Here is a 56,536-nt window from a genome sequence, read left to right as displayed (position 1 = left end):
ACCGACGTCCGCGAATGCGCAGCCCAGGCCCGCGCCACGGCCGGGGACGGCGACGTGATGGTGCACGGCGCCGGCGCGGCGCAGGCGCTGCTACGGGCAGGACAGCTCGACGAGCTGGAACTGCACGTCGTACCGGTCCTGCTCGGGCAGGGACGCCGCCTGTTCGACGACCTACCGGCCGACCACATCGAACTCGACCCGGTCCGCCGATTGACCACCCCGCAAGTCACACACCTGCGCTACCGCGTCCACCACCCATGACCTCCAAAGCCCGTCCGACCCAGAACGGGTCCTGCCCCACCGAACCTTGAAGTTCCAACTGCGCGGCATCAGGTAGCCGAGGCGGCGGCGTAGCTGTGCGTCGAGGGCGGTTCGGACACCCCGCCCTGCCACCCGAGATAAGGCGACCAGGCAGCAACGCACGGCGATACGCCAAAGAACTCGCCCAGGCCATCTGCCTGAACAGCCGCGGCCAGCACGGGGCAGTGCCAAGACCATCCATCCGACATGTGCACTCAACCCTCCCGCCCCAGACGGCCGCCGCCCGGCGCCACGATGCCGGCCACGTCCTGACCACGGATAACGTCCTTCGACCTCGCCACGGCAGGACGACAACGGGGAGCGAACGATGGCCTGTAACAGCCCGGACGACGACCGGCGGACCGTCGTGCCGCGCTGCCCGAAGACGGCGGCCACGCCGCCGTCCGAGGTACTGACGGGGGGCACTGGCGACAAGACGGAGGCGGTCGAGTTGGCGGCGGCCGCCGCACGAGCCCTAGCCGACGTCGAGCGGCACCTGACCAGACCACGCTGTCGGCGCAAACGGTGCGGCCTGCCAGCGCAACTGCCGCACGTTCACGGCATGCCTGACCGAACCCGGCACCGAAGCCGCGGTGAAGGCCTGGCACACGGGCGCTGCTGGACGCCCACGCCTCGGTCGCCACGGTCAACCAGGCGTGGGCCGCGGTGGGGCTACGGTACGAGCTCGCCGACCTGCGGCTGACCCTCAAACCACTGCGCGTGCCGCCCTCCGGCGAACCAGGCGCCGCGCCGACGGGTCACTGGGGACCGGGCAGTACGGGCCTCTGACCATCACGGGCGTCACCCAGCCCGTGCGCGCGGTCGGCAGGGCTGCGCCCGCACGCCCTCCGGCACACCTACGGCACCCGTCTGCACCGCAGCGGCGCCGACCCCCACCTCCCAGCGGACGGCTCTTAACGGTGCGCGACAGGCGTGCCGCAACTGTGGAGCCCGCCTGGATGCACCGAGTGCAACAACTACTTCGCTGATTCAGGGTCTTCGTGCTTGTGGGCTCTGAAGCGTGCCTTCTTCTGGCGATTCCCGCACGTGTTCATGTCACACCATCTGCGGGTGCGACTTTGGCTGGTGTCGAAGAAGGCTGCCTGGCAGGTTGGCGATGCGCACAAAGCCAATCTTCCGTCTCGTTCGCCTGCGACGATGCTGATCGCGTCGGCGGCGATGACGCCCAGGGCATCCTCCACGGAGGAAGGCGAGCTGAGCCGCCATTGCCGACTGCCCTCGGGCGTCAAAATGGCCGCGGCCCGGCCCCGAATGCTGCAGTCATTGATGACCTGCACGGCAGACGCAGGGAGAGGTTCTCGGCGCGCGGCCGCTGTCGCAGCGGCGTGAATTGCCTCTCTCAACTCCAAAGCGCGTTCGAGTTGGGCGGTCGTGCAGGACTCCACGGCGAGGCCGCTCACCGCCAGCCAGTCGACGAGCCGGTTCGGCGTGGGGATGCGCTCCACAGCGTCGCCGTGACGCTCCGACAGAGTCCCCGTGAAGCTGGTCGCCAGCACCTTGCCGAGACGGAAGTCAGGGAACCGAGCACTCATGGAACCACCTTAGCCGGTTGCACGTCGACACCGGAACCTGCTAGAACCGTCTTAGCCGGTTCCATCGATGCTCAGGAGGTCTCATGGCCGGACACTGGTGCGCCACCAACACCGCCACCGCCATAGAGCGCGGCGCTGCCACCACGTCAACTCACCGAAGCGGAGGCGTCTCATGAACCGTCAAACGAGCGACGTGCAAGCATTCGAAGCCCACGCCAGCGACGCTGACCTCGACGACCTGCGCGCGCGACTGGCCGCAGCACGGCTGCCGGAAGCCGAGACGGTTTACCGCGCCGCGCCCGACCCTCGCCGATGGGACCAGGGCGTTCCCCTTGCCGACCTCGTGGACGTCGTGGACTACTGGCGCACCGGGTACGACTGGCGGTCGTTCGAAACGCGCATCAATCAGATCGGCCAGTTCCGCACGACCATTGACGGTCTGGGAATTCACTTCCTGCACCGCCGATCCACCCGCGTAGACGCCACCCCGCTGATCTTGACGCACGGCTGGCCGGGCAGCATTGCTGAGTTCACCCACGTAATAGACGAACTGGCAGATCCGAAAAGCGCGAACGCACCAGCGTTCCACGTCGTAGTCCCGTCGCTGCCAGGTTTTGGCTACAGCGACAAGCCGGCCACCACCGGCTGGGGAACCGAAAAGATCGCGGCCGCCTGGGTGAAGCTGATGGGAAGGCTCGGCTACAGTAAGTTCCTCGCCCACGGCGGTGACTGGGGAGGCGTGGTCACCACAATCCTCGGCGGCAGGTTCCCGGAGCACGTGCTCGGCATCCACTCAACGTTCGCGCAGGCACCGCCAGGGCTGACCACGGACGGGCTGACGGCGGCCGAGCGCAAATGGGCCGAAGAGACCCACGATTTCTGGCGCCACCGCGCGGCGTACGCGAAGCAGCAGGCGACCCGACCGCAAACCATCGGCTACTCGCTCGTCGACTCCCCGGTCGGACTTCTTGCCTGGATTCTTGACAAATTCGCCGAGTGGACAGATACCGAGGACAGCCCGTTCGAGACGATCTCCAGAGACAGCATCCTTGACAACGTCACCCTGTATTGGCTGACCAGGACCGGCGCATCGTCGGCTCGTATCTACTATGAAAGCCACAACTCGCTCGACCCTGAACTCCGAGTCGACGTCCCGTCGGCAATCAGCACGTATCCCCGCGACATTGAAAAGTATCCGCGCTCCTGGGCCCAAGAGCGGTACCGACAGATCGTCCGATGGAGGACACCCGAATCCGGAGGACACTTCCCCTCCCTGGAGGTCCCCGAGTACTTCATCAACGACCTACAAGAAGGCCTCGCAGCAGTACTGGCCGCTTACCGCAGTTGGTCATGACACTGCCGCCGCCGACGAAAACGTAAGGCCAGGGCAGTACGCCACGAAAGGCTCTCGCAGACACCCTAGAAAGTGAGAACGGGCGGGACTCAGTTGAACTGAGGGCTCGCCCGTTCTCGTGGTGTCTGTGCTGGTCGCAAGGTGATTTCGCTGGTCTCAGAGAAGAGCCCCTGCAGGCTTCAACCCGCGCACACGGCTCCAGAGGGCGCTTCCAGATCACCGCTCACAGGGACGCTGACCTGCGCCGGGACGCTCCGTCCCGCCCCTCCCACACCCGCCCGTTCCGCGCATGTTCCGCAACGTGCACAGGTAGATTGGGACCATGACCGCCCAGCCCGAGGAACCGTCCGCGCCGCGCGATCCCGGCGAGGATCCGGCCGCGATCTACGACGCGCTCCCGCGGTCACACCGGGAGCAGTTCCGGGCCGAGTACGACCAGGCGCTGGACGCTGCGCACGACCTGGCGCGGTTCAAGCAGGTCCGAACTTTGCTCCAGCAGTGGCGCCTACGAGCCATCGCCTACGCCCGTCCCGGCTACGAAGAGGCTGTCCAGGACGCCCTGCAGGGCCGTGAGGACGCCTTCGCGCGGTACACGCCGCCGGGCTGGGAAGGCCGGGTGTGACGCACCGCTTCGACGGCTTCCACGGGCGCGCACTGTACGAGCTGAACGGGCTGCCCGAGGAGATCCGCAACGGCCCCCTGCTCGAACGCCTCCTCGAGCTCCTGGAGTCCCCGTGGGACGCCGTCCCGGAGCGGCCGGACCAGTCGGCGCTGCGCCACGCGTTCTTCGGCAAGGACAACCAAGGCATGCTGACCCTCCTCGTCGACGACAAGGCAGAGACCGTGCGCATCATCGACATCCTCTGGGCCGGCTAACGTCTGCGACGTCTCCGCGCCCGCTCCTCGCGTAGGCCTGGTCTCCGCGACCGCCTTGGCGTGCGGCGTAGCCGCTCATGAGGGGGATTTCGCTGGTCATGTGGACTCGCAATGAAGGGTCATGCAACGGCCCTGCCGCACCAGGGTGGAGCGCTGTGTCGCGTGAGAGGGGTGGGGAGCGAGAGACTCTCGCCTCTCTCGTTGGGGGTGCTAGATAGTGAGAACGGGCGGACTCAGTTGGACTGAGGTCCCGCCCGGTTCTTTGGGGTCTGTGCTGGTCAGCGAGGTGGTTTCGCTGGTCTCAGAGAGGTGCCCCCTGCAGGATTCGAACCTGCGCACACGGCTCCGGAGACCAGCACCGAACAAGTCGTCGACCAGGAAGAATTCCCGTGTGCTTGCGCCCTCTGGACGTGAATGGAACACAGCGCGACATTGAGAGTCGTTCTAACGTGACTGAGACTCGTCTCAGCCTAGGTGCCGCGGGACCTTCTGAACGGCGCTCTCCGGCAGCCTCACGACTCCACCGGAAGCCCTGGCACGCCTACGAAGGTTGTGGCAGAGCTAGCCCGCTGTGACGCTGCGCAGGCGTCTGGTCCCTTGCCTGTACCTAGCGGAGCCGCGTTGGCCGAATCCTGGCGAGGAACAACCTCACTCGGCACCCGTGAGTTACGATCAGGGCCGAGGATTGAGCGAGTAAAGGATTCTAAGATGGCAGAGGACGACCTCCCGCCGGAACCAGACGAACATGGTGGGCATGAGCCGGTCTTGGTCGAGCTTGCAGAGAAGCGACAGATTATTTCGACAATAGACCAGCGAGCTACCTCTCTTACGAATGTTTATGAGAGCATGCGCAGTAGTCAGAGAACTCGCGAAGAGCGAGAAGCTATGTGGGCACTATCGAAAATTTTAGATAAACTCAAAACAATCTATCGTGTTTCGAGGAGAAATTCTTTCGGTGCGCCCAGGGGGGCAATTGAGTATCTTTCTGAGCTTTTCTTCAAATCTTCTCTGGAGGAAATGCTGGATATTCTCACAAATCTGACCGGCAAGACCAGGCGTGTAGATTTTGAAGCAGCGACGGCCAAGATCGAGGAGAAGCTCATAGAGCAACTCGCGGAGGTGCACGAATCGCTGACACTGTATAAGGGTGTTGTGTCCTTTGATTCCGACTATTGGGAAAGGCGGGCCACGTTTCTCGCCGACGAATTGCGCACAGCTCGAGCGCTGAGCCGGGCTGATCTCGCCGCCACTGAAGCAGAAGAAAGTTTGAATAATGTCCGTTCAATAGCACAGCAGGCCGCCGAGGCTGGCCTAGGGAGTGATTTTGCCGAGTATGCTAGCAGGCACAATAAAGCGGCGAATGTGCTACGACTCACTGTAATTGCCATAACTCTTTTAATTGCAAGCTTCTTGGCTTGGTCTCTCGGGCATGAGGTGCATAAGCTAACATGGCTGGAATTGATGAGGAGACTTTCAATAACCTTGCCCTTCGGTGCTCTTGCTGCTTATTTGGCGCGAGAGGCGAACGCGCATAGAAATAGGGCCAACGAGGCTGGTGGAATAGCGGTACGCTTGCTGACTATCGAGTCATATACGGCTTCACTGAGCGAAGACATGCGCGATCAAATACGTGGCGAATTCGGAAAGTGGATCTTTGGTGCTCCACAGTTAGGCGGGCAGTCCGGCGAGTCATCGCCGCCTGAAGTGGCAGGCCAATTAGGGGCCGCGGTAGAGATCACCAAGGCTTTGCAGGATGTTCTAAAGGGGGGAGGGGGTAAATAGCATTTTCGAAAGATGGTGGCGCCATCTGGGCATGAATGGAACACGCCGCGCCGCTGTGAGTCCCTCTAGGGCGGACAGCAACCGCGCCAGGCTGCGTATTCGGCCCGCGAACGGCGCTCTCTAGGCGCCTCAGGGACCCGCTGACGGACTCCGAGGAGGAAGGAACGCCCCCCGAGTGCCGTAGCGCTGTTGACCCAACCGGGGATGCGGTAACAAGGACTGTGAGCGAGACGAGCCGAGGAGAGCTGTGGCGAACGTGGGGTTCCGAGAGATCGCCGATGGTCTGCGCGAGCGGATCACGTCCGGTGACCTGGCGCCCGGTGCGCCTCTACCGTCTGAGTCCACACTGGCCAGTGAGTACGGGGTGAGCAGGACCACCGCACGACGCGCTTTGGTGGTGCTGGAGGACTTGGGCCTGATTCAGGGTGGAGCTGGTCGAGTTCTGCGGAACGCGCTTCGTCGCTGGGAGTACAACAAGAATCGTCGCCAGACCGACCGCTCCGCCGAGGTCGCCGCCGCGCTTAACTGGGTCCGTAAGGCGTCCGTCCCGCTCGCCGACCTCGCCGAGTTCGAGGGCATCACGCTTGCGCTCGACGCGTGCGCGCGAAAGCTGGACGGCACCGCCGCCTCGCCGAGCTACTACACCCGGCGCCGACGCGTTCTCTACAACGTGCTGAAGTACGCGGTTCAGCGCAAACGCCTCGCCGTCAATCCAATCGACGGGCTCGACTGGAAACCGGCCGAGGATGACGAAGTCTGGGAGGAAGTAGACCCGGCCGTCGTCCCCTTGCCGAGCCAAATGGCGGAACTCCTCACGGCAGTCAGTTATGCTGGGCCTCGGCGAGGCCCTCGAATGGTCGCGTTCTTTGCGTGCATCTACTACGCGATGATGCGGCCCGGCGAGGTCGTCTCTCTGCGCGAATCTGACTGCGAGCTACCGGCAACGGGATGGGGACGGCTGATGCTCGCCGGCTCCAAGCCGTCGGTGGGAACCGAGTGGACGGACTCGGGGGAGTACCACGATGACCGCGGGCTCAAAGGGCGCAACCGCAAGGCCAAACGGCCGGTACCGATCCCGCCGCAACTCGTCCGGATCCTGCGAACCCACATCGAGCGGTACGGCATCGCCCCGGACGGTCGGCTGTTCCGTACCGAGCGCGGGGGAGTACTGCTCCCATCCGGCTACGGTCGCACCTGGCACAAGGCGCGCACGTTCGCACTGACGCCCGCCGAGGAGGCGTCCGACCTCGCCCGGCGCCCGTACGACCTCCGGCACGCCGGTGTCTCGCTACGGCTCAACGCCGGCGTTCCGCCTACGCAGGTCGCCGAGTGGGCCGGCCATAGTGTCGAGGTGCTCCTGAAGATCTACGCCAAGGTCATTGCCGGTCAGGACCGCGTGTGGGAGGGACGCATAGACGACGCCTTGATGAGCTGAGCCGTGGGTCGGCTGAATGCACTTGTTGGGCGAACTAGGCGCCGACCCGCTATGTGCGGGTCGGCGCCTAGTCTCAGACCCGGAAACCCGAGGCCCCTAGCTAGGCCAGTGCAACCATTGGGCTAGGCCGACTGCGGAGCTGAGCACGGTTGCTACACCGACGACGGTGGCAGCTATCTTCGCCGCCGCCCGTCCGGAGCGCGCCGCAGGCATGTCGGCCGCTGCCTTTCGATCACGCTCGGCGTCGAAAGTGACGTTCACAGTGAAGGCGACCACCTGTGCCTCCCGGTCAATCTCGCGCGCGCTACCCTCGAAGGGCATCATCATGTCTCCCGAGACTTGATGGCTCTAGGGCGGTTCCCTGTGCCAGCAGGGGACCGCCCTCCTACGTTCTCAACGGTCTCGAATCAACCCGCTCAAAGTGTCAGCCGTGTGCTGACAGTCCTGCGATGCTTGCGTGATATGTCCAGCCGTGACGAGAGACTCCGAAACCTGGTGTTGATGCGAGCTGAGACAGCACTCGGCATGGCGAGCTACCTCCTAGGTGTTGCTGACCCATGCGAGGCAGCGGATCCTGGCGAGATCGTTATCGAGGCTGGCGTGATTCGGAGTCTGCAGAAGGATCTTTTGCGGTTAGAGGCTCTGACCTGCGCTCTGATGCAGGATGCGGGGATGTCTTGGGACGCGATCGCTAGCTACTACGGGGTGTCTCGCCAATCACTGCATCGAAGGCTTGCCGCTGCATCCGACAAGGCCCTACAGCAAGCCCAAGACGAGCCCGCGGTCGTAGAAGAGAACCTCAGAGAAGATCTAGGACACGCTGTGACGATGGTGAAACATCTGGCGAGAAAGATCAGGCCCGAGATCGAACAGGCCGCTCAGGTTTGGCGAGAGCGAAGGCGGCAGCCCGGCTGGTGGCATCTGTAGGGGCAGGCCCCGGCGATGCTGGAACGCAGATGGAACACGCGCTGTGGCATACGGCGTCCTGTGGTGGCATCTGATGTCACATGGCCCGTGAACAAGAACGGCCGGTTTCCGCAGGTCAAACGCGGGAACCGGCTGATCGTTTAGGGGTGCCCCCTGCAGGATTCGAACCTGCGCACACGGCTCCGGAGGCCGTTGCTCTATCCCCTGAGCTAAGGGGGCCCTTGCGTCGCGGTGCGGCGCGTGGTGGAAGGCTACCAGGGTTGGCGGGGTGACGCGTACGTGGACGTTCGCCGTGCGTTCGGGGGAGGAGTCGACTAACTTCGAGGCCGTGACCGAGCCACTGGGACGCGTGCTGGTCGTCGACGACGACGAGGTCATCCGGCAGCTCATCGCCGTGAACCTGCAGCTGGAGGGGTTCGAGGTGTCGACCGCGGTGGACGGTCAGGACTGCCTGGAGAAGGTGGCCGAGGCACGGCCCGACGTGATCACGCTGGACGTGATGATGCCGCGGCTGGACGGGTGGGTGACCGCGATCAAGCTGCGCGAGGACCCGGGGACGGCGCACATCCGGGTGGTGATGATCACGGCGCGGGCGCAGGAGCACGACGTGCGGCGCGGGCACGAGATCGGCGTGGACGCGTACGTGACCAAGCCGTTCGACCCGAACCAGCTGATCCAGACGGTGCGGAAACTCGCTGCGGTGTCCAGATAGTGGTCGGATAGTCTCACCAGGGTGACTCCGGCCGAGGTGAGCGATGCCCTGGTGGCGGCGGCGCGCGACGCCGTCGGTGAGGGTGGGCTGGACGTCGCGGTGCCCGACGAGGTGCTCGTTCTCGCGTGCGGGGCCGGGGTCTTCGAGAGCCCGGTGGCGCTGGTGCTGGGTGTGGAGCCCGAGGCGATCGCGGCGAGGGTCGGCGGGTCCGTCAGCGGACGCGGGTTCGTGCGGGTCGAGGTGCCGGCGGCGGACGTGGTGAGCGGCATCCTGCGGGATCCGGCGTACGGGGCGGCGAGGGTTCCGCGGTTCGGGTGGGACGACCGGCCCAGGACCTTCGAGAATCCCGGTTTCTCGGTGCGGTACGCGTATGCGCGGGCGTGCTGGACGGGGCGGTGGGCTCAGGATCTCGGGGTGGGGAACGGGGATCTGCAAAACCCCGAGCCCGCGGAGCTGCGGCTGGTGGGGGTGCTGGGCGAGGTGCCCGGGCGGGCGAGGCAGGCGGAGCGGGAAGGCGACGCGAGGCCGCTGGCGTTCTGCTTGGAGAGGGTGGCCGGGGCGTACCACGACGTCCACGAGCGGTGCCCGGCCGTGCCGGCGGGGGACGAGAAACCCGGGGCGGTGCACGCGGGACGCGCCGGGCTGGCGCGGGCCGTGCGCATCGCCCTCGGCAACGGCCTGAAGATGATCGGTGAGACCCCAAGAGAGCGGATATGAGTCGAGTTCACCCTGCCGGGCCCCGGCACGCCGACGTCCTGCCCGAAGACCACCCTGCGGGGCCGGCGGACGACCTGAACGCCCTGGACCCGCACGTGTGGCCGCGCGGCGCGACGCGGGAGGACGGCGCGCTGACGATCGGCGGCGTCGACGTGCGGGATCTGGCGAAGGAGTACGGGACGCCCCTGTACGTCTACGACGAGGAGGACGTGCGGTCCCGGGCGAGGGAGTACGCGGCGGCGTTCCACGACGGTGACGTGCATTACGCGGGCAAGGCGTTCCTGTGCACGGCGGTGGCGCGGTGGCTGAACGAGGAGGGCCTCGGGCTGGACGTGTGCAGCGGCGGCGAGCTGGCCGTCGCGCTGGCGGCGGGCTTCCCGACGGAGCGGATCACGCTGCACGGGAGCAACAAGTCGTCCTGGGAGCTGGCGAAGGCCCTCGAGGTGGGCGTCGGCCGGATCGTGCTCGACTCGTTCGAGGAGATCGCGCGGCTGGGGTACCTGGCGCAGGAGAAGGGCGTCCGGCCGAAGGTGATGGTGCGGGTCACGACGGGCGTCGAGGCGCACACGCACGAGTTCATCGCGACCGCGCACGACGACCAGAAGTTCGGGTTCTCCCGCGGTTCCGGGGCCGCGCTGGAGGCGGTGCGGCGGGTGCTGGCGCTCAAGCAGCTGGAGCTGGTCGGGCTGCACAGCCACATCGGGTCGCAGATCTTCGACGTGGACGGGTTCGAGGTCGCGGCGCACCGGCTGGCAGAGCTGCTGGTGGCGATCCGCGACGAGCACGGGATCGAGCTGCCGGAGCTGGACCTCGGCGGCGGGTACGGGATCGCGTACCTGCCGGGGGAGGAGCCGCACGACCCGAAGTCGATGGCGGACGGCCTGCGGGAGATCGTGGCGCACGAGTGCCGCGCGTACGGGCTGGCGATGCCGCGGCTGACCGTGGAGCCGGGCCGGGCGATCATCGGTCCGGGCGGCGTGACGCTGTACGAGGTCGGCACCGTGAAGGACGTCGAGGGGCTGCGGACGTACGTGTCGGTGGACGGCGGGATGAGCGACAACCTGCGCACCGCCCTGTACGGCGCGGAGTACACCGGGGCGCTCGCGAGCCGGTCGTCCGACGCATCGCCCATGCTCAGTAGGCTTGTCGGCAAGCACTGCGAAAGCGGCGACATCGTCGTGCGGGACCTGTGGTTCCCCGAAGATATTGCGGCGGGGGACCTGGTGGCGGTCGCCGCGACCGGTGCGTACTGTCGTTCGATGGCCAGTAACTACAACCACGTTCCGAAGCCCGCCGTGGTGGCGGTGAAGGACGGCAGGTCGCGCGTGATCGTCCGCCGGGAGACCGCCGAGGACCTGCTGCGGCTGGACGCGGATGCGGAGGTTCGAGCGTGAAACCCGAACGTGGCCCGCTGCGGGTCGCGCTGCTGGGATGCGGCGTCGTCGGCAGCGAGGTCGTCCGGCTGCTGAACGAGCAGGCCGACGACCTCGCCGCGCGGGTGGGGACGCCGCTGGAGCTGGCCGGGATCGCGGTGCGGCGGCCCGAGCGGGTGCGCGCGGGCGTCGACCCGCGGCTGGTCACCACGGACGCGCAGGCGCTGGTCACGCGGGACGACGTGGACATCGTCGTCGAGGTCATCGGCGGGATCGAGCCGGCCAGGACGCTGATGCTGGAGGCGATGAAGTCCGGCAAGTCGGTCGTCACCGCGAACAAGGCGCTGCTGGCCGAGGACGGGGCGACGCTGTTCGCCGCGGCCCGCGAGTACGGCGCGGACCTGTACTACGAGGCGTCGGTGGCGGGCGCGATCCCGCTGCTGCGGCCGCTGCGGGAGTCGCTGGTCGGCGACCACGTGCACCGGGTCCTCGGCATCGTCAACGGCACGACGAACTACATCCTCGACCAGATGGACTCCGCCGGCGCCGGCTTCAACGAGGCGCTGGAGGAGGCGCAGGCGCTCGGGTACGCCGAGGCGGACCCGACGGCGGACGTCGAGGGCTTCGACGCGGCGGCGAAGGCGGCGATCCTGGCGCAGCTGGCGTTCCACACCCCGGTGACGGCGGCGGACGTGCACCGGGAGGGCATCACCGAGGTGTCCGCGGCGGACGTCGCGGACGCCAAGGGCATGGACTGCGTGGTCAAGCTGCTGGCGATCTGCGAGCGCGTCCCGTCGCTGGACGGGCGGAACGGGCGCGGGGTGTCGGTGCGCGTGTACCCGGCGATGATCCCGCGGACGCATCCGCTGGCCAGCGTCCGCGAGGCCTACAACGCGGTGTTCGTGGAGGCCGAGTCGGCGGGGTCGCTGATGTTCTACGGCGCGGGTGCGGGCGGCGCCCCGACGGCGTCGGCGGTGCTCGGCGACCTGGTCGCGGTGGCGCGCAACGTGGTCGGCGGCACGCCCGGCCCGGTCGAGGTGACCTACGCCAAGCTCCCGGTGCTGCCCATGGGCGAGACCGTGACGCGCTACTACATCCACCTGGACGTGACCGACGAGGCGGGCGTGCTCGCCACCGTCGCCGAGGAGTTCGCCCGGCACGAGGTGTCGATCCAGGCCGTCCGGCAGGTGGGGCTGGGCGAGGAGGCGCAGCTCGTGGTGGTGACGCACCGGGCGCCGGACGCCGCGCTGTCGGCGGTGGTGGAGGGCCTGCGGGGGCTGGACAGCGTCCGCGAGGTCGCCAGCGTCATGCGCGTCGAGGGCGAGGAGTGAGACCCCGGTAGAATCCGGGTCCACATCCGCAGGTCAGCCGAGGAGACACTGACGTGAACGGGAACGCCCGCGTGTGGCGCGGCCTCATCGAGGAATACCGCGACCGGCTTCCGGTGACGGACGCGACGCCCGTGGTGACGCTGCTGGAGGGCGGCACGCCGCTGGTGCCGGCCGTCCGGATCTCCCAGCTGACCGGCTGCGAGGTGCACCTGAAGGTCGAGGGCCTCAACCCGACCGGTTCGTTCAAGGACCGCGGGATGACGATGGCGATCAGCAAGGCGGCCGAGGACGGCGCCAAGGCGGTCATCTGCGCCTCCACCGGCAACACCTCCGCGTCGGCCGCCGCGTACGCGGTGCGGGCCGGGATGACGTGCGCGGTGCTCGTCCCCAACGGCAAGATCGCGATGGGGAAGCTGGCGCAGGCGCTGGTGCACGGCGCGCGGCTGCTGCAGGTCGACGGCAACTTCGACGACTGCCTGGAGCTGGCCCGCAAGCTGTCGGTCGACTACCCGGTGGCGCTGGTCAACTCGGTCAACAAGTACCGGCTGCAGGGCCAGAAGACCGCCGCGTTCGAGATCGTGGACACGCTCGGCGACGCGCCGGACGTGCACTGCCTGCCCGTCGGCAACGCCGGCAACATCTCGGCGTACTGGATGGGCTACAAGGAGTACGCCGCCGACGGGGCGGCCGCGGGGACGCCCCGCATGCTGGGCTTCCAGGCCAGCGGCGCGGCGCCGTTCGTCAAGGGCGAGCCGGTGCTGAAGCCGCAGACGATCGCGACCGCGATCCGGATCGGCAACCCCGCGTCGTGGGACCTCGCGATCGCCGCGCGCGACGAGTCCGGCGGCGCGATCGACTCGGTCACCGACCGGCAGATCCTGGCCGCCTACCGGATGCTCGCCAGGGAAGAGGGCGTGTTCGTGGAGCCGGCGTCGGCGGCGAGCGTGGCGGGGCTGCTGCAGGCCGCGGGCCAGGGCGTGGTGAAGCCCGGCTCGAAGGTCGTCTGCACGGTGACGGGCAACGGCCTCAAGGACCCCGACTGGGCGATCTCCGGCGCGCCGGCCCCGACCGTCGTCCGCGTCGACGCCCACGAGGCGGCCTCCGCGCTCGGCCTCACCTGATGGGCCCTGCAGAACCGGGGAACCGGCCGGAGAAGTCCGTGCTGGTGCGGACGCCGGCGACGAGCGCCAACCTGGGGCCGGGGTTCGACTCGCTCGGCCTCGCGCTGTCGCTGCACGACGACGTCGAGGTGACGCTGGCCGGCGACGGGGTGTCCATCGAGGTGGACGGGGAGGGCGCCGAGGTCGCCGACCGCGGCGAGCGGCACCTGATCGTGAAGGTGCTGCGGCGGGCCTTCGACGCGCTCGACGACCTCGCCGCGGCCGGACCCGGCCAACCGTCCGGGCAGCCGAAGGGCATCCGGCTGCGGTGCCGCAACCGCATCCCGCACAGCCGCGGGCTCGGCTCGTCGTCGGCCGCGATCGTCGCGGGGATCGTCGCGGCGCGCGCGCTGCACCCGCACGGCGACCTGATGGACGACGCCGCCGCGCTGCGCCTCGCGACCGACATCGAGGGGCATCCCGACAACGTCGCGCCGTGCCTGGCGGGCGGCCTCACCATCGCCTGGACGACCCCGGACGGCGCGCGCCTCGTCCGGCTGGAACCGCAGGTCAGGCAGGTCGTGGTGTTCGTGCCCGAGCAGCGCCTGGCGACCGAGCGGGCGCGCGGGCTGCTGCCGGACGCCGTCCCGCACGCCGACGCCGCGGCCAACGCGGGACGGGCCGCGCTGCTCGTCGCCGCGCTCCGCGACGGGCTCGGCGCCGGGGTGCTGCTGGACGCCACGCAGGACCGGCTCCACCAGGATTACCGCGCGCCCGCGATGCCGGAGTCGGCGCAACTCCTCGACCGGCTCCGCGCGGCCGGAGTGCCGGCGGTGATTTCCGGCGCGGGTCCCACTGTCCTGGCCTTCACAACCGCATCGCGAGTTGATTCGATGGCTCTGCGAGTGGGTAATGGGTGGCACGAACACCCGTTGGACGTCGCGACTCTCGGTGCCCGCGTCCTGACCGGTGGACCCGACCGCCGGACGTGACGCGCCACCGTGCGGGGGCCGCAGCCGGGATCGCCGCGACGCTCCGGCCGGTGCCGGTCCCCGCAAGATCGACCTAGGTAAAATGCGAAGACATCGACCTCTGGGGAATAGCAGTGTGCCCTGGTGATGTTAGGCTGATTGCCGCACCAGATGCCCCGTTCGGGGCAGCGTGCTCGTCAGCCGCGCGTCGCCTGTCCGGCCCTCCGGCCGTGTCGGTCCCGCGTACCAGGCTCCCCGACACCGTGACATTCCGTTGTCAGGCATTCCAGCGAAACTTCGGACGTGGCGGTGACGGGGACACGTGCGAGCGAACCGTCCCGACCACCATCTGGCTGTGCCCAGAACATCGCCGATCCCGGCCCCATCGTGATCAGCGGAGCCCGACTCGGCGCCCCCGCCGGGCCGTATTACCGGGTTGACCGGCCGATCGCCGGCCGACGCCCGCTCCCTGGGAAGGACCCTTAGTGAGCGAATCCAGCGAACTCCTTACGGACGCATCCAGCACGGCACCCGCGGCCGACGCCGCCCAGAACGGCGCGGAGTCCGCCGCCCCCCGGCGCCGCCGCGGCACCGGCCTGTCGGCCATGGTGCTGCCCGAGCTCAAGGCGCTCGCGTCCAGCCTGGGCATCACCGGCGTGACCGGGATGCGCAAGAGCCAGCTCATCGCCGCCATCCAGGACAAGCAGGGCGGCCAGGGGCAGGGCTCGGCGGGCGAGCAGGGAGCCGCTGCCAAGGCCGTCGCCGGGGCCGGCGAGGGCGAGCAGGGCAAGGCGGCGGCGCCGGCCGGCAAGACCGAGCGTCCGCGCCGCACCCGCGCGGCCGCCAAGCGGGAGACCTCCGAGCAGGTCGCGATCCCCGACACCGCGCCCGTCGCCGAGCAGGCCGCGTCCGACGCGCAGCCGGCGGGGCAGGACGGCGGGCAGCAGCCCGGCAAGCAGGACGGCAAGCCCGCCGACCGGCCCGACAGGGCCGAGCGGCAGGGCGGCCGGCAGAGCGCGCGCGCGGCCGACAAGCAGGACCGGGGGGCGTCCGAGGGCCGGGGCGAGCGCGGTGACCGGCAGAACCGCGAGCCGGCCGCGGCCCAGGGCGGCGGCTCCGAGGACGGCGAGGCGCAGGGCGGGCGCGAGTCCGGGCGCGACGGCGGCCGGGACGGCCGCGAGGGGCGCGAGGGCGGGCGCCAGCGCCAGCGCGGCGGCCGGGAGCGCGGCGAGGGCCGCGACCGGGGCGAGCGCGGTGACCGGAGCGACCGCGGTGAGCGCGCCGAGCGCGGCGACCGGGGCGACCGGGGCGACCGCGACGGCGGCCGGCAGCGCGGCCAGAACCAGGGCGGCGGCGGCCAGCACGACGACGACGAGGGCGGCCGGAGCCGGCGCGGGCGCCGGTTCCGCGAGCGCAACCGGGGCCGCGGCGGCGCCCGCGAGCGCTACGAGGAGCCGGTGATCACCGAGGACGACGTCCTGATCCCGGTCGCGGGCATCCTCGACATCCTCGACAACTACGCGTTCGTCCGCACCACCGGCTACCTGCCCGGCCCGAACGACGTGTACGTCTCGCTGGCGCAGGTCCGCAAGAACGGGCTGCGCAAGGGCGACGTCATCACCGGCGCCGTCCGGCAGGCCCGCGAGGGCGAGCGGCGCGAGAAGTTCAACGCGCTCGTGCGGCTCGACACCGTCAACGGGATGGAGCCGGAGCAGGCCAAGGGCCGCGTCGACTTCTCCAAGCTGACCCCGCTGTACCCGCAGGAGCGGCTGCGGCTGGAGTCCGACCCGGGCATCCTGACCACCCGGATCATCGACCTGGTCTCGCCGATCGGCAAGGGCCAGCGCGGGCTGATCGTGTCGCCGCCGAAGGCCGGCAAGACGATGGTGCTCCAGGCGATCGCCAACGCGATCACCAAGAACAACCCGGAGTGCCACCTGATGGTCGTCCTCGTGGACGAGCGTCCGGAAGAGGTCACCGACATGCAGCGGACGGTGAAGGGCGAGGTCATCCACTCGACCTTCGACCGTCCCGCCGAGGACCACACCACGGTCGCCGAGCTGGCGATCGAGCGCGCGAAGCGGCTGGTGGAGCTGGGCCACGACGTCGTCGTGCTGCTCGACTCGATCACCCGCCTCGGCCGGGCCTACAACCTGGCGGCGCCGGCGTCCGGGCGCATCCTGTCCGGCGGTGTCGACTCGACCGCGCTGTACCCGCCCAAGCGGTTCTTCGGCGCGGCCCGCAACATCGAGAACGGCGGCTCGCTGACGATCCTCGCCACCGCGCTGGTCGAGACCGGCTCCCGGATGGACGAGGTCATCTTCGAGGAGTTCAAGGGCACCGGCAACATGGAGCTGAAGCTCAACCGGTCGCTCGCGGACAAGCGGATCTTCCCGGCGGTGGACGTCGACCAGTCGTCCACCCGCAAGGAGGAGATCCTCATGGCGCCGGAGGAGCTGCGGGTCGTCTGGCAGCTGCGCCGGGTGCTGCACGCGCTCGACACCCAGCAGGCGCTGGAGCTCCTCATCGAGAAGATGAAGGAGACCAAGTCCAACGCCGAGTTCCTGCTCCAGGTGCAGAAGACCACGGTCTCCGACGACCGCTAGCCGCACGCGCCGCAGAACGCGCTGTGAACGCCCCCGTCCGGATCCCGGGCGGGGGCGTTCGGCGTGTCCGGGCCGTTTCCCGGACGGCCGATGGTGGGGTTAGCCCCACCCCGTTCGGGCGGGGGCCTGCATGGTGGCCGGGCGTCCCGGAAGGCAGGCTTGCACCGTAGGTTGGAACGGGCGCGGAGGGACGACGTGGGCGAGCTGAGCAGGGACATCGGGGACGCGGGAGCCCCGCCGGCACGCGCCGGGGCGGGCGGCGCGGGAGCGACGCGGGCGGCGGGCGGGCCGCTGCCGGTCGCGGACGCCTCCTGGCACCCGGTCGCGATGGCACGCTCCTCGCTGACCTGGCGTTCCGCGCTGTACCTGGCGGTGAGCCTCGCGTTCGGGCTCGGCTGGTTCGTGGTGCTGGTGGTCGGGCTCGCGCTGTCGATCAGCACGCTGATCATCTGGGTGGGGTTCCCGCTGCTGGCGCTGCTGATGGTGGCGTGGCGGTTCGGCGCGCGGCTGGAGCGGCGGCTCGTCCGGGCGGCGTTCGGCGTCGCCGTCCCCGACCCGTACCGCCGGCCGCCCGAGGGCCGCAACCCGTTCTCCCGGCTGCGGGCGATGGCCGCCGACCCCGCCACCTGGAAGGACCTGGTCTACCTCGGGCTGCTGTTCCCCCTCACGATGGTGGAGTTCGTCGTGTCGGCCTTCGTGTGGGCGCTGACGGGGACGCTGCTGTTCATGCCGCTGATCGTGCTGTTCGGCGGCGGCATGGAGATCAACCTCGGCTGGGTGACGTACTGGTCCGGCAACCCGGCCGAGGCGATCCCGGTGACGGCGGCGGGGCTGCTCGTGCTCGTCCCGGCGATGTACGCGACCCGGTCGATGGCGATCGGCCACGCGGCGTGGGCGCGGCTGATGCTCGGCCCGAACGCGTCCCAGGCCGAGAACCTGGAGCTGCGGGAGCGGACGGCGCACCTGCGGGCCAGCCGGGCGCGCGGCGTGGACGCGGCGGAGTTCGAGCGCCGCCGCATCGAGCGGGACCTGCACGACGGCGCGCAGCAGCGGCTGCTGGCCGTCGCGATGGACATCGGCCGGGCCCGCGCGAAGCTCGACGCGGACCCCGAGGGCGCGCGGGCGCTGATCGAGCAGGCGCACGCGGGCACCCGGGAGGCCATCACCGAGCTGCGCGACCTGGCCCGCGGCATCTACCCGGCGATCCTCACCGACCGCGGCCTGGACCCGGCGCTGTCCGGGCTGGCCGGCCGCGCCCCGGTCCCCGTCGAGGTGGACGTCGACCTGCCCGAGCGCCCGCCGGCCGCGGTGGAGAGCATCGCCTACTTCATCGTCGCCGAGGCGCTGGCGAACGTCGCCAAGTACGCGCGGGCGACCCGCGCGACGGTCCGGGTCGCCCGCGAGGACCGCTGGGTGGTCGTCGAGGTGACCGACAACGGCGTCGGCGGGGCGGAGGCGCGGCCGGGCGGCGGGCTGTCCGGGCTGGCCGACCGGGCCGCCACCATCGACGGCATGCTGATCGTCGACAGCCCGCCCGGCGGCCCGACGATCGTCCGCGCGGACCTGCCCTGCACCTGGTGACACCTGCCCTGCACCTGGTGACGCGGCCCGCGCGCCGTTCGCAGGCCCGATAATGGGCGCATGCGGGTAGTGATCGCCGAGGATTCGGTGCTGTTGCGCGAAGGGCTCGTCCGGCTGCTCGCGGACGCGGCGATCGAGACGGTCGCGACGGTGGGGGACGGCCCGGGCCTGCTCGGCATCGTCGAGGAGCACGAGCCCGACCTCGCGATCGTGGACGTGCGGATGCCGCCGTCGTTCACCGACGAGGGGCTGCGCGCGGCGCTGGCCGTCCGCGAGCGCAGGCCCGGCACGCCGATCCTCGTGCTGTCGCAGTACGTGGAGGAGCGGTACGCGACCGACCTGATCGGCGGCGGCGCCGAGGGCGTCGGGTACCTGCTGAAGGAGCGGGTGTCGGACGTCGCGGAGTTCATCGACGCGGTCCGCCGGATCGCCGCCGGCGGCACGGTGATCGACCCGGAGGTGATCGGGCAGCTGCTCGGCCGGCGCCGCACCGGCGACCCGCTGGAGGCGTTGACGCCGCGCGAGCGCGAAGTGCTCGGGCTGATGGCGCAGGGCCGCTCCAACGGCGCCATCGCGCAGGACCTGGTGGTCACCGAGGGCGCGGTGGAGAAGCACATCTCCAACATCTTCGCCAAGCTCGACCTGCAGCCCGCGCAGGGCGGGCACCGCAGGGTGATGGCCGTGCTCGCCTACCTCGGCCGCGCCGGCGTCTGACCCGCCGGGGGCCGCGGCCCGCCGTGATCGGGAATGACCGGTGACCTCGGCACGTTCCGGTATCTGGCACACTTGGACTGCAACCGCTGCGGTACCGGTTCACGCCTCCCACATCTCCCGTGGCCCCGCCCCATGGAACACGCCCATGGAGACGGCCCGGCGAGCGGGAGGGCCCGGCGACCGCCCCATGCGAGGAGAACCCATGAAGCCCGACATCCACCCGGACTACGTCGTCACGACCGTGACGTGCACGTGCGGCAACACCTTCGAGACCCGCAGCACCGCCGAGAACGGCGTGATCCACGCCGACGTGTGCTCCAACTGCCACCCGTTCTACACGGGCAAGCAGAAGATCCTCGACACCGGCGGCCGGGTGGCGCGCTTCGAGCAGCGCTTCGGCAAGAAGAAGGCCGGCAAGTAGCACGGCGGGCCGCAGCGCCGCACACGCCGCGTACGCCGCACAGCGCCGCACAGCGACCAGGGACGGCCCGGGGACTCTCCAGGTCCCCGGGCCGTCCGGAGTCGGCATCCGGAGGCCGCCGCGCCCCCGGGCCGGGACGGGCCAGGACACACCGTGAATCTCGACGAACTCATCAGCGAATACGCCGACATCGAGGGGCGGCTCGCCGACCCGTCCGTCCACGCCGACCAGTCCCTGGCGCGCCGGCTCGGCAAGCGCTACGCCGAGCTGCGGCCGATCGTCGAGACGCACCGCGAGCTGGCGTCCACCGAGGACGACCTCGGCACCGCCCGCGAGCTGGCCGGCGAGGACGAGGCGTTCGCCGCCGAGGCCACCGACCTGGACCGGCGCCGGGCCGAGCTGGAGGAGCGGCTGCGGCGGTTGCTCGTCCCCCGCGACCCCAACGACGCCAAGGACGTGATCCTTGAGGTCAAGGCCGGTGAGGGCGGCGAGGAGTCGGCGCTGTTCGCCGGCGACCTGCTGCGGATGTACCTGCGGTACGCCGAGCGGGTCGGCTGGAAGACCGAGGTCCTCGACTCCCACCCGTCCGATCTCGGCGGCTACAAGGACGTCACCGTCGCGGTGAAGGCCAGGAGCGCCCAGGACGAGGGCGTCTGGACGCGGCTGAAGTACGAGGGCGGCGTCCACCGGGTCCAGCGGGTGCCCGCGACCGAGTCGCAGGGCCGCATCCACACCAGCGCCGTCGGCGTCCTGGTGACGCCCGAGGCCGAGGACGTGGACGTCCAGATCGACCCCAACGACCTGCGCATCGACGTGTACCGCTCGTCCGGGCCGGGCGGGCAGAGCGTCAACACCACCGACTCCGCGGTCCGGATCACGCACCTGCCGACCGGCGTCGTCGTCTCCTGCCAGAACGAGAAGAGCCAGCTGCAGAACAAGGAGCAGGCGCTGCGGATCCTGCGGTCCCGGCTGCTGGCGATGGCGCAGGAGGAGGCCGACGCGGCGGCGTCGGCGGAGCGCAAGAGCCAGGTCCGCACCGTGGACCGGTCCGAGCGGGTCCGCACCTACAACTATCCGGAGAACCGGATCTCCGACCACCGCGTCGGCTACAAGGCCTACAACCTCGACCAGGTGCTCGACGGCGACCTGCACAACGTGACGCAGGCGCTGGTCGATGCCGACATGGAACGCCGGCTGGCCGAAGCCCAGAAATCATGAGCGCAGCGAACCGGGGGGCGTGGGGGGTCGTCCCCCCTCGAAGGGCACGGCCATGAGTTTGTTGCTGGACGAGATCGCCAGGGCCACTGCTCGGCTCGCCGACGCTGGGGCCGCGTCGCCGCGTGCCGACGCGGAGGAACTGGCCGCGGCGGTGCACGGGGTGAAGCGCTCGGAGTTGCACGGGGTGCCCGACAGCGCGTTCGACGCCCGGTTCTGGGAGTACGTCGCGCGCCGCGAGGCCGGTGAGCCGCTCCAGCACATCACCGGCCGCGCGTTCTTCCGCTACCTGGAGTTGAAGGTCGGCCCGGGGGTGTTCGTGCCGCGTCCGGAGACCGAGGTGATGGTCGGCTGGGCGCTGGAGACGCTGCGCGACATGGACGTCCGCGACCCGCTGGTCGTCGACCTCGGGACGGGGTCGGCCGCCATCGCGCTGTCGATCGCCTTGGAGGCGCCTCGCGCGCGCGTGCATGCGGTGGAGAAGGACCCCAAGGCGTTCGTGCATGCGACCCGCAACATCGAGGAGCTGGACGAGCGGGGCCGCGTCCGCTTGCATCTGGGCGACTTCGCCAACGCGCTGCCGGAGCTGAACGGCACCGTCGACCTCGTCGTCAGCAACCCCCCGTACATCCCGATGAGCGAGTGGGAGTACGTGCCCCGCGACGTCCGCGACCACGATCCGGCGGACGCGCTGTGGGGCGGCGGCGACGACGGCCTGGACGCGATCCGGGTCGTCGAGCGCACCGCCCGCCGCCTGCTGCGCCCGGGCGGCCACGTCGCCGTCGAGCACAGCGACCTGCAGGGCAACGGCGTCTACTGGGTCTTCGCGGAGGAGAACGGCTGGCGGGACGTCCGCAACCGCCGCGACCTCACCAACCGGGACCGGTTCGTCACCGCCCGCCTCGTCTCCGACTAGCGGGCGTCCCCGGCGGGCTCCGCGCACGCGGGACCGCACGTCACGGGGCTATCCTGGGCCGTGCCATAGAGGACGAGCGCCGCGCAGATGGGAAGACGGGCGACCGTGAGCCGACGTTATGACTGCTCCGAGCCGATGGAGCGCACCCGTGGAATCGCCGAGGCCGTCTCGGCCGTGCGGCGCGGCGAGCTGGTCGTCCTGCCGACCGACACGGTGTACGGGGTCGGCGCCGACGCGTTCACGCCCGCCGCGGTGCAGGCGCTGCTGGACGCCAAGGGCCGCGGGCGCGACATGCCGCCGCCCGTCCTGGTCGGGTCCGTGCGGGCCGCGACCGCGCTGGTCGAGGACCTCGGCACCTACGGCCAGGACCTGATCGACGAGTTCTGGCCCGGCGCGCTGACGCTGGTGTGCCGCGCCAACCCGAACCTCATGTGGGACCTCGGCGAGACCAGGGGGACCGTCGCGGTCCGGATGCCGATGCACGAGCTCGCCGTTGAGGTGCTCAAGGAGACCGGGCCGCTCGCGGTCAGCAGCGCGAACCTGTCCGGCGAGCCCGCCGCGCGCAACGCCGACGAGGCCGAGAAGATGCTCGGCGACTCGGTGTCGGTGTACCTGGACGGCGGCCGCTCGGGGCACGCCGACCCGTCCACGATCGTGGACCTGACCGGTTCGGTGCCGCGGCTGCTGCGGCTCGGCGCGATCCCGGAGGACAAGATCCGCGCAGTCGTCGGCGTGCTGCTGACCGACGAGGACGAGCCGGCCGAGCCCGCCGAGTCCGCTGAGCCGGCCGAGTCCGCTGAGTCCGCCGAGCCCGCGGAGCTCACAGCGGCCGCCTCCGGCGCCGGGGAAGCCAAGCCTTCCCTTACCAAGCATTCCTTCACCGAAGCCGCCCACGCGCCCGCTGAGCCCGCCCCCGCGGCCGCTGAGCCCGCCTCCGTCCCCGCCGAGCCCGGCGACGCCCCGTCCGTCCCGGCCGGGGCCGCGGACGCCCCCGCGGCGCCGCCGGAATCCGCGGACGCGCCGTCCGTCCCGCCCGGTGCCGCGAACGCGCCCAGCGTCCCGCCGGAGGCCGCCGACGCGCCCCGGGCACCGCAGGAGGACGCGGGCCTTCCGGCGGCCCCTGCCGAAGCCTCGGACCCCGACAGGACCAAGCCCGGGCAGGCCGCGCCGAACGTCCCCGAAGAGGCGGCGGACGCGCCGGAGACGGGCGCCGGCGCCCCCGCGAAGCCCAAGGACGATCACTGAGCCGACCGCGTCCCCGACCGGCGGCACGGTAATGGCGGCACGCTTATGGCGGCAGGGTAAGGAACGAGCGGTTCACCGCCTGGCGCCGGGAGTGCTGCAATAAGTTCTCTTAGATGCGTGGCCGTGTCCGGGGGCCCGCGTTCGCCGCGGGCGTGCTGCTGGTGATCGTCGTGTTCGCGCTGCCCGCCATGGCGGCGGACGCGGCGGGCGGGCCGCTGCCCACCGAGAGCATCCCGACCTACGACGTGGTCCTCACCCTCGGCCGCGACGGGGTGGTCTACGTCCGCGAGACGATCACCTACGACTTCGACGAGGGCGGCGAGCACGGGATCGTCCGGCGCGTGCCGTTCCGCCGCGCGAACCGGCTGTACGACGTCCGGGACGTCAGCGCGGGCTCCTCGACCGGCGCGCCCGCCCGCGCCCGGACGATGCGGCTGCTGAACGACCTGCAGATCACCGTCGGCGACCGGCACCGCGAGGTGCGCGGCCGCCAGGCGTACGTGATCGAGTACGCCGTGGGCTGGGCGTTCACCCCGTACGCCGACCACGACGAGCTGGTCTGGGACGCGATCGGGACGAGCTGGGGCGTGCCGATCGGCGACGCCGTCGTCCGGGTCGAGTCGCCTGTCCCGCTGCGGCACGCGACGTGCCGGGCGGGCAGCCGGGGCGCGACGACGCGCTGTCTGGGCCACCGCGACGGGCGCTACGCGGTGGACTTCGCGCAGAGCGCGCTCGCCCCGCACGAGGGGATGACCGTCCGGGTCCGGCTGCCGAAGCACGCGATCGCGGTCGCGCCGCCGCACTACGCGCGGCCCCACTGGGCGGGCACCTGGCTGGGCACCGCGGCGCTGGCGCTGGCGCTGGCCGCGGTGGTGCTGGCGGCGCGCGGGCCGGTGCCGCCCCGGCCGGTGGGCGCGGCGCTGGCGGCGGCGGGCGCGCTGCTGGTCGTCTCGGACGCCGCCGACGACGTGCTGGCCCGCGGCCCGTGGGCGTTCTCGCTGGGGGACCGGACCCTCGCGGGCCTGGCGTTCGTGATCGCGGGCGCGGCCGTGGTGTGCGGCCGGAAGTCCGGGACGGCGCGATATGCGGCGGATGGGGTCCGATGGGACTAGAGTTGGTCGGTCGCGACGGCGAACCGATCGCCCCGGACGGACGTCTTACCCGGTCGGGAACCTCGTCCGGGTGACGGGGCGTTCATTCGGGGCATGGGCCAGTGGTGATCGCCGGCGGGGCGGTCGCGGACGGCGGTGATCGGCGAAGGGAGGCGCGGGGGAGTTGCGGGAGTACCTGCTCACCATCCTGGTCGCCGCCCTGGTCGCCTATCTGCTGACGCCGGCGGTGCGCCGGTTCGCCGTCTGGTTCGGCGCGCAGGCCGTGCCCCGCGACCGGGACGTGCACGTGATTCCGACGCCGCGGCTGGGCGGGCTGGCGATGTTCGGCGGGATGGTGGCCGCGCTGGTGGTCGCGTCCGGGCTGCCGGAGATGCGCAAGGTGCTGGCCAACGGCGACATCAGCGCGGGCAAGGCGCTGCTGATGTCGGGCGGGCTGATCGTGCTGGTCGGGATCGCCGACGACCGGTGGGAGGTCGACCCGCTCACCAAGTTCGCCGGGCAGGTCGCGGCCGCCGGGATCTTCATCATGCAGGGCATCCAGATCTACGCGATCCCGCTGCCGAGCGGGGAGTCGCTGTCGCTGCCGCCCGCTTACGGGGTGCCGCTGACGGTGCTCATCGTGGTCGCCACGATCAACGCGGTGAACTTCATCGACGGGCTGGACGGGCTGGCCGCCGGGGTCGTCGGGATCGCCGCGCTCGGCCTGTTCGGCTACGCCTACCTGCTGACCAAGTCCAACGGGATGACCACGCTGAGCGGGGCGACGCTCACCGCGGCCGTGCTGTTCGGGATGTGCCTGGGCTTCCTGCCGCACAACTTCAGCCCCGCGAAGATCTTCATGGGGGACACCGGCTCGATGCTGATCGGGCTGCTGCTCAGCGCGTCGACCATCCTGCTGACCGGGCAGTTCGACCCGGCGGTGCTGGCCAACGGGCTGTTCCCGCTGTACGTGCCGCTGCTGCTGGTGCCGGCGGTGGCCGCGGTCCCGTTCATGGACATGCTGCTCGCGGTCTGGCGCCGCACCAACCAGGGCAAGTCGCCGTTCTCGCCGGACAAGCAGCACCTGCACCACCGGCTGCTGAAGCTCGGCCACTCTACCCGCCGCGCCGTGCTGATCATGTACTTCTGGGTGGGGCTGCTGGCGTCCGGGCTGGTCGGGCTGGCGCTGTTCAACGCCGCGTGGATCACCCTCGGGGTGACGCTGGTGACCGCGATCGTCGGGGTGCTGCTGATGCTGCGGTTCGGCCGGCCGCGCGGCCGGCGGCGCGGCGCGGCGGCGGAGCCGGGCGACACCGGGCAGCAGCCCGCCGCCCGCCCGCGGCTCCCGGTCTGACCCACCGCCCGCCTCCGGCCGCCCGCTCTGACCCCCGCCCCGCGTCCGGCCGCCCGTTCCGGTCGGCGGCCTGCGCGAACGCCCGTCCGGGGCCGGTGACGAGCGCCACCCCGGGCCGGGACGGTGTACCACACGCCGTCGAATACCATTCGGATTACCGGTGTGGAGCGAGCGGGGCTCGGGTAGGGTCCGACGACCCCCTCGCACGTGTTCACGCCTCGTGTCCGCCAGGGCCCGCGGCCTGCGGCGCGTCCCGGCCGTTCCCCGGATCGGGCGCCCTGACCTGGGTTAAGGTCCGTGGTGCGAGCGCGACTCCGGGTCCGGACCTCGGCCGGGCACGGCGTTACCTCTAGGGTAATTGTGGACATTCCGGACGCTTGTGATACCTTTCACGAACAAGAGACGACCACTGAACGTGACCAGGTGGAGCCCTCATGCAATCTTCCGACGCCCGGATCCTCCGCGGCGCCGCGATCCCGACCGGGGCGGTCGGGGTGGGCGCCGTCCTGATCGGCCTGCTGACGGCGGGCGGCAAGGGCGCGCTGGCGGCGGCGCTGGCCACCGTCGTGGTGCTCGCCTTCTTCTCCATCAGCGCGGTCGCGGTCTCCTGGGCCGGGAGGATCTCCGCCCAGACGATGATGCTGGCCGCGCTGGCCAGCTACATGGTGAAGATCCTCGCGGTGATGGTGCTGGTCACGGCCATGGACGGGGTGTCGGTCTGGAACACCAAGGTGTTCGGCTGGGCGGTGATCGCGCTGGCCCTGTGCTGGATCGCCGCCGAGTTCCGGGTCGCCCTGCAGCGCCGGCCCTACATTGACGAGCCCGAAGGCGCCCTGGACCGGAGTCCGTGATGTCCGCGCGGCGCACGGTCCTGGCGGACTACTCCAATATGACCACCGCAGGCATGGCCTGCTATCGTCCGGAGCGCGATGAGCGAGCAGAAGCGCCGGCCCGAGGACGGGCAGCGGGAATTCGCCGACGTCGCCTGGTCCGTGCCCAGCTACCTCCTGTCCGGCATGATCATCTGGGGCGGGATCGGGTGGCTGCTGTCCTGGTGGACCGGGTGGGCGTGGCTGATCCCGATCGGGCTGGTCGTCGGTGTCGCGCTCGCCGTCTACCTGGTCTACGTGCAGTACGGTCGCCACTCCTCCTGAGCGGCCCCGCCGCCGAGGAAGCCTACGTGAAACATCACCACATTGACGAAGGGAACGCCGCGTGAACGCGCTGACGGTCCTCGCCTCCTCCGGTGGGGAGGAGTTCCAGGCCCCGGGGCCTGAGATCTTCGACTTCCCACCCCTGTTCTCCGGTGCCCCGGGCTGGCTGACCAAGCCGGTGCTGTTCGCGGTCGTCGGCGCCCTGCTGATCTGCGCGTTCTTCTGGAGTGCGTTCGCCAAGCCGAAGCTCGTGCCGCGGGGCATGCAGAACATCGGCGAGGTCGGCTACATCTTCGTCCGCGACCAGATCGCGCGCCCGTTCCTCGGCAAGAACACCGAGCGGTGGATGCCGCTGCTGATGTCGCTGTTCTTCCTGGTGTGGGTCTGGAACATCTTCTCGGTCATCCCGATCATCCAGTTCCCGATCGCCTCGCACATCGCGTTCCCGATCGTGCTCGCGATCTTCGTGTACTGCCTGAAGGTCTACCTCGGCATCAAGCACCAGGGCGCCCGGTACTTCACCGACATGCTCCCCAAGGGCCTGCCGAAGCCGATGTACATCCTGCTGGTGCCGATCGAGTACCTCTCGACCTTCATCCTGGCGCCCTTCACGCACGCGGTGCGGCTGTTCGCCAACATGTTCGCCGGCCACACCATCCTCGCGTTCTTCAGCCTCGTCGGCTTCTGGTTCCTGTTCGAGAAGCCCACCGTCGCCGGGTTCGGCGTCGGCATCGTCGGCGTCCTCGTCACGATCGTGATGACCGCCTTCGAGCTGCTGATCCAGTTCCTGCAGGCCTTCCTGTTCGCCATGCTGGCCGCCATGTACATCCAGAGCGGCCTCGAGGCGGAACACTAGCCCTCCGGGTCGGAGGTGCCCCCCGGCGCCCGGCCCGAAACCGACAACCTCGCTCCAGCCCAGACCGGCGGACACTCCGCCGGCCGACAGAAAAGGAAAGAACCCATGACGGGAGTCCTCGCCGCCGTCGACGGTAACGTCACCGCGATCGGTTACGGCCTCGCTGCCATCGGCCCGGGCATCGGCATCGGCATCATCTTCGGCCAGGGCGTCAACGCGATCGCCCGCCAGCCGGAGCTGACCGGCGTCATCCGCACCAACATGATGCTGGGCTTCGTCCTCACCGAGGCGCTCGCCCTGATCGGCCTGGTCGCGCCGTTCATCTTCAAGAGCGTCTGACCCACCCTGCCACCTGAGGAAGGGCTGCAGACATGATCACAGCAGCTTCCGTCCTTGCGGCGGAGGAGAACAACCCTCTCGTCCCGCACCCGTACGAGCTGGTCGTCGGCATCTTCTCGTTCGTCGTCGTGCTGGTCGTCATCGGCAAGATCCTCACCCCGCGCATCCAGCAGACGCTGGAGGAGCGGACCGACGCGATCGAGGGGGGCCTCAAGCGCGCCGAGCAGGCGCAGGAGGAGGCCCGCCAGACGCTCGAGCAGTACAAGGCCCAGCAGAAGGACGCCGCGATCGAGGCGTCCAAGCTGCGCAAGAAGGCCGAGGAGCAGGGCGCTCAGATCATCGCCGAGATGAAGGAGCAGGCCCAGGCCGAGGCGCGCCGGATCATCGACGCCGCCAAGGCGCAGATCGAGGCCGAGCGCCGCCAGGCGCTGACCTCGCTGCGCGCCGAGATCGGCTCGATGTCGGTGGAGCTGGCCTCCCGCGTGGTGGGCGAGTCCCTGGAGGACGACGCCCGCCAGAGCCGGGTGGTCGACCGGTTCCTCGAGGAACTCGAGGAGCGCGCCCGCACGCAGGAGCAGATCACATCATGACCGTCACGGGAGCGGTGAGCAGGGCGTCGCTGGCCGAGGCCAGGGACCGGCTGGAGGCCGTCATCGCCTCCGCCGGACCGGACCTCGACGGGCTCGGCGGCGACCTGTTCTCGGTGCTGCACCTGATCGACCGCGAGCACGGCCTGCGGCGGGCGGTCTCCGACCCGGCGCGGGACGGCGCGGACAAGGCGCAGCTCGTCCGGATCCTGCTGGAGGGCAAGGTGTCGCCGGCCGCTCTCGGGCTGGTCGCCGACGTCGTCCGGATGCGCTGGTCCACCCCCTCGGAGCTGTCGGACGCGGTGGAGGCCCTCGCGGTCACCGCCGAGTCCGCCCGGGCCGAGGCCGCGGGCCGGCTCGACGACCTGGAGGACGAGCTGTTCCGGTTCTCCCGGGTCGTCGAGGGCGAGGTCGAGCTGCGCGGCGCGCTGGCCGGCCCCGGCCTGCCCGCCGACCGCAAGGAGGGCCTGGTCACGGCGCTGCTGGACGGCAAGGTCCAGCCGGCCACGCTGGCCCTGGTCACCGAGCTGGTGCTGCGCCCGCGAGGACGTAGCCTGGAGAGCGGGCTGGCCGAGTACGGCCGGATCGTCGCCCAGCGGCGGCAGCGGCTGGTCGCGCTGGTGCGCACCCCGGTCGCGCTGACCGACGCGCAGCGCACCCGGCTCGCCGCGGTGCTCGCCGCCGCCTACGGCCACGAAGTACACCTGAACATCGAACTGGACCCCACGGCGATCGGCGGCCTGTCGATCGAGATCGGGGACGAGATCATCGACGGCACGATCGCCGGGCGGCTGGACGACGTCCGCCGGCGGCTCGGCACCGGCTGACGCCGGCCGAGCTGATCCCAAGGGAGCAAGAGAGGAATCATGGCGGAGCTGACGATCCGTCCGGATGAGATCCGGAACGCGCTGGAGCGCTTCGTCCAGTCGTACGAGCCCGAGGCCGCCGCGCGCGAAGAGGTCGGCACCGTCGTCGATTCGGGCGACGGTATCGCCCACATCGAGGGCCTGCCCTCCGCGATGGCGAACGAACTCCTTGAGTTCGAGGACGGTACCCGTGGCCTGGCTCTGAACCTGGACGTGCGCGAGATCGGCGCCGTTGTCCTCGGCGACTTCAGCAAGATCGAGGAGGGCCAGAAGGTCCGCCGCACCGGAGAGGTCCTCTCGGCCCCGGTCGGCGACGCCTTCCTCGGCCGCGTCGTGGACGCGCTGGGCAACCCGCTGGACGGCAAGGGCCCCATCGAGAGCACCGAGCGCCGCGCGCTGGAACTGCAGGCCCCGAGCGTCGTGCAGCGGCAGTCGGTCGGCGAGCCGCTGCAGACCGGCATCAAGGCCGTCGACGCGATGACGCCGATCGGCCGCGGCCAGCGCCAGCTGATCATCGGTGACCGGCAGACCGGCAAGACGACGGTCTGCGTGGACACCATCATCAACCAGAAGGAGGCGTGGGAGTCCGGCGACCCGAAGCGGCAGGTGCGCTGCATCTACGTCGCGGTCGGCCAGAAGGGCTCCACGATCGCCAACGTCCGGCGCTCCCTGGAGGAGGCCGGCGCGCTGGAGTACACCACGATCGTGGCGGCTCCCGCGTCGGAGCCGGCGGGCTACAAGTACATCGCCCCCTACACCGGGTCCGCGATCGGGCAGCACTGGATGTACCAGGGCAAGCACGTCCTGATCGTCTTCGACGACCTGTCGAAGCAGGCCGAGGCCTACCGCGCGGTGTCGCTGCTGCTGCGCCGCCCGCCGGGCCGCGAGGCCTACCCGGGCGACGTGTTCTACCTGCACTCGCGGCTGCTGGAGCGCTGCGCGAAGCTGTCGGACGACCTGGGCGCCGGTTCGATGACGGGTCTGCCGATCATCGAGACCAAGGGCAACGACGTGTCGGCCTACATCCCGACCAACGTCATCTCGATCACCGACGGGCAGTGCTTCCTGGAGACCGACCTGTTCAACCAGGGCGTCCGGCCGGCGATCAACGTCGGTATCTCGGTGTCCCGGGTCGGCGGCTCGGCGCAGATCAAGGCGATGAAGACCGTCGCCGGCACGCTGCGCCTGGCGCTGTCGCAGTTCCGCGACCTGGAGGCGTTCGCCGCGTTCGCGTCCGACCTGGACGCCGCGTCGCGCGCGCAGCTGGAGCGCGGCGCCCGCCTGGTCGAGCTGCTCAAGCAGCCGCAGGGCTCGCCGTTCCCGGTGGAGCAGGAGGTCGTGTCGGTGTGGGCGGGCACGTCCGGTGAGCTGGACGACGTCCCGGTCGCCGACATCCGCCGCTTCGAGCGCGAGTTCCTCGACTACGTCGAGCGCGAGGACGCGGGCCTGCTGACCTCGATCCGGGAGACCGGCAAGCTGACCGACGACGACCTCACCAGCCTCAAGAGCACCATCACGGAGTTCAAGAAGGGCTTCCAGACCAGCGAGGGCGACCTGCTGGGCGCGGAGGAGTCCGCCGAGGCGATCGAGGACGAGGCCGTCGAGCAGGAGACGATCACCCGCGTCAAGAAGGGCTGACGGCGATGGCCGCACAGCTTCGTCAACTCCGGCAGCAGATCAAGACGGTGAAGTCGACCGCCAAGATCACGCGCGCCCAGGAGATGATCGCCACGTCGCGGATCGTCAAGGCCCAGGCGGCGGTGGCGGCCTCCAAGCCGTACGCCGACCGGATCACCCAGGCCCTGTCCGCGCTGGTGAGCCACCGCGTCGGGATCGACCACCCGCTGCTGCACGAGCAGCCGACCGACAACCGCAGCGCGGTGCTGATCATCACCTCCGACCGCGGGTTCTGCGGCGCCTACAACGCCAACGTCATCCGCGAGGCCGAGTCGCTGATCACCGCGCTGCGCGAGCAGGGCCGCGAGCCGGTCCCGTACGTGGTCGGCAACAAGGGCATCACCTGGTACCGGTTCCGGGACCGGGAGGTGGCCGAGACCTGGCACGGGTTCAGCGACCGCCCCGGCTTCGCCGACGCCGAGCGGATCGGGCGGCGGCTGACCGAGGACTTCCTCAAGACCGACGCCGAGGGCGGGGTCGGGGAGATCCACGTCGTCTACACCGAGTTCGTCTCGATGCTGACGCAGAAGGTCCAGGTCCGGCGGCTGATGCCGCTGGAGGTCGCCGAGGGCGACGGCGACGGCCAGGTCCTGCCGACCTACGAGTTCGAGCCGTCCGCGCAGGCCGCGCTGGACCTGCTGCTGCCCAACTACGTCGAGAGCCGCATCTTCCACATGCTGCTGCAGTCGGCGGCGTCGTTCCAGGCGTCGGTGCGGCGGGCGATGAAGTCGGCGACCGACAATGCCAATGAACTGCTCGGGGTCTACACGCGCCAGATGAACCAGGCGCGGCAGGCCGCGATCACCCAGGAAATCAGCGAGATCGTCGGTGGCGCTGACGCGCTCGCCGAGTCTGGCGGGGAGTGACAATGACTGCACAGGTAGAGACGGCGACCGCGACCGGGCGCGTCGCACGCGTCATCGGCCCGGTCGTCGACGTGGAGTTCCCCGCCGACGCCATCCCGGACATCTACAACGCCCTCAACGTGCAGGTCACGCTGGGCGGCGAGGAGAAGACCCTGACGTTCGAGGTCGCCCAGCACCTGGGCGACAACATGGTCAGGTGCATCTCGATGCAGCCGACGGACGGACTGGTCCGCGGCGCCGCGGTGACCGACAGCGGTGAGTCGATCGCGGTGCCGGTGGGCGACATCACCAAGGGGCACGTGTGGAACGCCCTCGGCGAGGCGCTGGACGTCCCGACCGCCTCGCTGGAGATCAGCGAGCGCTGGGGCATCCACCGCAAGGCGCCGGCGTTCGACCAGCTGGAGTCCCGGACGGAGATGCTGGAGACCGGCATCAAGGTCATCGACCTGCTGTGCCCGTACGTCAAGGGCGGCAAGATCGGCCTGTTCGGCGGCGCGGGTGTGGGCAAGACCGTCCTCATCCAGGAGATGATCCGCCGCGTCGCCCGCAACTTCGGCGGCACCTCGGTGTTCGCCGGCGTGGGCGAGCGCACCCGCGAGGGCAACGACCTCTGGGTGGAGATGGACGAGGCGGACGTCCTGAAGGACACCGCCCTGGTGTTCGGCCAGATGGACGAGCCGCCGGGCACCCGGCTGCGCGTCGCGCTGGGCGCGCTGACGATGGCGGAGTACTTCCGCGACGTCCAGAACCAGGACGTGCTGCTGTTCATCGACAACATCTTCCGGTTCACCCAGGCCGGCTCGGAGGTCTCCACGCTGCTCGGGCGCATGCCGTCCGCGGTGGGGTACCAGCCGACGCTGGCGGACGAGATGGGCGTGCTGCAGGAGCGGATCACCTCGACGCGCGGTCACTCGATCACCTCGATGCAGGCGATCTACGTGCCCGCCGACGACATCACCGACCCGGCGCCGCACACCACGTTCGCGCACCTGGACGCGACGACCACGCTGTCGCGGAGCATCTCCGAGAAGGGCATCTTCCCGGCGGTGGACCCGCTCGACTCCACCTCGCGGATCATGGACCCGCAGATCCTGGGGAACGAGCACTACGAGGTCGCCCAGGAGGTGATCCGGATCCTGCAGAAGTACAAGGAGCTGCAGGACATCATCGCGATCCTCGGCATCGACGAGCTGTCGGAGGAGGACAAGGTCACCGTGCAGCGGGCGCGGCGCATCGAGCGCTTCCTGTCGCACCCGATGTACGTGGCCGAGCAGTTCACCGGCCAGCCCGGCGTGACGGTGCCGAAGGACGAGACGATCGCCTCGTTCAAGGCGCTGGCCGAGGGCAAGTACGACCACCTGCCCGAGCAGGCGTTCTTCATGTGCGGCGGCATCGAGGACGTCGAGAAGAAGGCCAGGGAGCTGGAGAAGTAGTCCGCTCCGGCGGGGCGCCCGGACGACGCGTCCGGCGCCCCGCCGGAACCGCTCCAGTATTCGGAGGAAACAGACGTGGCAACCCTGAAGGTCGGCCTGGTCTCGCCGGAGCGCGAGATCTGGTCCGGCGAGGCCAGGACGGTGGTCGCGCAGACCATCGAGGGCTCGCTCGGCATCCTGCCGGGCCACGCCCCGGTGCTCGGCGTGCTGCTGGACGGCAGCGTGGTGACCATCGAGCCGGCCGACGGCGGCGAGCGGGTCAGCGCGATGGTCGGCAGCGGGTTCTTCTCCGTCGCGGGCGACGAGGTCGCGATCCTGGCCGAGCAGGCCGAGATCGGCGACGAGATCGACGTCCAGGAGGCCCGGCAGGCGCTGGAGAGCGCGCTGTCCGGCGACGGCGAGGACGCGACGCCGGAGCGGCGGGCCCGGGCGCGGCTGCGCGCGGCGGGCATCGAGGTCTAGTTTTTCGCATCGAGCGAACGGCGGGGGGACTTGGGCGGGCACCTGGCACTTGACGCGGGCGGGGTGCTCGCCGGGTTCGTCCTGGTGGTCGCGCTCGTCTTCGTGACGATGGCCGTGCGCCGCTGGCTGTTCGTGCGCGGCGGCGGCACCGTGGAGTGCAGCCTGCGCACCCTGCCCGGCGAGGGCGCCGGCCCGGACGCCGCGCCGGGGGTGTGGCGCCTCGGTATCGGCCGGTACCGGGGCGACGAGCTGCACTGGCACCGCGTCTTCGGCTTCCGCAGAAGGCCCCGGCAGGTGATCCACCGCCGGGGCCTCGTCGTGTCCAACCGGCGGGCGCCCGGGCCGGACGAGGCGGACGGGCTGCTGCCGGACGTGAGCGTGATCGAGGTGCGCGACGGCGCGCGCGTGGTGGAGCTGGCGATGGGCGCGGCGGCGCTGACCGGGTTCCTGGCCTGGCTGGAGGCGGCGCCGCCGGGCTTCCCGGTGGACGTGCACCCGCCGGAGTGATCCGTCCCGCGCCGCGGCCCGGACGGGACGGCCGAGCCGCGCGTTGGCGTGCGGACGGTAAGGCCGCGGTATCGAAACGGCCGGGTCGCTCCGGCGATCCTTGCGGCGGGCGGGCGCCGAGTTCATGATCGGCCCTGGTCAGGCTCCTTCCCGTCTCCGCAGGAGTGCACGTGCGCAAGCTCTTCACCGGCGCCGCCGTGGCGCTGTCGGCCGCCGTCGTCCCGGGGGCGCAGGCCGCCGCCGTTCCCGGCGCGCCGGCGGGTCCGGACCTGGCGGCGCTGGTCACCCTGAAGGACGTCCGGCGCCATCTGGCCGCGTTCCAGGAGATCGCCGACTACAACGGCGGGAACCGCGCGGTCGGCGGGCAGGGCTTCCAGGTGTCGGTCCGGTACGTCGAGGGCCGGCTGCGGAAGGCCGGGTACACGCCGAAGGTGCAGCGGTTCACGTTCCCGTACTGGCGGGAGCGCTCGGCGCCGTCGCTGGCGCGGACGGCGCCGTCCAGGGCGTCCTACAAGGTGGGCACGGACTTCCTGACGTTCGCCTACTCGGGCGCCGGGGACGTGACCGCGCCGGTGGCGGCGGTGGACCTGCCCGCCTCCGGCGAGGGGACGAGCGGCTGCGAGAGCGGCGACTTCGCGGGCTTCCGCAAGGGCTCGATCGCGCTGATGCAGCGCGGGACGTGCGCGTTCTCCACGAAGGTCGCGCGGGCGCGGGCGGCGGGCGCCGCCGCCGCGGTGATCTTCAACAAGCCGGGCGAGAAGGGCCCGGTGAACGGGACGGCGGAGAAGGTCGCGCCGATCCCGGTGGTGGGCCCGTCCGCCAAGGTGGGAGCGGAGCTGGCGAAGGCCGCGAAGAAGGGCGGCCTGACGCTGCGGGTGCGGACCGACACCGTGCACGGCAAGCGGTCGGCGAGCAACGTCATCGCCGACACCGCGCGGGGCCGGGCCGGCAACGTGGTCGTGGCGGGCGCGCACCTCGACAGCGTCCCCGAGGGGCCGGGGATCAACGACAACGCGACGGGTGCGGCGGCGCTGCTGGCGGTCGCGGAGAAGATCCGCAAGCTGCCCGCCGGTGACCTGCGCAACCGGGTGCGCTTCGCCTGGTGGGGCGCAGAGGAAGAGGGCCTCATGGGGTCCACGCACTACGTCCGGACGCTGAGCGCCGCGGACCGGCGCGCGATCGCACTGAACCTGAACTTCGACATGTTGGGGTCGCCGAACGGCACCCGAGCGGTCTACGACGGCGACCACTCCTCGCGCATCGGCACCGTCCCGCCGGCCGGGTCCGGCGCGATCGAGAAGATCTTCCGGGAGTACTTCGCCGGACGGCACCTGCCGGTGACCCAGAGCCCGTTCGACGGGCGCTCGGACTACGGGCCGTTCGTGGAGAAGGGCATCCCGGCGGGCGGCATCGAGACCGGCGCGGAGGGCGTCAAGACGGCCGCGGAGGCCAAGGCGTACGGCGGGACGGCCGGCAAGGCGTACGACCCGTGCTACCACGCCAGGTGCGACCGGATGAAGAACGTCGACCTGAAGCTGCTGGACACCAACGTCGACGGCGTCGCCTACGCGACGCAGCGGCTGGCCGCCAGCACGCTCCCGGTGAACGGGGAGGCGCGCGTCGCGGCGCTGCCGGCGGCCCCGTACCGTCCCGAATGGCGGGGGCGGTACCTGGTGCGGTGAGGCTGCGCGGCCGGGTCAGGCGGGTTTGATCGAGATGGCGCCGGCGCCGGTCTTGACCGTGATGCGGCGGGGCGACGCCGGGTCCTGGCGGATGCCGGGGTCGATCAGCTTGCCGCCGGTGTCGGTGGTCAGCGCGACCGCGTAGGGCCGGGCGGCGGGCAGCCGCAGCCGGACGGAACCGGTGTCGGTGGTGGCCCGGACGGTGCTCGGCGCCGCGGCCAGGCCGAGCATGATCGACCCGGCGCCGGTCTCGACGGCCAGCCGGTCGGCGGTGAGGCCGTCCGCCCGGAGCGCACCCGTGTCGGTGCGCACCTCGGCGGAGGTGATGCGGCCGCCCAGCCGGACGGCACCGCTGCCGGCCCCGACCGTCAGCCGGCCGGACGTCAGGCCGGTCGCGGTGATCGACCCGGTGTCGGTGTGCAGGTCGGCGGCGTCGGCCCGGCCCGAGATCCGCACGTTCCCCGAGCCCGCGCTGAGCTCCGCCGAGGAGGTGCGCAGGTCCGTCGCGGCGACCGCGCCGGTGTCGCCGTGCAGCCGGACCGTCCCGGCCAGGCCGGAGACCCGGATCGACCCGGCGCCGCCGCGCACCTCGACGGCCGTGGCGCGCGGCACCTGGATCCGGTAGGAGATCCGGCACGGGTTGGATCCGATCACGCTGTGCCCGCACTTCGCCGACAGCGACAGCGTCCGCCCGTCGACGTCATGCCGCGGCTGCGGCTTGTTGCGGTCGTTGGACCAGCGCAGACGCTCGGTGACCTTGATGCCGGGGGAGTCGGAGGCGGTGATCTGCACCGACCCGTCGCCCGGCGACACCTTCAGCGCGCCGACGCCGTCCGGCGCGGTGTAGGAGCGGTCCTCGGTGTGGCGGCTGAAGCTGAGCCCGCAGCCCGCCACGGCCGCTCCCGCCAGCACCGCCGAGCCGGCCAGCGCCGCCCCTGCCAGAGTTCTCACGTCGCGTCTCTCCCCGCCGCTCGCCTCGCGCCCCCGTCACGGGACAGCCTGCCGTGCGGCCGGCCGCGCCGACAGGAGGCGGACCGGCGTTCCGGGGGTGGGGCTAACCCCACCCCGCCCCGGTTCAGCGTTCGCCGCCCGGCTTCCACAGCACGTCGCCGTGGCCGGCGTTCGCGACGCGGCACAGGATGAACAGCAGGTCCGACAGCCGGTTCAGGTACGCGGCGGTGAGCGGGTTCACGCCCCGGTCGGCGGCGTCCGGGTCGCCGACGGGAGCGGCGCCGTGCGCCTCGATCGCCGCCCACGCGGACCGCTCGGCGCGCCGCGTCACCGTCCGCGCGACGTGCAGCAGCGCCCCGCCGGGGGTGCCGCCGGGCAGGATGAAGCTGCGCAGCGGCTCCAGGGCGGCGTTGTGCTCGTCGCAGGCCGCCTCGAGGCGCTCGATGTAGGACGGGTCGACGCGCAGCGGCGGGTACTCGGGGTCGGGCACCACCGGCGCGCACAGGTCGGCGCCGACGTCGAACATCTCGTTCTGGACGCGGGTCAGCAGCGTCCTCAGCTCCTCCGGCAGGTCGCCGAGCGTCAGGGCCGCGCCGATCGCGGCGTTGGCCTCCTCCACGTCGGCGTAGGCGGCCAGGCGGGGGTCGGTCTTGCTCGTCCGGGACGCGTCGCCGAGCGCGGTGCTGCCGTCGTCGCCGGTCCGGGTGTAGATCCGCGAGAGGACGACGGGGGTCTCCCTGTTCTTCGCCATGGCCGTCACACTAGCGCCGGGGCGGGCGGGGCCGGACGGCGCGGGCCGACCGTCCGGTGACGTCGGAAAACCGTTCGGTAGTGTTCGTTTCGTGTACGACTACGTCATCGTCGGTGCGGGCAGCGCCGGCTGCGTGCTGGCCGCCCGGCTGTCGCAGGACCCGGCGGCCAGGGTGCTGCTGCTGGAGGCCGGGCCGCCCGACGACGCCCCGGAGATCCACATCCCGGCGGCGGTGGCGAGCCTGATCAAGGGCCCGTACGACTGGGACTACACGACCGTCCCGCAGGAGCACGCCGACGGGCGCGCGGTGTACTGGCCGCGCGGGCGCGCGCTCGGCGGCAGCTCGTCCACCAACGCGATGATCTACATCCGCGGGAACCGGTACGACTACGACACCTGGCGCGACGCCTACGGGTGCGACGGCTGGGGTTACGAGGACCTGCTGCCCTACTTCCGCCGCGCGGAGGACCAGCAGCGCATCGCGACCCCCTACCACGGCACCGGCGGCCCGCTGCGCGTCGAGGACCTGCGCTACAAGCACCCGCTGACGCAGGCGTGGGTGCAGTCGGCCAAGGCGTACGGACTGGCCGCCAACCCCGACTTCAACGGCGCCGACCAGGACGGCGTCGGCTTCTACCAGGTCACGCAGCGGCGCGGGAAGCGCTGGTCGGCCGCGGCCGGCTACCTGCGTCCGGCGCTGCGCCGGCCGAACCTCACCGTCGTCACCGACGCGCTGGTCACCAGCGTCCTGATCGAGAACGGCCGCGCGACGGGCGTCCGGTACGAGGCGCGCGGCGAGACCGTCGAGGCGCGCGCAGGCTCCGAGGTGATCCTGTCCGGCGGCGCGGTGAACAGCCCCCAGCTGCTGATGCTGTCGGGCGTCGGTCCCGCCGACCACCTGCGCGCGCACGGCATCGACGTGGTCGCCGACTCCCCGGTCGGGCAGGGCCTCCAGGACCATCCGTTCGTCAACGTCATGTTCGCGACCCCGCACACCAAGGGCCTGTGGGAGCTGGCGAACGCTCGCGCGTTCGCGCTCTACACCGCGCTCGCGCGCGGCCCGTACGCGTCCAACCTCGCCGAGGCGGGCGGGTTCGTCCGGACGGTCGACGGCCTGCCCGCGCCCGACCTGCAGTTCCACGTGCTGCCGACCCCGTTCGTCGACCAGGGGCTGGTCGAGCCGTCGCAGCGGCTGCTGTCGGTCATGGTCACCGCGATCGCCGTCGCCAGCCGGGGGTCGCTGACGCTGCGGTCCGCCAGCCCGTACGCCAAGCCGCTGATCGATCCCGCCTACCTTGCCGACAAGGCCGACCTGGACATCCTGGTCGCGGGCGTCCGGAAGGCCCGCGAGATCGCCGCCGTCGGCCCGCTCGGCCATCTGGCGGGCGGCGAGTACGCGCCGGGCGAGCCGGTCCAGGACGACGCGGACGTCGCCGCGTTCGTCCGCCGCGAGTGCGCCACGCTGTTCCACCCCACGAGCACCTGCGCGATGGGCGGCTCCGATGACGCCGTCTGCGATCCCGAGCTGCGCGTCCGCGGCGTCGAGGGACTGCGGGTCGTGGACGCCTCCGTCATGCCTGCGGTGCCGCGCGGCAACACCAACGCCCCGGTGATCGCGATCGCCGAACGCGCCGCCGACCTCATCCGCGGCCGCGCCCCGCTCCGCCCGGCGGGCCGCTGACCCGCTGGCGGACGAGGCGACGCCGCCTTGCCGGCCTCGGCGCGCGGTGCGTCCCGGGCCCTCCCGCACGCGTTGGCGCCGTTCTTCTGAAATGACCGGCTCCCGATTGTGCGTCTTTTTCCACTCTGCTCTCGTTTCCGTTCGGTGACGCCGAAGCCAATGCCACAATGAATTGGCGGATCGGTCCGCAGTGGGGGCGTGCGGGCGACGGTCGGGAAATGGCAGCGCAGGAAGACCGGGTTTTGGACTGTCCAGAACGCGCGTCATGACGCCACTGAGGGACGGTGAGAGTCATGGACCGACTCTATGGCCGGGACAACGGGCTGCCGCTCGCCGCCGAACTCCTCAAACTCCGTCAGGGCGGACCGGGCGCACCGGGCGGCGAATCCCCATTGCTGATCTTCGTCGGACCCGGCGGCGCGGGGAAGACCGCTTTGCTGGACGCCATCGAGGAAGGGCTGCAAGAGCGCGTTCCCCACGCCCGCATGGACGGAACGACGCTGCAGAACTCATCGGTCCCCGATATCCTCGCCGCCCTCGGTTTCGAGCTCAACCGCCGGTGCGGCCGGCTCGACGGGCTGCGGTTCCCGCGGCTGCTCGTCGGCCGCATGGTGATGGACGAGCCGCTCATCGGCGCGGCGGTCGGCGTCGGAGCGGACCCGGAAAAGGCCCGGCAGGAGGTCCGGAGGATTCTCGACGGCTACCGCGACCAGGCGGCGCTCGGGAACTTCCTGAGCCGGCTGGCGGGGGCCGTGATCCCGCCCCTCGCCGTCCGCGCTGCGGGCACCATGGTGGACGCGGCGTGGGCGGAGGTGATCGGCCGGGTCCTCTCCGACCTGATGAGCAACGGCCTGCGATTTCCGAGGTTCGGCCGACGTTCCGGTCTCGAAAAAGGGGAGAGCTGGTACGGCGCAGGGACGGCGGGGCTCGACGAGCTCGTGAAACTCAATGTCCGCTACCACGATTACCCGGCGCACCAGGGCTGGGTCGACCAGCTCCTGCTGGACGCGTTTCTCGCCGACCTCGAGGACGAATTCGCGCACAGCAGGGCCGCCGAGGGCGGATACAAATGCGCGATCCTCGTGGACAACGCCGAGCACGCCGTCGCGTTCATCAAGGCGTTCCTGCCGGCCAGTGCGGGCCGGACGCGCACACCGCCCATCGGGGTGATCGCGGCGGGCCGCGGCGGCCCGGCGGTGCGGGCCCTCGCGGGCGGGGCGCCCTGCGCGTCCCTGTCGGAGATCGACGTCCGGGCGGTGTTCCGCGATCCCGCGGTCCGGCGGCTCCCGGTCGCGCTCGCCGACCTCACGCCGGCCGAGACCGAGCGGATGGCGCGCGACGCGGGGTTCTTCGACCACACGGCGGGAATGATCTACCAGTTCACCGCGGGGAACCCGCACGCGACGGCCAGGCTCGTCCAGGCGGCCGTCGAGTGCGCCGGCGAGCGGGTCGACGTCGGGACGCTCCTCGGCCGCCCGTACGACCCCGCCGATCCCGCCGACCCCGAGCGGTCGATCGGCGAGCGGCTGGTCGACGACTTCCTGTCCGCCTTCAGCGACCGGCGGCGCGAGCATCTGATCACGACGGCCGCCGCGCGGGACCTCGGCGAGGCGCAGTTCATCACCGCGGACCTGCTGGCCCCGGGGGACGCGGCGTTCGTCCTCCGCTCCGACATCTGGCAGCCGGACTTCGGCGGCGGACCCGGCGCCCTGCCCGCGGTCCTCCGGCGGCTGCTGGCACGCCGGCTGGCGGAGCGCACCGTGGGCGACACCACCTGGGACGCGCTCCACGCCCTCCTCCGCCCCGCCGGGCCGGCGGAGGGCCTGACCGGCGAGGAGCGGGTCCGCGACCTGTACCACGCGCTCGCGCTCGGCGACCTGCCGCATGTCACCCGCCGGCTCGCGGTCCTGCTGACCGCGATGCCCGCCTCCGCCTGGCTCGCACTGGCCGCGGCCGTGACCGCGGCGCCGCGCCGCACCCCGGCGGTGCACGGCCCCTGCGCCGAGGCCGAGAAGCTGGCGCGGTCCGTCCAGGCGGCCGACGCACCCGGCCTGCGCGAACCCAGGGTCGGGTCCCGGGCCCTGGCGACCCTCGTCGCCGGTCTCTGGATCGCCGCCGACCCGCTCACCGGCCCGGCCCGGTACGACCTGCACCTCGCCATCGCCGCCTCGTACGACCTGATCGCGCAGGACGCCCACTCCGAGGGGGCCGCGCTGAACGTCGAGGCCGAGCACCACCGGGAGATCGCCGGACAATGGCCGCGCTGAACGCCGTGCGGCAGACCCATGGAGGCATCTGATGGCCGGTCCCGTCCGGAGGGCGCTGAGGCCCGCTTTCCTGCGGCTGCGCGAACCCGACCCTGCCGAGACCTTCGCGCCGCCCCGCTACGCGCCGCGCCCCTGGGTCGTGGCCGTCGCCGCCGTGACGGCCCTGGCGGTCCTGGCCGGCGCCGTCTGGTACGTGTTCTTCCGCCCTCCGACCTGCGGGCACGGCGTTGACCGGATCAACGGGGAATGCATCGGGGTCACCGATGGCGCCGTCCATTTCGACCCGTCGATGAAGAAGGTCGACGCGGCCATCCTCAAGGAGAACCGGCAGGTCACCAAGGAGAAGGGCGGCTACGTGACCGTGGCGTTCCTCGGTGCGCTCTCCACCACAAGGGAGCACGACCTCACCGGCGGCCGGGTCACCCGGGAGATCGAGGGCGCGCACATCGCGCAGATGCGGGCCAACCGCGGCGCCGCCGACGGCAACAGACCGGGCATCAAGCTCGTCCTCGCCAACGAGGGCGCCGACCAGAGCCATTGGAAGAAGGTGGTCGGTGAGCTGGTGAAGAGGCGCGGGTCCGACCATCTGGTGGCGGTGGTCGGGATGGGGATCAGCACACGGCAGACCATCGAGTCGGCCCGCGAACTGTCCGCGCAGAAGATCGGGATGGTCGGCGACGTGGTGACCGGAGACGGGTTCGACAGTTCCGGCGCCGCGCTCAGCCCGTCGGGGACCGGCGGTTCGACCAGGATCGACGGCCTGACCCGGGTGGCCGTGCCGGTGCGGCGGCAGGTGGAGGTCCTGGCACGCCACCTGAAGCCGCGCATCAAGTCGGCCGTGATGGTCGTCGATCGGAAGTCGGACGACCTCTACAGCCAGTCGCTCGCCCGCGACTTCAGCGACCTGTTCAGGGACGCGATCAAGAAGGGCGGGCGCCTGCCCGAGTTCTTCAGCGCCGACAGCCCGAAGCAGCCGGGCCTTCCGAACGCCTTCGCGGCGGTCGCCAGCAATCTGAACCTGTGCGGCGGGGACCCGCCGGACGTCGTGCTGTACGCGGGGCGGACGATCTTCCTGCCGCTGCTGCTCCAGTACTTCGAGAAGTGCGAGAAGCACCCCGTCACCGTGGTCACCGGTTCCGACGCCGAGGGCATCGCGGGCTTCCCCGGCAACGCGCCGGCCACCGTCGTCTACACCCCGCTGACGGACCCGGACCAGGTCGCGAACGACACCGCCGATCCGCAGCAGCAGAAGGCGTTCGCGACGTTCCTCAAGGAGGCCGAGCAGTACTACCCGCCCTTCGACCGGAGCCATCTGCGCGACGCGTGGGAGATGATGGCGCACGACGCGTTCCTCACAGCGGCTCAGGCGGTGCATCTGTCGCGCGGTGGCGAGATCCCGTCGTCGAGCGATGTGCCCAACTTCCTCTACAACCTGCATGAGACGAACTACGTGCAGGGAGCGGCGGGACGGATCGAGATGGACCCGGACGGCAACCCGCACCGTCCGACCATCAACGTCGTGCAGCTCCAGCACGACGGGACGCGGAAGCTGCTGTACTCCGCCCGCGAGAAGCCGTGAGTTCCGGGGTGGAAAGGAGAACGCCCCCGTCGTGTGACGGGGGCGTTGGCCGTTGGGGACGACAGTGCGCGGGGTTCACCGCTTGAGCGCCTTGGCGAGGCGGGCGGCGCGGCGTGACTCGCGGGCCTCGGCCCGCAGCCTGCGCACCCGGTCCTCCCCGGCGGCCTTCGCGAACTCATAGTTGATCATGGCTGGCTCCCTTCGTTCCGGACGGTTCTGGACGGGCCGCGCGTCAGCGCTTGAGCGCCTTGGCGAGCCGGGCGCGGCGCGCGTTGCGGGCTTCGGTCTGCCGCTCGCGTACCCGGTCGGCGATGAGGCCCTTGCTGATCTCCAGGCTGTACATGTCCGCTCCTCGCGTCCGCCGGGCCTTTCTGGCCCGACATGTACAAGGTTCGCGCTAAGGCCCCGGGTGCCACATCGGGACGACGCCCTATTCGCGGGCCTTAGGGCGCCTTAGTTCGCGGCGCCCGGGGCTCAGCCGCCTTAGGGCGCGCGGCGTCGGGGTGCGGATGCCTTAGGAGGGCGGGCCCGGCCTAGGAGACGGCGCGCAGGAGCAGGTCGGTGAGCTGCCGTGCGGCCGCCTCGTCCAGCGGCGCGTGGTCGAGCATGAGGCGGTACCACAGCACGCCGTAGACGACGTCGATCAGCAGTTCGGGGTCGACGCCGGCGGCGATCTCGCCGCGCCCGGCGGCGCGGTCGAGGATCTGCCGGAGCGCGGCGCGGCGGGCGAACAGGAACCGGTCGCGGAACGCCCTGGCGAACGCGGGGTCGAGCAGCGCCTCGGCCATCAGCCCGATGAGGACGGGCCGCTGGCCGCGCTGCCTGAACGTCGCGGCGAGGAACTCCACCAGGTCGCCGGACAGGGAGCCGGTGTCGGGGATGGCGATGCGCTCGTCGGCGATCTCGACCAGCCCGTCGAGCACGACGTCGGCCTTGGACGGCCACCAGCGGTAGATCGTCTGCTTGCCGACGCCGGCGGCCGCGGCGATGCCCTGCATGGTGAGGGCGGCGTAGCCGTGCTCCTCGAGCCCGCTGATCGCGGCGTCGAGGATCGCGCGCCGTGCCGTCTGACTGCGTGGCCGTCCCATGCGGGCAGTTTACAAGACGCGGTGTCTCGATTTAGTATCGAGACGTCACGTCTTGAAATGGAGGCAGGAATGCGCGTTGTGATCATGGGCGGCACGTCCGGGATCGGGCTGGCGACCGCCGAGCTGCTGGCGGAACGGGACGCGGAGGTGATCGTCACCGGCCGGGACCCCGGGAGGTTCGCCGCGGTGAAGTCGGCGACCGCCGAGCGGGTCGACGGCACCGACGAGGCCGCCGTCGCGGCGTTCTTCGAGCGGACCGGCGCGTTCGACCACCTGGTGCTCGCCTTCAGCCCCGGCGCGATCGGCGTGGGACCGATCGCGCAGACGAAGCTGGACGACGTCCGGGCCGCGTTCGACGGGAAGCTGTTCCCCTACCTGTCGGCGATCCAGCACGCGAAGGTGACCGGTTCGATCACCTTCGTGTCGGCGGCGTCCGCCCGCGCCGCGCTGCCGGGCGTCACGGCGCTCGCCGCGGTGAACGGGGCGATCGAGCGGATCGTGTCACCGCTGGCCGCCGAGCTGTCGCCGGTGCGGGTGAACGCGGTGGCGCCCGGCGTGATCGACACCCCGTGGTGGTCGTTCCTGCCGGACGAGCACCGGGAGGCGCAGTTCGCCGAGGCCGCCGGCGGCCTGGCGGTCAAGCGGGTCGGGACCGCGCAGGACGTCGCCGAGGCGATCGCCTACCTCGTCGACGCGTCCTACGTGACCGGAACGATCCTCCCCGTGGACGGCGGCTTCACCGTCGCCTGACCCGCGATGAGTTCCCGGCCTCGCGCCGGTCCCCATGGGGGCCGACACGGAAGGACGGGACACCATGGGCAAGGTCATCACCTCGGCGGCGATGTCGCTGGACGGGTTCATCGCGGGACCGGACGAGACGGGCTTCGAGCACCTCTTCGCCTGGCACGCCACCGGGGACGTGGAGATCCCGTCACGGGATCCGCGCTGGTCGTTCCGCGTGACGTCGGCGAGCGCTCCGGCCATCCACGCCATGCTCGACGTCGGCGCGCTGGTGGTGGGACGCCGGCTGTTCGACCTCACGCAGGGCTGGGGCGGCGGCCACCCGCTCGGCGCGCCGGTCTTCGTCGTCACGCACCGCGCCCCGGACGACTGGGCCCACCCGGACGCGCCGTTCACCTTCGTCACCGACGGGGTGGAGAGCGCGGTCCGGCAGGCGCGGGAGGCCGCGGACGGCAAGGACGTCGGCGTCGCGGCGGGCGACCTGGCGCGGCAGGCCCTGGACGCCGGGCTGGTCGACGAGATCTGGGTCGACCTGGTCCCGGTGCTGCTCGGCTCCGGGACCAGGTTCGTCGACGGGCTCGGCGAGGCGCCGGTGGTCCTGGAGAACCCGGAGGTCCTCCAGGGCGACCGCGTCACCCACCTCCGCTACCGCCTGAAGAAATAACCGGCGGCGTCAGCGAGCGGCGCCCCCGCGAGGCGGGGTCGCTCCTCCGCGGCGCCCTCGCGAGGCGGGCGCCGCCGCGCCTTAGCGCTTGTAGCGGCGGCCGTGGATCATGTTGACCAGGCCGAGGACGCGGGCCATCTCCTTCTCGGTGCGGCCGAACGAGGTCAGGTTCATGGTGGCGAACCGCTGCCGGGTGATGGCCTTCGGCCGGGCGAACTCGCGCAGCCCGTCCGCGCCGTGGATGCGGCCGAACCCCGACTCGCCGACGCCGCCGAACGGCAGCGCCGCGACCTGCGCGAACGCGGCGAAGGCGTTGATGGACGTCATGCCCGAGCGCATCCGCCGGGCGGCGTCCAGCGCGCGCGACCGGCTGCCGGAGAAGATCGTCCCGGCGAGGCCGTAGGTGGTCGTGTTGGCCTTCTCGACGGCCTCGTCGAGGTCCTTGACGCGGTGGACGGTGATCGTCGGGCCGAAGGTCTCCTCGCGCACGGCGGCCGAGTCGTCCGGCACGTCGGTGAGCACGACCGGCTCGACGTAGGGCTTGCGGACCGACTCGGCGCCGCCGACGACGGCCCTGCCGCCCTTCTCCAGGGCGTCCTTGATGTGCCGCTCGATGATGTCGAGCTGGCCGGGCATGGTGATCGGGCCGTAGGCGGCCTCGCGGTCGAAGCCGGGACGCAGGTCCTTGGCCTTCTCGGTGAGCTTGCCGAGGAAGCGGTCGTAGGCGTCGTCCACCACGTAGATCCGCTCGACGCCGATGCAGGTCTGGCCGGCGTTGGACATCGCGCCCCACAGCGCGGCGTCGGCGGCGGCGTCCAGGTCGGCGTCGGAGTCGACGATGCAGGCGTCCTTGCCGCCGCACTCGGCGACGATCGGGGTGAGGTTCTCGGCGCAGGCGGCCATCACCCGCTTGGCGGTGCGGGCGGAGCCGGTGAAGGCGATCTTGTCGACGTCCGGGGACGAGGCGAGCGCGGCGCCGGTCGCGCCGAGCCCGGTGACGACCTGCAGCACCGGGTGCTCGGGGATCACGCCCCCGACCAACTCGGCGAGCAGCAGCCCGACGCCGGGGGTGAACTCCGACGGCTTGAACACCACCGCGTTGCCGGCGGCGAGCGCGTAGGCGATCGAGCCCATCGGGGTGAAGATCGGGTAGTTCCACGGGCCGATCACGCCGACCACGCCGAGCGGCTGGTACTCCAGCTCGCAGCGCTGGTTGATCGCCATCAGGCCGGGGTAGACGGTGCGCGGCCCGAGCACCTTGCGGGCGTTGCGGGCGGCCCAGTCCAGGTGCGAGATCGCCATGATCGTCTCGAGCTGGGCGTCCTGGACCGGCTTGCCGGTCTCCTGGTGGATGAGCTCGGCCATCCGGTTGAGGTTGCGGGTGAGCGCGCCCTTGACGTTCAGCAGCCGCAGCCGGCGCTCCTTCCAGCCGAGGGCGCGCCACCAGCCGGCGGCCTCGCGGGCCCGACCGAGGGCCGCGGCGACGGCGGCGGCGTCGTGCACGGGGTGCTCGGCGACGACCTCGCCGGTGGCCGGGTTCAGGGACGCGAACGTCTCGGTGCTCTCCGTCGCCACGGACATGCGGAACCTCCCGGGAGGAGCCTGGTAAGTGATTACTTGCAGTTGGGTACTCGCTAGTAAATCACTCTAGGCGGCCGGGTGTCCCGGTCGGGCGTCCGGAATCCAGCTCCCGTGGAAACCCGCCGGTACCCGCCGGGGGAGCCGCACGCTCGCCGCCCGCGACAGGTCCGCCGCGTCCAGGACCAGCAGCTCGGCGGACGCGGCGCCGGAGACGATCGACAGCAGCCAGCCCTCGTCCTCCGCGCGGGCGCCCTCGGCCGGGACGAACACCGCCTCGCCCGCGGACGCGCCGTCCCCGAGCTCCCGCGCCGACGACGAGCCGTCGCGCAGGTCGTACTTCACCACCGCGCTCCCGGTCACCGTGTACAGGTACCGGTGCGGCAGGCCCGTGCGGGCGTCGTCGTGGGTCGGGAACTCCACGCCCCGGTCGTCGAGCTGCTCCTCGGCGACCCGTCCGGTCGCCGGGTCCAGCGTCCACCGGTACAGGCGCGCGGTGCTGGACCCGGCCGTGTCCTGCGCCGGGTACGCCGAACCGCCGATCTCCTTCCACGTGGCGGCGAAGTCCGCGGGACGGTAGCGGACGCCGTCCAGCACGATCCGGCCGGCGCCGTCCTCGTGGGCGTTGCCGACGTGGAAGACGTAGCACGGGTCGATGTCGAACCAGCGGACCTCGCCGGCCGCGTCGCGCGGCATGACGCCGAGCCTGGCGCCGTAGGCGTCGTCCCAGCGGAACGGCATGCCGCCGCCGCGCATCGCCAGCTCCATGTCGAACACGACGGGCAGGTCGAGCCAGATCACGTGGTGCTCGGTGATCGCGAAGTCGTGCATCATCGTCGGGCCCGGCACCGGGATCTCGCGGCTCTCCACGACCCGCGACCCGTCCGCCGACAGCCGGTGGTAGGTCAGGTGGGGCGGCAGGACGCCGTAGCCGAAGAACAGCAGCTCGCCGGTCGCCGGGTCCTGCTTGGGGTGCGCGGTCATCGCGGTGGTCAGCGTCCCGCCGAAGTCGCACGGCCCGACCGTGCCGACCTCGGGCGTCATCTCGTAGGGGAAGCCGATCTCGACCAGCGCGAGGATCCGGTCGCCGTGCGGGATCACGTGGGTGTTGGCGGGGACGGCGGTGAGGTCGAGCGTGCCGTCGTCGCTCACGAACCGGGCGTTCTCGTCGGTGAACTCCCTGGTGCGCACCCAGCGGTTGCGGTACCACTCTGCGCGCCCGCCGCGCAGCCGCACGCCGTGGATCATCCCCGGGCCGGTGAACCAGTGGCCGCTCGGGCGGCCGGGCAGGGGGTTCGGGCCGTTGCGGAAGTAGCGGCCGGTCAGCTCGGGCGGCAGCGTGCCGGTGACCTCCAGGCCGGTGGCGTCGATCTCGTCCGGGACGGGGGCGAGGCGGCCCTCGAGCCAGCCGGCGTTCCGTGCCGCTTCGGTGTCGTGCGTCATGTCCCCGTCCTGTGCCTCGCGTGCCGGTCCGAGCGGTTCGCCGGGGTCCTACCCCAGGTCAGAGGGGGTCATCGGGCGATCTCGTGGTCGATGCCGTGGCGGGCGAAGTACCGCTTCCGCGCGATCTCGGGGTAGCGGGCGGTGAAGACGATCGGGATCGCGAAGCCGGCGACCTTGACGCCGACGAGCAGCGCGGTGTTGTGCGGCGCGGCGTGCTGGACGTCGGCGAGGACGAGCGCCATGACGGTGAAGCTGACGGCCCACACGACGGCGATGACCGTGGTGATCCGCTTGAACAGGTCCGTCGCGGCGATGTCCGCGTCGACGTCGCGGCGGGCGACGCCCTCGGTGAAGGGCCGTCCCATGAGCACGGTGCCCCAGGCGGTGAGGGCGAGCCAGCCGATCGCCATGGACGCGCCGTAGCCCAGCAGGGCCGAGTCCGGGGCGGCGAAGGCGAGCGCGGTGAGCAGCGCCATGAAGACGATGGTGGACAGCTCCAGGACCAGCGAGTCGAGGCGGTTGCCCCGGCGCAGGTCGTGCGCGAGCAGCACCAGTGCCGCGACGAGGCCGGTCAGCGCGCCCGCCTGGTCGCTCCAGCCGCTCACGACGGCGAGCAGGATCCACGGGAGGAAGGTCCGGACGTAGTACCCCAGCATGGTGCGAGCCTCTCATCGGGCGACGTTCCAACTTCGACATGTCGGAATCTAAACGTGGCACTCTCGACATGTCAATACCGACATGTCAGAATCAAGGTATGAGCCTGCGCCACGCGTTGCTGGGACTGATCGCCGAGATGGACGGCGCCAGCGGATACGACCTGCTGAAGGTCTTCGAGATCTCCCTCGGGACGGTCTGGCAGGCCACCCAGAGCCAGCTCTACGGCGAGCTCGGCAAGCTCACCGACGGCGGGCTGATCGAGGTGTCCGCCGAGGGGCCGCGCGGCCGCAAGGAGTACGCGATCACCGGCGCGGGCCGGGCCGAGCTGCGCCACTGGATGGTGGAGACCGAGCCGAAGCCGCACCGCCGCGACGAGGTGATGCTGCGGGTCTTCTTCCTCGACCAGGTCGAGCCCGACGAGGCCCTCGGCTACATGGACCGGATGATCGACGTCTACTCCGGACGGCTCGACGACCTGGCCCGGCTGGAGGAGATCGTCCCGTGGGAGGAGGAGGGCGGGCTCACCGGCAACGGCCGGCTGACCATGGAGTACGGCAAGCGCTTCATGGCGATGCGCCGCGACTGGTTCGTCTGGGCCCGCAAGCAGTACGAGGAGCGCCGGCCCGGCGCGGGCGGCGGCTGACGCGCGTACGGCCGGGCGGAGCGGGGGCCCGTCCGGCCGTACGTTCTACACAGTGGCGTCGCGCGCGCCGTCAGAAGTGGTCCGCGGCCCACTCGGCGAACGTGCGGGCGGGGCGGCCGGTGATGCGTTCGACCTCCGGTGAGATCTCGACGTCACGGTTCACCGCCTCGGCGCGCATGCGCAGGAGCACGTCGATCAGCCCCTCGCGCATGTAGGGGCGGGAGAGCATCTCCTCCCGCGCCTGCTCGGGCGTGATCTCCTCGAACCGGGCCGGGATCCCGGCGGCGGCGCCGATGATCTCGACCATCCGCGGGTGGGTGAGCGCCTCGGGGCCGCTGAGCACAGGCTTCGCGCCGACGAGGTCGTCCGACAGCAGGGCGCGGGCGGCGACCGCGGCGATGTCGCGCTCGTGGATCGGCGCGCTGCGGGCGTCCGGGTAAGGCTCGCGCACCGGCTCGCCCGCGCGGATCGTGTCCTCCCAGGCCAGCGCGTTGCTCGCGAACTCGCCCGGGCGCACGAACGTCCACTCCAGGCCGGTCTCCTCGATCGCCCGCTCGACCTCGAGGTGGTGGGCGCCGATCACGTTGGCGGGGTCGTCGCTCAGCGCGGCGGCCGACGACAGCAGGACCAGGCGCCGGACGCCGTGCTCGCGGGCGCGCTCCAGCAGGTCGCCGAGGCCGCTCCAGAACACGGCCGGGTTGACGAAGATCGCCGTGACACCGTCCAGCGGCATCGCGTCGGTGCGGGCGACCTCCACCTCGCCGGGCAGCCGCGCGGTGGCGGGGTCGCGGGTCAGCGCGCGGACCTTGGCGTTCGCGCAGAGCAGCTCGCCGACGAGGTGGCGGCCGACGTTGCCGGTGGCTCCGGTGACAAGGATCATCGTGGGTCTCTTTCGGACGGGTTCCGGTGGGGTGGTGCGCACCCATCTTCAACCAAATGGATGAAGACGTCAAACAGTCGGATGTATGACGACGTCAGCAGGCGGTAGCATGAGCGGCGTGACAGAGGAGACGGCGTGACCGAGGAGACCGTGCCGCGGGAGACGCGACGGCCGCGGCGCGCGCCCGCCCCCGGCGAGCGCAAGCTCGACGCCGAGCGCTCGCGGCGGCTGCTGCTCGACGCGGCCATGGAGGAGTTCGCCGCCAAGGGCTACGCGGGCGCCCGCGTCCAGGACATCGCCGACCGCGCCGGCGTGAACAAGCAGCTCATCAACTACTACTTCGGCGGCAAGCAGGGCCTGTACCTCGAGCTCGGCCGCCGGTGGCAGCGGACCGAGGCCGAGATCAACGACCCGGCCGTCGGCCTCGACGAGGTCATGGCCCGCTACCTGCGGTACGCCCTCGAAGACCCGCGCGGCCTCCGGCTGTCCGCCTGGCGCGGGCTCACCGAGGACCCGCCCGCCGACCGGCCGCCCGTCGAGCGCGAGGACCTCTCGGAACTGGAACGCCGGCAGGCCGAGGGGGAACTGGCCGCCGACCTCGACCCCGCCGCGGTGATGCTGGTGATGATGGCGTCGGTGGCCGCACCCGTCGTGCTGCCCCAGATGGTCCACCGCGTGTACGGGCTCGCCCCGGACTCACCGGAGTTCCAGGAGCGCTACGCCGACCAGCTCCGGCGGATCGTCCGCCTCCTCGCGGGCTGCCGCCACACCGGACGCCCGGAGCCCGGCGAGCCCCCGGCACCGGGCGGCACGCCCTAGATCCAGTCCTGCCAGAACATGAAGCCCGCGTGGCCCAGCTCGATGTTGTAGGCGTTGATGCCGAGCGCGTCCGTGATGTGGTAGATCAGCCGGAAGAACGCCCGGTTGACCGGCTCGATCCACAGCAGCGCGATCAGCGCCAGGAAGGCGTAGCCGCCGTACCCGCTGACCTGGTCGACGAAGCGGCGCGGCAGGTACGGCTCGACGATCCCGAACCCGTCCAGCCCGGGGATCGGCAGCAGGTTCAGCAGCGCCGCGGTGACCTGCAGGAACGCCAGGAACGCCAGGCCCAGCCAGAACACCGCGTGGCCCTGGCTGGCGAAGTTCTTGAAGATGACCGCGAGCATGATCGCGAAAAGGGCGTTGGACAGCGGGCCCGCCGCCGACACCAGGCTGTGCCGCAGCCGCCCCGGGATCCGGTGCCGCTCGATCCACACCGCCCCGCCCGGCAGCCCGATCCCGCCGAGCAGGATGAACACCACCGGGATCAGGAAGCTCAGCATCACGTCGGAGTACCGCGCCGGGTTCAGCGTCAGGTACCCCTTGGCGACCACGCTCCGGTCCCCGGACCGGTAGGCGATGTAGGCGTGCCCGAACTCGTGCACGCACAGCGACACCATCCACGCCGCGATCACGAACCCGAACATGGCGATCCGCGCCGGCTGGACGGTGTTGTCCCCGTACCGCCAGGTGATCAGCCCGCAGGCGACGGTGGCCGCCACGATCACGAGGAACACCGGGCTCGGCCGGACCGCCGAACGCCCCCGCCTCGCGAAGTCCGCAACCATCGCCCCGACCCCTTCCGGTCAGCCGCCCCGTCCGTGCTTGAAAGCTACCGTCTCGTAGGTGCGGGCGCGTCACGGTCCCGCTATGCCCGGCACCACGTAGGTGCGCAGGAAGCGGCGCAGCTCGTCGGGCTCGCGCCGCCGGTCCATCACGATCAGGGACGTGATGATCCGGAACAGGAACTCCACCGTCCCCTCCACCTCGATGTCGGGACGCAGCGTCCGCTGCCGCTGCGCCTGCTCGAAGTAGGGCCGGACGTAGTCGCAGCACAGCGCCAGCACGTGCTCGGCCGCGCCCGCCACCGCCGCCTGCATGTGCCCCGCCGCCTCCGGCACCAGGAAATGCGCGATCGCCGGCTCGTTGCGGACGTACTCCACCGCGTCCATCGTGCCCTCGACGATCGCCTCCGGCACCGACCGCTCGCTGCGCAGCCGCACGGCGAGCCGGTCCAGGAACCGGTGCAGGTCGCGCAGCACGACCGCGAGGATCAGCTCGTCCCGCCCGCCGCTGACCGCCCGGTACACCGTCGCCCGCGACAGCTTCGCCGCCGCCGCGATGTCCTCCACCGTGGTCTTGGCCACGCCGAACCGGGAGAAGCACGCCTCGGCGGCGTCGATGATCCGCTCGCGGGTGGCGTCGGTGCTGACCGGGGGCATGGCCGAAAGATTACCGGCCGCGCCCGCCCGGTCAGCCGAGCGTGTACTCCAGCTCCCAGGTGTGCCGGCCGTCGCCGGTCACGGTGATCCGCCCGACGCCGCGGACCCCGGCCAGCTCCCCGGTCCCGGACGTGGGCACGATCAGCCAGCGCAGCCACTGCGTGCCGGGCGTCCCGTCCTCGGTGCCCGCGCTGTGCTGCAGCACGAACGTCCCCTCCCGGCCGTGCAGGATCCCCTGCACGTGCTCGATCCCCACGTACGCCACGGGCCCGGCCGCCGACTCCACCGTGATCAGCTCGCTGCTGCTCGTCCCGACGAGATCGCCGTGGAAGGTCTTGCGGACGTGCACCCGGGCCAGTTTGTTGCCGTCCTGCTCGTCGTAGGGCTTCTCGGCTTCCCACGCGTCGATGTCGAAGGCGCCGCTCGCTTGGAAGGTCATGCCGTCATGATGCCCGGCCGTCCGGCGCGGGCGCCTCTCCCGCCGGAAACTCCTCGATGCCGAGCACCCGGAGCAGGTCCAGGCGCTCGCGGGTGGCGGCGTCCGCGGGGGTGAGCACCAGGAGCTGCTGCCGCTGGTCGGGCGTGACCAGCGTCTCGCAGTTCATCGTGAGGCGGCCGACGCGCGGGTGCAGCAGGGTCTTGCGGTCGGCGCGCCGGACCGCGACCTCGTGCTCGGCCCACAGGCGGCGGAACTCGGCGCTGGCGGCGCGCAGGCGGTCGACGAGCCCGGTGACGGCGGGGTCGCCGGCGCGGCGTCCGGCGACCGCGCGCAGATCGGCCACCAGCTGCCGGGAGTAGTGGTCGCGCTCGTCGGGCAGGGAGAGGGCGCGCACGGCGGGATCGGTGAACCAGCGGTAGGCGACGTAGCGGCGGTCGCCGGTGAAACCGGTGTGGTCGCCGGTCAGCAGCATGGCCGCCCGGTTCTGCGCCAGGACCTCGCCCAGGTCGGACAGGACCATCGCCGGGGTGTCGCCGAGCAGGTCGAGCATGCGCACCAGACCGGCGCGGGCCATACCGGCCACCGCGTCCGAGGGCGGCGGACGGTGACCGGACAGGTGGAACAGGTGGTCGCGCTCGTCGTCGGACAGGCGCAGCGCGCGGGCCAGCGCGCCGAGCAGCTGCGGTGACGGCTGACTGCTGCGGCCCTGCTCCAGGCGGACGATGTAGTCCACCGAGATGCCGGCGAGCATCGCCACCTCCTCCCGGCGCAGGCCGGCGGTGCGGCGGCGAGGACCGTCGGCCAACCCCACCTCGCCCGGCCGGATCGCCTCCCGGCGGCGTCGCAGAAAGTCGGCGAGCTGCTCGCGTTCCATGACCCCATGGTTCCTCGCGGTGGGCGGCGTATCCAGGGAGCGGCTCTCCCACGATGAACGCTCCTCTCCCGCCCGTCCCGGCTGCGGCGCAGAGTTGGTCGGGAGCAACGAGGGAGAACATGATGCAAACGCGAACCCTGGGACGCACCGGACCGACCGTCTCCGCACTGGGCCTGGGAGCGATGAGCATGTCGGGCGCCTACGGCGCGGCCGACCGCACCGAGAGCACCGCCACCGTGCACGCCGCGCTGGACGCCGGCGTCACGCTGATCGACACCGGCGACTTCTACGCGATGGGTCACAACGAGCTGCTGCTCGCCGAGGCGCTGCGCGGGCGGCGCCGCGACGACTACGTCCTGAGCGTCAAGTTCGGCCTGCTGTCGGGACCGGGGCCTGGCTTCGGCGGGTACGACGGCCGTCCCGAGGCGGTGAGGAACTTCCTCGGCCACTCCCTGACCCGGCTGGGCACGGACCACATCGACATCTACCGTCCCGCCCGGCTGGACCCGGCCGTACCGATCGAGGACACCGTGGGCGCCATCAAGGACATGATCGACGCCGGACACGTGCGGCACCTCGGCCTTTCGGAGGTCGACGCGGCCACGATCCGCCGGGCGCACGCCGTCCACCCGGTCTCCGACCTGCAGATCGAGTACTCGCTGATCTCCCGCGCGGTCGAGGCGGACGTCCTGCCCACGCTGCGCGAACTCGGCATCGGCCTCACCGCCTACGGCGTCCTCGGCCGCGGCCTCATCTCCGGACACTGGACCGCCGGCCGCACCGCCGCCCCCGGCGACAGCCGCGCCGCGTCACCTCGCTTCTCCGCAGACAATATCGAACACAACCTCGCCCTCGTCGACGCCCTACGCCGCGTAGCCGAGGCACGAGGCTGCACCGTCGCACAACTGGCCATCGCCTGGGTCGCCGCCCAAGGCGAGGACATCGTGCCCTTGGTCGGCGCCCGCACCCGCGACCGCCTGACCGAAGCCCTGCCTGCGGCGGAGCTAACCCTCACTGCCGAAGACCTAGCCGAAATCGAAAAAGCAGTACCAGCGGGCGCCGCGCGCGGTGACCGCTACCCGTCCACCTTCATGCCCAACCTCGGCGTAGGCAACTGACCTGAGACCCGCGTGCGCCCCCCGCTGCTGCGCACCACGGCCGAGGTAGTCGATGCGAGGCGGCAGCGACCACCGAGTGGCAACCGGATGAGCGACCAATGCGGGGGCCGGCGGTTGGCGAGCGCCGGAAACCGCGATCCCAGCCGAGCGAATGAGGTAGGACGACCGGCGGCGAGCGCGCCCGGCCCCCGACTGGCGCTGGACGGTGACCAGCGGGCCGTGGGGGCGGCGGTTGGCAAGTGGTCGGCAGCGAGTGGGCAGTGGTCGGCGGCGAGCGGCTGGCGCCGAGCGGAAGCGGCTGGCAGCGAGTGTGGACGGCGAGTGCGGACGGCGAGCGGCGCCAGGGCGTGTTGGTGGGCGAGTGGAATGCCAACGGCGGGTGGCGGCGGCGAATGGTGAATAACGAATGGTGGGGCGCGATTGCAGGCGGAGCAATGGCGGGCAGCGGGTGGCGGCGGTAGCGGCCGGCGGGTAGGCGAGTGGGGGCGGGGGCCGATTCGGCGGGCGAATGCGGGCTGCGAGTGGTGGGGCAGCGAGTGGCCAGCGGTCGGCGGCGAGCGCGCCCCGGGACGACAGGCGGAGAGCGGCGAACGACTGGCGGCGAGCGAGAAGCAGCTGGCGACGGGCGAAGCGGGTGGTAGGCGGCTGAGTTAAGGGAGAAGGAGCTGACATCGAGGGGGCGCGGACGGTGAATGGCGGACGGTGGGCGGATAGCAGCGATTGGCAAGTAGGAGTGGTGAGCGGGGGTGGTGAGGAGTGAGCGAGGGCGGGCGGCGTAGATGGGGTGTCCGGGATGGGTGTTTGGGGCAGAGGCGAGGGGTTGGCCGTGCGGTGGGGTGGCGCTGGCGTACGGGGCCGCCCCTCCAAAGTCAAGGGCGCCTTCGGCGTCGCTTCGCGATGGACTTCGTCCACCCTTGA

General features: G+C 71.3%; 53 protein-coding genes and 1 tRNA gene (1 of these 54 cut by a window edge). 41 read left to right on the top strand and 13 right to left on the bottom strand.

Features of this window, described 5'->3' with window-relative positions:
- Nucleotides 1-261: the end of a dihydrofolate reductase family protein gene (locus tag QP089_RS09155; protein ID WP_285910973.1), read on the top strand. Its footprint begins 306 nt before the window's first position; only the last 261 of its 567 coding nucleotides appear in the window; its start codon lies beyond the left edge, outside the window; it ends in the stop codon at nucleotides 259-261.
- 1,016 nt (nucleotides 262-1,277) lie between these two features.
- Here QP089_RS09155 and QP089_RS09150 read toward each other — a convergent pair.
- A complete protein-coding gene (locus QP089_RS09150; RefSeq protein ID WP_285910972.1) occupies nucleotides 1,278-1,853 on the bottom strand; it encodes a CGNR zinc finger domain-containing protein in 576 nt (191 codons plus the stop codon).
- Nucleotides 1,854-2,025: 172 nt separating this feature from the next.
- On the opposite strand from QP089_RS09150, the gene QP089_RS09145 reads away from it, so the two are divergent.
- From QP089_RS09145 to QP089_RS09125, 5 genes are all read left to right on the top strand, one after another.
- Nucleotides 2,026-3,207 carry an epoxide hydrolase family protein gene (locus tag QP089_RS09145; protein ID WP_285910971.1) on the top strand — a complete coding sequence of 394 codons (1,182 nt, stop codon included), beginning with the start codon at nucleotides 2,026-2,028 and terminating at the stop codon, nucleotides 3,205-3,207.
- A 322-nt stretch (nucleotides 3,208-3,529) separates the two neighbouring features.
- Nucleotides 3,530-3,829 (top strand): DUF6247 family protein, encoded by a 300-nt coding sequence (locus QP089_RS09140; RefSeq protein WP_285910970.1) that lies wholly within the window; start codon nucleotides 3,530-3,532, stop codon nucleotides 3,827-3,829.
- Entirely contained in the window at nucleotides 3,826-4,083 is a 258-nt protein-coding gene (locus QP089_RS09135; protein ID WP_285910969.1) for a hypothetical protein, read from the top strand. Before QP089_RS09140 ends, QP089_RS09135 begins: the two co-directional genes overlap by 4 nt.
- A gap of 708 nt (nucleotides 4,084-4,791) precedes the next feature.
- Nucleotides 4,792-5,865 (top strand): hypothetical protein, encoded by a 1,074-nt coding sequence (locus tag QP089_RS09130; protein WP_285910968.1) that lies wholly within the window; start codon nucleotides 4,792-4,794, stop codon nucleotides 5,863-5,865.
- 247 nt (nucleotides 5,866-6,112) lie between these two features.
- Nucleotides 6,113-7,300: a GntR family transcriptional regulator gene (locus QP089_RS09125; protein WP_285910967.1), complete on the top strand. Its 1,188-nt coding sequence runs from the start codon at nucleotides 6,113-6,115 to the stop codon at nucleotides 7,298-7,300.
- 1,074 nt (nucleotides 7,301-8,374) lie between these two features.
- Here the strand turns inward: QP089_RS09125 and QP089_RS09120 are convergent.
- Nucleotides 8,375-8,446: transfer RNA gene (locus QP089_RS09120), tRNA-Arg, on the bottom strand.
- Between the two features lie 130 nt (nucleotides 8,447-8,576).
- Here QP089_RS09120 and QP089_RS09115 point away from each other — a divergent pair.
- The 27 genes from QP089_RS09115 (at nucleotide 8,577) to QP089_RS08985 (ending at nucleotide 36,003) form a co-directional block, all read left to right on the top strand.
- The gene (locus QP089_RS09115) at nucleotides 8,577-8,939 is read left to right on the top strand and encodes a response regulator transcription factor (protein ID WP_285911454.1); all 363 of its coding nucleotides are present in this window, start codon (nucleotides 8,577-8,579) and stop codon (nucleotides 8,937-8,939) included.
- Between the two features lie 36 nt (nucleotides 8,940-8,975).
- Nucleotides 8,976-9,656: a DALR anticodon-binding domain-containing protein gene (locus tag QP089_RS09110; RefSeq protein WP_285910966.1), complete on the top strand. Its 681-nt coding sequence runs from the start codon at nucleotides 8,976-8,978 to the stop codon at nucleotides 9,654-9,656.
- A complete protein-coding gene (gene lysA / locus QP089_RS09105; RefSeq protein WP_285910965.1) occupies nucleotides 9,653-11,050 on the top strand; it encodes a diaminopimelate decarboxylase in 1,398 nt (465 codons plus the stop codon). The genes QP089_RS09110 and lysA overlap by 4 nt, the downstream gene beginning before the upstream one ends.
- Nucleotides 11,047-12,360, top strand: coding sequence for a homoserine dehydrogenase (locus tag QP089_RS09100; RefSeq protein ID WP_285910964.1), 1,314 nt, complete (start codon nucleotides 11,047-11,049; stop codon nucleotides 12,358-12,360). The genes lysA and QP089_RS09100 overlap by 4 nt, the downstream gene beginning before the upstream one ends.
- Before the next feature lie 53 nt (nucleotides 12,361-12,413).
- Nucleotides 12,414-13,481, top strand: a complete 1,068-nt coding sequence (gene thrC / locus QP089_RS09095) for a threonine synthase (RefSeq protein ID WP_285910963.1) — start codon at nucleotides 12,414-12,416, stop codon at nucleotides 13,479-13,481.
- Nucleotides 13,481-14,452, top strand: a complete 972-nt coding sequence (gene thrB / locus QP089_RS09090) for a homoserine kinase (protein ID WP_285910962.1) — start codon at nucleotides 13,481-13,483, stop codon at nucleotides 14,450-14,452. The genes thrC and thrB overlap by 1 nt, the downstream gene beginning before the upstream one ends.
- A gap of 464 nt (nucleotides 14,453-14,916) precedes the next feature.
- Nucleotides 14,917-17,037: a transcription termination factor Rho gene (rho, locus tag QP089_RS09085; protein WP_285910961.1), complete on the top strand. Its 2,121-nt coding sequence runs from the start codon at nucleotides 14,917-14,919 to the stop codon at nucleotides 17,035-17,037.
- A gap of 195 nt (nucleotides 17,038-17,232) precedes the next feature.
- On the top strand, nucleotides 17,233-18,618 hold the full coding sequence (locus tag QP089_RS09080; protein WP_285910960.1) for a sensor histidine kinase: 1,386 nt from the start codon (nucleotides 17,233-17,235) through the stop codon (nucleotides 18,616-18,618).
- 60 nt (nucleotides 18,619-18,678) lie between these two features.
- Nucleotides 18,679-19,332 carry a response regulator transcription factor gene (locus QP089_RS09075; protein WP_285910959.1) on the top strand — a complete coding sequence of 218 codons (654 nt, stop codon included), beginning with the start codon at nucleotides 18,679-18,681 and terminating at the stop codon, nucleotides 19,330-19,332.
- 202 nt (nucleotides 19,333-19,534) lie between these two features.
- Nucleotides 19,535-19,753, top strand: a complete 219-nt coding sequence (gene rpmE, locus QP089_RS09070; protein ID WP_151544542.1) for a 50S ribosomal protein L31 — start codon at nucleotides 19,535-19,537, stop codon at nucleotides 19,751-19,753.
- A gap of 153 nt (nucleotides 19,754-19,906) precedes the next feature.
- Nucleotides 19,907-20,971 carry a peptide chain release factor 1 gene (gene prfA / locus QP089_RS09065; protein WP_285910956.1) on the top strand — a complete coding sequence of 355 codons (1,065 nt, stop codon included), beginning with the start codon at nucleotides 19,907-19,909 and terminating at the stop codon, nucleotides 20,969-20,971.
- Between the two features lie 52 nt (nucleotides 20,972-21,023).
- Nucleotides 21,024-21,884 carry a peptide chain release factor N(5)-glutamine methyltransferase gene (gene prmC, locus QP089_RS09060; RefSeq protein WP_285910955.1) on the top strand — a complete coding sequence of 287 codons (861 nt, stop codon included), beginning with the start codon at nucleotides 21,024-21,026 and terminating at the stop codon, nucleotides 21,882-21,884.
- A gap of 105 nt (nucleotides 21,885-21,989) precedes the next feature.
- On the top strand, nucleotides 21,990-23,129 hold the full coding sequence (locus QP089_RS49020; RefSeq protein WP_446474017.1) for an L-threonylcarbamoyladenylate synthase: 1,140 nt from the start codon (nucleotides 21,990-21,992) through the stop codon (nucleotides 23,127-23,129).
- A 113-nt stretch (nucleotides 23,130-23,242) separates the two neighbouring features.
- On the top strand, nucleotides 23,243-24,241 hold the full coding sequence (locus QP089_RS09050; protein WP_285910954.1) for a DUF2207 domain-containing protein: 999 nt from the start codon (nucleotides 23,243-23,245) through the stop codon (nucleotides 24,239-24,241).
- Between the two features lie 163 nt (nucleotides 24,242-24,404).
- The gene (locus QP089_RS09045) at nucleotides 24,405-25,574 is read left to right on the top strand and encodes a glycosyltransferase family 4 protein (RefSeq protein WP_285910953.1); all 1,170 of its coding nucleotides are present in this window, start codon (nucleotides 24,405-24,407) and stop codon (nucleotides 25,572-25,574) included.
- A gap of 434 nt (nucleotides 25,575-26,008) precedes the next feature.
- Complete coding sequence (locus tag QP089_RS09040; protein ID WP_285910952.1) at nucleotides 26,009-26,425, top strand: Cg1360 family ATP-synthase-associated protein; 417 nt, start codon at nucleotides 26,009-26,011, stop codon at nucleotides 26,423-26,425.
- A 78-nt stretch (nucleotides 26,426-26,503) separates the two neighbouring features.
- On the top strand, nucleotides 26,504-26,728 hold the full coding sequence (locus tag QP089_RS09035) for an AtpZ/AtpI family protein (RefSeq protein ID WP_285910951.1): 225 nt from the start codon (nucleotides 26,504-26,506) through the stop codon (nucleotides 26,726-26,728).
- A 61-nt stretch (nucleotides 26,729-26,789) separates the two neighbouring features.
- Complete coding sequence (gene atpB, locus QP089_RS09030) at nucleotides 26,790-27,584, top strand: F0F1 ATP synthase subunit A (protein ID WP_285910950.1); 795 nt, start codon at nucleotides 26,790-26,792, stop codon at nucleotides 27,582-27,584.
- 105 nt (nucleotides 27,585-27,689) lie between these two features.
- Nucleotides 27,690-27,923, top strand: coding sequence for an ATP synthase F0 subunit C (gene atpE / locus QP089_RS09025; protein ID WP_285910949.1), 234 nt, complete (start codon nucleotides 27,690-27,692; stop codon nucleotides 27,921-27,923).
- A 32-nt stretch (nucleotides 27,924-27,955) separates the two neighbouring features.
- Nucleotides 27,956-28,513, top strand: coding sequence for a F0F1 ATP synthase subunit B (locus QP089_RS09020; protein ID WP_285910948.1), 558 nt, complete (start codon nucleotides 27,956-27,958; stop codon nucleotides 28,511-28,513).
- Nucleotides 28,510-29,337 (top strand): F0F1 ATP synthase subunit delta, encoded by an 828-nt coding sequence (locus QP089_RS09015; RefSeq protein WP_285910947.1) that lies wholly within the window; start codon nucleotides 28,510-28,512, stop codon nucleotides 29,335-29,337. The genes QP089_RS09020 and QP089_RS09015 overlap by 4 nt, the downstream gene beginning before the upstream one ends.
- 39 nt (nucleotides 29,338-29,376) lie before the next feature.
- Nucleotides 29,377-31,014, top strand: coding sequence for a F0F1 ATP synthase subunit alpha (atpA, locus tag QP089_RS09010; RefSeq protein ID WP_285910946.1), 1,638 nt, complete (start codon nucleotides 29,377-29,379; stop codon nucleotides 31,012-31,014).
- 5 nt (nucleotides 31,015-31,019) lie between these two features.
- On the top strand, nucleotides 31,020-31,919 hold the full coding sequence (locus QP089_RS09005; protein WP_285910944.1) for a F0F1 ATP synthase subunit gamma: 900 nt from the start codon (nucleotides 31,020-31,022) through the stop codon (nucleotides 31,917-31,919).
- A 2-nt stretch (nucleotides 31,920-31,921) separates the two neighbouring features.
- A complete protein-coding gene (gene atpD / locus QP089_RS09000; RefSeq protein WP_285910943.1) occupies nucleotides 31,922-33,352 on the top strand; it encodes a F0F1 ATP synthase subunit beta in 1,431 nt (476 codons plus the stop codon).
- Between the two features lie 75 nt (nucleotides 33,353-33,427).
- Nucleotides 33,428-33,814: a F0F1 ATP synthase subunit epsilon gene (locus tag QP089_RS08995; protein ID WP_285910942.1), complete on the top strand. Its 387-nt coding sequence runs from the start codon at nucleotides 33,428-33,430 to the stop codon at nucleotides 33,812-33,814.
- Nucleotides 33,815-33,844: 30 nt separating this feature from the next.
- Nucleotides 33,845-34,321: a DUF2550 domain-containing protein gene (locus QP089_RS08990; protein ID WP_285910941.1), complete on the top strand. Its 477-nt coding sequence runs from the start codon at nucleotides 33,845-33,847 to the stop codon at nucleotides 34,319-34,321.
- A 170-nt stretch (nucleotides 34,322-34,491) separates the two neighbouring features.
- Nucleotides 34,492-36,003 (top strand): M28 family peptidase, encoded by a 1,512-nt coding sequence (locus QP089_RS08985; protein ID WP_285910940.1) that lies wholly within the window; start codon nucleotides 34,492-34,494, stop codon nucleotides 36,001-36,003.
- A gap of 15 nt (nucleotides 36,004-36,018) precedes the next feature.
- Here the strand turns inward: QP089_RS08985 and QP089_RS08980 are convergent, their stop codons facing one another.
- Both QP089_RS08980 and QP089_RS08975 read right to left on the bottom strand, forming a co-directional pair.
- Nucleotides 36,019-36,954, bottom strand: a complete 936-nt coding sequence (locus QP089_RS08980; RefSeq protein ID WP_285910939.1) for a DUF4097 family beta strand repeat-containing protein — start codon at nucleotides 36,952-36,954, stop codon at nucleotides 36,019-36,021.
- Between the two features lie 124 nt (nucleotides 36,955-37,078).
- Nucleotides 37,079-37,705 (bottom strand): cob(I)yrinic acid a,c-diamide adenosyltransferase, encoded by a 627-nt coding sequence (locus tag QP089_RS08975; RefSeq protein ID WP_285910938.1) that lies wholly within the window; start codon nucleotides 37,703-37,705, stop codon nucleotides 37,079-37,081.
- Nucleotides 37,706-37,796: 91 nt separating this feature from the next.
- On the opposite strand from QP089_RS08975, the gene QP089_RS08970 reads away from it, so the two are divergent.
- The 3 genes from QP089_RS08970 to QP089_RS08960 all read left to right on the top strand — a co-directional run bounded on the left by QP089_RS08970 (nucleotide 37,797) and on the right by QP089_RS08960 (nucleotide 43,232).
- Entirely contained in the window at nucleotides 37,797-39,386 is a 1,590-nt protein-coding gene (locus tag QP089_RS08970; RefSeq protein ID WP_285910937.1) for a GMC family oxidoreductase, read from the top strand.
- A 293-nt stretch (nucleotides 39,387-39,679) separates the two neighbouring features.
- The gene (locus tag QP089_RS08965; RefSeq protein ID WP_285910936.1) at nucleotides 39,680-41,653 is read left to right on the top strand and encodes a hypothetical protein; all 1,974 of its coding nucleotides are present in this window, start codon (nucleotides 39,680-39,682) and stop codon (nucleotides 41,651-41,653) included.
- 31 nt (nucleotides 41,654-41,684) lie between these two features.
- Complete coding sequence (locus tag QP089_RS08960) at nucleotides 41,685-43,232, top strand: type 1 periplasmic-binding domain-containing protein (protein ID WP_285910935.1); 1,548 nt, start codon at nucleotides 41,685-41,687, stop codon at nucleotides 43,230-43,232.
- Nucleotides 43,233-43,765: 533 nt separating this feature from the next.
- Here the strand turns inward: QP089_RS08960 and QP089_RS08955 are convergent.
- Nucleotides 43,766-44,320 (bottom strand): TetR/AcrR family transcriptional regulator, encoded by a 555-nt coding sequence (locus tag QP089_RS08955; RefSeq protein WP_285910934.1) that lies wholly within the window; start codon nucleotides 44,318-44,320, stop codon nucleotides 43,766-43,768.
- A 69-nt stretch (nucleotides 44,321-44,389) separates the two neighbouring features.
- On the opposite strand from QP089_RS08955, the gene QP089_RS08950 reads away from it, so the two are divergent.
- Both QP089_RS08950 and QP089_RS08945 read left to right on the top strand, forming a co-directional pair.
- Nucleotides 44,390-45,070, top strand: a complete 681-nt coding sequence (locus tag QP089_RS08950; protein ID WP_285910933.1) for an SDR family oxidoreductase — start codon at nucleotides 44,390-44,392, stop codon at nucleotides 45,068-45,070.
- Between the two features lie 64 nt (nucleotides 45,071-45,134).
- Nucleotides 45,135-45,725 carry a dihydrofolate reductase family protein gene (locus QP089_RS08945; protein ID WP_285910932.1) on the top strand — a complete coding sequence of 197 codons (591 nt, stop codon included), beginning with the start codon at nucleotides 45,135-45,137 and terminating at the stop codon, nucleotides 45,723-45,725.
- An 81-nt stretch (nucleotides 45,726-45,806) separates the two neighbouring features.
- Here QP089_RS08945 and QP089_RS08940 read toward each other — a convergent pair whose 3' ends face one another.
- From QP089_RS08940 to QP089_RS08930, 3 genes are all read right to left on the bottom strand, one after another.
- Nucleotides 45,807-47,306 carry an aldehyde dehydrogenase family protein gene (locus tag QP089_RS08940; protein WP_285910931.1) on the bottom strand — a complete coding sequence of 500 codons (1,500 nt, stop codon included), beginning with the start codon at nucleotides 47,304-47,306 and terminating at the stop codon, nucleotides 45,807-45,809.
- 66 nt (nucleotides 47,307-47,372) lie between these two features.
- A complete protein-coding gene (locus QP089_RS08935) occupies nucleotides 47,373-48,746 on the bottom strand; it encodes a carotenoid oxygenase family protein (protein ID WP_285910930.1) in 1,374 nt (457 codons plus the stop codon).
- Nucleotides 48,747-48,814: 68 nt separating this feature from the next.
- Nucleotides 48,815-49,402, bottom strand: a complete 588-nt coding sequence (locus QP089_RS08930) for a hypothetical protein (RefSeq protein ID WP_285910929.1) — start codon at nucleotides 49,400-49,402, stop codon at nucleotides 48,815-48,817.
- Nucleotides 49,403-49,500: 98 nt separating this feature from the next.
- Between QP089_RS08930 and QP089_RS08925 the strand changes: the two genes are divergently transcribed.
- Entirely contained in the window at nucleotides 49,501-50,046 is a 546-nt protein-coding gene (locus QP089_RS08925; protein WP_285910928.1) for a PadR family transcriptional regulator, read from the top strand.
- Between the two features lie 70 nt (nucleotides 50,047-50,116).
- Here the strand turns inward: QP089_RS08925 and QP089_RS08920 are convergent, their stop codons facing one another.
- Complete coding sequence (locus QP089_RS08920; RefSeq protein WP_285910927.1) at nucleotides 50,117-50,926, bottom strand: NAD(P)H-binding protein; 810 nt, start codon at nucleotides 50,924-50,926, stop codon at nucleotides 50,117-50,119.
- 135 nt (nucleotides 50,927-51,061) lie between these two features.
- On the opposite strand from QP089_RS08920, the gene QP089_RS08915 reads away from it, so the two are divergent.
- Nucleotides 51,062-51,745, top strand: a complete 684-nt coding sequence (locus QP089_RS08915; RefSeq protein ID WP_285910926.1) for a TetR family transcriptional regulator — start codon at nucleotides 51,062-51,064, stop codon at nucleotides 51,743-51,745.
- On the opposite strand, the gene QP089_RS08910 is transcribed toward QP089_RS08915, so the two are convergent.
- From QP089_RS08910 to QP089_RS08895, 4 genes are all read right to left on the bottom strand, one after another.
- On the bottom strand, nucleotides 51,742-52,533 hold the full coding sequence (locus QP089_RS08910; protein WP_285910925.1) for a site-2 protease family protein: 792 nt from the start codon (nucleotides 52,531-52,533) through the stop codon (nucleotides 51,742-51,744). The two genes, QP089_RS08915 and QP089_RS08910, sit on opposite strands and share 4 nt — an antisense overlap.
- Nucleotides 52,534-52,602: 69 nt before the next feature.
- Nucleotides 52,603-53,187 (bottom strand): TetR/AcrR family transcriptional regulator, encoded by a 585-nt coding sequence (locus QP089_RS08905; protein ID WP_285910924.1) that lies wholly within the window; start codon nucleotides 53,185-53,187, stop codon nucleotides 52,603-52,605.
- Nucleotides 53,188-53,218: 31 nt separating this feature from the next.
- The gene (locus tag QP089_RS08900; RefSeq protein WP_285910923.1) at nucleotides 53,219-53,626 is read right to left on the bottom strand and encodes a DUF3224 domain-containing protein; all 408 of its coding nucleotides are present in this window, start codon (nucleotides 53,624-53,626) and stop codon (nucleotides 53,219-53,221) included.
- Nucleotides 53,627-53,630: 4 nt separating this feature from the next.
- A complete protein-coding gene (locus QP089_RS08895; protein WP_285910922.1) occupies nucleotides 53,631-54,500 on the bottom strand; it encodes a helix-turn-helix transcriptional regulator in 870 nt (289 codons plus the stop codon).
- A gap of 119 nt (nucleotides 54,501-54,619) precedes the next feature.
- On the opposite strand from QP089_RS08895, the gene QP089_RS08890 reads away from it, so the two are divergent.
- Nucleotides 54,620-55,618: an aldo/keto reductase gene (locus tag QP089_RS08890; RefSeq protein ID WP_285910921.1), complete on the top strand. Its 999-nt coding sequence runs from the start codon at nucleotides 54,620-54,622 to the stop codon at nucleotides 55,616-55,618.
- Nucleotides 55,619-56,536: the final 918 nt, after the last annotated feature.

Source organism: Actinomadura opuntiae (assembly GCF_030283205.1).
Taxonomy (GTDB): Bacteria; Actinomycetota; Actinomycetes; order Streptosporangiales; family Streptosporangiaceae; genus Spirillospora.
Note: the sequence above shows the minus strand (reverse complement) of the source record. Positions and strands in the feature narration are given on the sequence as shown.

What these genes read in the sequence shown, in the direction of transcription:
- rpmE (WP_151544542.1), top strand. Translation starts at nt 19,535, where the DNA reads ATGAAGCCCGACATCCACCCGGACTACGTCGTCACGACCGTGACGTGC.
- QP089_RS08925 (WP_285910928.1), top strand. Translation starts at nt 49,501, where the DNA reads ATGAGCCTGCGCCACGCGTTGCTGGGACTGATCGCCGAGATGGACGGC.
- QP089_RS09075 (WP_285910959.1), top strand. Translation starts at nt 18,679, where the DNA reads ATGCGGGTAGTGATCGCCGAGGATTCGGTGCTGTTGCGCGAAGGGCTC.
- QP089_RS08950 (WP_285910933.1), top strand. Translation starts at nt 44,390, where the DNA reads ATGCGCGTTGTGATCATGGGCGGCACGTCCGGGATCGGGCTGGCGACC.
- QP089_RS08940 (WP_285910931.1), bottom strand. Translation starts at nt 47,306, where the DNA reads ATGTCCGTGGCGACGGAGAGCACCGAGACGTTCGCGTCCCTGAACCCG.
- QP089_RS08930 (WP_285910929.1), bottom strand. Translation starts at nt 49,402, where the DNA reads ATGCTGGGGTACTACGTCCGGACCTTCCTCCCGTGGATCCTGCTCGCC.
- QP089_RS09050 (WP_285910954.1), top strand. Translation starts at nt 23,243, where the DNA reads ATGCGTGGCCGTGTCCGGGGGCCCGCGTTCGCCGCGGGCGTGCTGCTG.
- QP089_RS09035 (WP_285910951.1), top strand. Translation starts at nt 26,504, where the DNA reads ATGAGCGAGCAGAAGCGCCGGCCCGAGGACGGGCAGCGGGAATTCGCC.
- QP089_RS09145 (WP_285910971.1), top strand. Translation starts at nt 2,026, where the DNA reads ATGAACCGTCAAACGAGCGACGTGCAAGCATTCGAAGCCCACGCCAGC.
- QP089_RS08960 (WP_285910935.1), top strand. Translation starts at nt 41,685, where the DNA reads ATGGCCGGTCCCGTCCGGAGGGCGCTGAGGCCCGCTTTCCTGCGGCTG.
- QP089_RS09130 (WP_285910968.1), top strand. Translation starts at nt 4,792, where the DNA reads ATGGCAGAGGACGACCTCCCGCCGGAACCAGACGAACATGGTGGGCAT.
- QP089_RS08920 (WP_285910927.1), bottom strand. Translation starts at nt 50,926, where the DNA reads ATGATCCTTGTCACCGGAGCCACCGGCAACGTCGGCCGCCACCTCGTC.
- QP089_RS08975 (WP_285910938.1), bottom strand. Translation starts at nt 37,705, where the DNA reads ATGGCGAAGAACAGGGAGACCCCCGTCGTCCTCTCGCGGATCTACACC.
- QP089_RS08890 (WP_285910921.1), top strand. Translation starts at nt 54,620, where the DNA reads ATGATGCAAACGCGAACCCTGGGACGCACCGGACCGACCGTCTCCGCA.
- QP089_RS09020 (WP_285910948.1), top strand. Translation starts at nt 27,956, where the DNA reads ATGATCACAGCAGCTTCCGTCCTTGCGGCGGAGGAGAACAACCCTCTC.
- atpD (WP_285910943.1), top strand. Translation starts at nt 31,922, where the DNA reads ATGACTGCACAGGTAGAGACGGCGACCGCGACCGGGCGCGTCGCACGC.
- QP089_RS09015 (WP_285910947.1), top strand. Translation starts at nt 28,510, where the DNA reads ATGACCGTCACGGGAGCGGTGAGCAGGGCGTCGCTGGCCGAGGCCAGG.
- thrB (WP_285910962.1), top strand. Translation starts at nt 13,481, where the DNA reads ATGGGCCCTGCAGAACCGGGGAACCGGCCGGAGAAGTCCGTGCTGGTG.
- QP089_RS09040 (WP_285910952.1), top strand. Translation starts at nt 26,009, where the DNA reads ATGCAATCTTCCGACGCCCGGATCCTCCGCGGCGCCGCGATCCCGACC.
- QP089_RS08895 (WP_285910922.1), bottom strand. Translation starts at nt 54,500, where the DNA reads ATGGAACGCGAGCAGCTCGCCGACTTTCTGCGACGCCGCCGGGAGGCG.
- QP089_RS09005 (WP_285910944.1), top strand. Translation starts at nt 31,020, where the DNA reads ATGGCCGCACAGCTTCGTCAACTCCGGCAGCAGATCAAGACGGTGAAG.
- QP089_RS08910 (WP_285910925.1), bottom strand. Translation starts at nt 52,533, where the DNA reads ATGGTTGCGGACTTCGCGAGGCGGGGGCGTTCGGCGGTCCGGCCGAGC.
- QP089_RS08900 (WP_285910923.1), bottom strand. Translation starts at nt 53,626, where the DNA reads ATGACCTTCCAAGCGAGCGGCGCCTTCGACATCGACGCGTGGGAAGCC.
- prmC (WP_285910955.1), top strand. Translation starts at nt 21,024, where the DNA reads ATGAGTTTGTTGCTGGACGAGATCGCCAGGGCCACTGCTCGGCTCGCC.
- QP089_RS08955 (WP_285910934.1), bottom strand. Translation starts at nt 44,320, where the DNA reads ATGGGACGGCCACGCAGTCAGACGGCACGGCGCGCGATCCTCGACGCC.
- atpE (WP_285910949.1), top strand. Translation starts at nt 27,690, where the DNA reads ATGACGGGAGTCCTCGCCGCCGTCGACGGTAACGTCACCGCGATCGGT.
- QP089_RS09140 (WP_285910970.1), top strand. Translation starts at nt 3,530, where the DNA reads ATGACCGCCCAGCCCGAGGAACCGTCCGCGCCGCGCGATCCCGGCGAG.
- QP089_RS08935 (WP_285910930.1), bottom strand. Translation starts at nt 48,746, where the DNA reads ATGACGCACGACACCGAAGCGGCACGGAACGCCGGCTGGCTCGAGGGC.
- QP089_RS08945 (WP_285910932.1), top strand. Translation starts at nt 45,135, where the DNA reads ATGGGCAAGGTCATCACCTCGGCGGCGATGTCGCTGGACGGGTTCATC.
- atpA (WP_285910946.1), top strand. Translation starts at nt 29,377, where the DNA reads ATGGCGGAGCTGACGATCCGTCCGGATGAGATCCGGAACGCGCTGGAG.
- QP089_RS08965 (WP_285910936.1), top strand. Translation starts at nt 39,680, where the DNA reads ATGGACCGACTCTATGGCCGGGACAACGGGCTGCCGCTCGCCGCCGAA.
- QP089_RS09150 (WP_285910972.1), bottom strand. Translation starts at nt 1,853, where the DNA reads ATGAGTGCTCGGTTCCCTGACTTCCGTCTCGGCAAGGTGCTGGCGACC.
- QP089_RS08905 (WP_285910924.1), bottom strand. Translation starts at nt 53,187, where the DNA reads ATGCCCCCGGTCAGCACCGACGCCACCCGCGAGCGGATCATCGACGCC.
- lysA (WP_285910965.1), top strand. Translation starts at nt 9,653, where the DNA reads ATGAGTCGAGTTCACCCTGCCGGGCCCCGGCACGCCGACGTCCTGCCC.